The organism is Rhodococcus sp. P-2, from assembly GCF_016598535.1.
GTDB classification, from domain to species: domain Bacteria; phylum Actinomycetota; class Actinomycetes; order Mycobacteriales; family Mycobacteriaceae; genus Rhodococcus_F; species Rhodococcus_F baikonurensis.
Map to the genome: position 1 here is coordinate 2,468,824 of NZ_CP066779.1, position 54,730 is coordinate 2,523,553.

Here is a 54,730-nt window from a genome sequence, read left to right on the forward strand (position 1 = left end):
GACGAACGCCTCCAGCGCCGCGGCGAGCGGTTTCGGCAATCCCAGGTCTTCGTAATCGCGCCAGGACCCGCGTACCGGAAGCTCGTTCGTCATACCGATACCGTAGATCGCTCTTGCGCCGCCGCCGAACACGTCGGAGCCATTGGTTAGAGTCGGTGTTCACCGAAAGACAGGGACCAGTCATGATCCATGTTCGCCACACCGCGGTTGCTGCCGTGCCGGTTGATGTCGCCTTCGACTACATCGACAACTACCGCAATGTCCCGACCTGGATGTTCGGTGTTTCCGAGTTCACCCCGTTCGGAGAGTTCGATCAGGGGCTCGGCGCCACGTTCGACGCGGCCATGCAGATCGGGCCCAGCACGTTGCGCTCCAAGCTCGAGGTCACCGAGTGGGAGAAGAATCGGATCATCAAGCTGTCTTCGCTCGGCGGTGTATCCAACTCGTCCACCTGGGAATTCGCCGCGATCGACGATTCCAAGACCGAGCTTTCCGTCGACTTCGCCTACAAACTCCCCGGGGGCATTGCCGGAAAAGCACTCGGCCGATTGATCGGGCCGTTCGTCGAAAACGCTGTCAAGAACAGCGAGGAGACGTTGCGCCACAGCCTCGAGGAGCAGTTCGCGGCCCGCGGCGAAGGCTGAAAACTACCCGCGGTCGCCTTCGAGGCCCAGGGCGTTGGCCCACACTTGGGTAGCCGTCTTGACGACGTCCTCGAACGGGACAGGGTTGCCGTCGGCGCCAGGTTCTTCCGAGACGAACGAACTGTAGGCAAGACGGCTCACCATCGCCGACAATGCTCGGGAAGCCAGCAGCGGATCCAACGAGCTGTCTGCCTTGCCTGCCGCTTGCAAGCGTTCGATGGCTCGGGCATTACGCGAAATGAAGGTCTCGGCTCGGTCCCGACGCAGTTTCGCGAAAGCCGGATCGATGTGCGATACCTGTTCGAGCAGACCCATCAGCTTGGCGTTACGGCGAAATGCCGTCAGATAGGCACGGTTGCTCGATTCGAGGACCGCATACGGATTGTCGACATCGCGGACCCGCCCCATGCCGGGGTGCAACATGTCTTCCTGCGCAACGTCGAGAACTGCGGCGAAGATCTGCTCTTTGTTGTCGAAGTACGTGTAGAAGGTGCCGGTGGAGCAGTTCGCTTCCTTGGTGATGTCCGTGAGACGGGCGTCGAGATACCCGGCGCGCTCGAACACAGTTCGAGCCGCTGCAACCAGAGAAGCCCTGGTACGGACGCCGCGGGCAGTCACCGGCAGGTCACGCAGAAGCTCCGTCGCAGCCATGGATGGTGGCGGACGGTCTTCCCAGTTCTCCTGAGGTTCGGCGCGAGAGGTCACCAGCTACTTATACGGCAAAGCCGGCGACTTCTCGGCATCGGCGTCAGGTGATGGTGATTCCTCCGTCGACGGCGATGGTCTGTCCCGTGACGTATCCGCCTGCCTCGGATGCGAGCCACACCATGGTGCCCGCGAGCTCTTCCGGGTCACCCATGCGGCCGAGGATCAGGCGTGGAGCCATCGCATCCAAGTAGCCGTCGTTGTATTGGTCGGTCATTTCCGACTTGAAGAAGCCTGGCGCGATCGCGTTGACGCGGATGCCTTTGCGTGTCCCCCACTGCTGTGCGAGGTCACGGGTCAGTCCGACGACACCTGCCTTGCTCGCCGCATAGGCGGCCTGCGGGAGTCCGGCGGTCGTCAATCCGAGAATGCTCGAGATGTTGACGATGGAGCTGCCCGGGAGCATGACGCGGCCGCACGCCTGCGCTGCCCAGTAGGAACCGTTGAGGTTGATGTCGATGACGGCGCGGAACTGGTCCGGGGTCTCACGGGTTGCCGGAACAGCGGTTCCGACGCCGGCGTTGTTGACCAGGACGTCCACGCGGCCGAACTTCTCCATCGCGGCGTCGACCATGTTCTGGGCCTGCGCGGGATCGACGATGTCGGTGGCCACGCACAGCGCTTCGCGGCCTGCGTCACGCACCAGCTTGGCGGTGTCTTCGAGCTTGTCGACGCGGCGAGCTGCGAGGACGACGTCCGCACCGGCCTCTGCTGCGGCTTTCGCAAACGCCACCCCGAGGCCCGACGACGCACCGGTCACGATGACCACTCGATCGGTCAGAGAGAACTTGTCGAGAACAGACATGCGCGGTGATGCTCCTGTGTCGTCGGGTTCGGGAAGTGACGTATGGACGGCAGTGACGTATCGACTGCAGTTGCGAAATTACAGGCCGAGATCGCGGCCGATGAGTTCCTTCATGATCTCGTTGGATCCAGCCCAGATCTTGGTGACGCGGGCGTCCATCCACGCGCGAGCGGCGCGGTACTCGGTCATGAAGCCGTAGCCCCCGTGCAACTGAACGCAGTGATCGAGGACCTCGTTCTGCACCTGCGCGGTCCACCACTTCGCCTTGGCGGCGTCGATGGCGGTCAGCTCGCCGGCAGCGTGTGCCGCGACGCAGTTGTCGACGTAGGCCTGAGTGACCTCGATGCGGGTCACGAGATCCGCGAGAAGGAATTTGTTCCACTGCAGCGAGCCGATCGGCTGACCGAAAGCCTTGCGGTCCTTGGCATATTGCAGCGTCTCTTCGAGGATCGGAGCAGCGTGCGCGATGTTGGACACCGCAGCGCCGACGCGCTCCTGCGGGAGCATTTCCATCATGTGGATGAAGCCGCGGTCGATCTCACCGATGATGTTGGTGGACGGCACGCGAACGTTCTCGAAGAACAGTTCGGCGGTATCGGACTCGTGCTGGCCGACCTTGTCGAGCTTGCGTCCGCGCTCGAAACCTTCCATGCCGGTTTCGACGGCAAAGAGCGTGATGCCCTTGGACTTCTTCTCGGGACTGGTCCGCGCCGCCACGATCACGAGATCAGCGTTGTAGCCGTTGGTGATGAAGGTCTTGGAGCCGTTGATGATCCAGTCGTCGCCGTCCTTGACCGCGGTGGTCTTGAGCGAGGCGAGGTCGGATCCACCGGAAGGCTCGGTCATGCCGATGGCCGTCAGCATCTCACCGGTGCAGAACTTGGGCAGCCAACGCTGCTTCTGCTCTTCGGTGGTGAGCTGAACGAGGTAGGGAGCTACGACGTCGGCGTGGATACCGAAGCTCGAGGCAACAGCTGCACTGGCGCGCGAGAGCTCTTCTGCCAGAACCGCGTTGAAGCGGTAGTCGCCGGCTTCGCTTCCGCCGTACGCCTCCGGAACCTCGAGCCCGAGGAAACCGTTACGTCCCGCTTCGAGCCAGATTTCACGGTCGATGAAGCGCTGGTCGATCAGCTTCTCTGCGACCGGAAGGATGTTCCGGTTGACGAATTCGCGGGCAGATTCGCGAAATGCCTCGTGATCGGGTCCGTACAGAGTGCGACGCATGACGAGTTGCTTCCTTTCGGCGTGGCAATGCCACACGTAACGATGTTCCTAAGCATTCGCTTAGAATCTAAGCACCTGCTTATAGTGAATCGAGAGCGGGATATTGTCAACATCGAAATCCGTCACACCTGGAGGAAACCGTGAGCGACTCACCTGACGTGGTGATCAGCCCCTCCAAAGCCGCGGCCCGTATCCGCGCGGCAGCCGTGGACGCTTTTGCCTCCGCGGGCTACGGCGGCACCACCACCCGTGACATCGCTGCGCGCCTCGATATGAGTCCCGCCGCCATGTACCCGCACTACCGCTCGAAAGAAGAGTTGCTTTTCGCGATCAGCTACGAAGGCCACACCGAAGCGTTGAAGGTGGTCGAGGGCGCCGACCGACCGGGTGAAGAACCGTCCGTTCGCTTGCAGGAACTGATCAGCACGTTCGCCAGTTGGCAGGCGGGGCACCATTCACTCGCTCGCGTTGTCCAGTACGAACTCACCGCCCTCACACCAGAGCACTACCGAACCGTCGTCGCGCTTCGCCGCAGCACGACGCGGGTGGTCCGGGAGGTTGTCGATGCCGGCGTGCAGTCGGGCGATTTCACGATCCCCGATGCCGAAGGCGTCACCCTCGCCTTGATGTCCCTGTGCGTCGACGTGTGCCGCTGGTTCCCGGCCGGCAACTACACGAATCCGGAAGACATCGGAAAACTGTACGGAGACCTGGCATTGAGGATGGTGGGCGCCGCCTGAATCAGGTGACGCCGACCGCAGAAAGGACTCGGCCAGTGGCCAACCGCACCTATCTCTACTCGACCCCTGTTGCTCCGCATGAGAATCCGGCTGCCGCTCGCACCCGTGGACTCAAAGGAATCTCGGAGTGGTCGTACGCGATACCGCTGGTCCCGAGGATCCTTGTGTCCGTGAATCCCTTCGCCCACCAGTCGGTCATCTGGGACGACACCCCCGACCTGATCGCGGTCACCGCGCCCTGTGGTCCTGGTATCGCCCGGCTCGAAGACTTCCTCGGCCGCATCGATCACCCCGAACTCGGCACGATGGCCGGCGATGCGCTGCGTTTCCTGCGCAGCCACACCGAACCCGACCACTACTTCGTCCTCGAGTGCGGCGAGATCTTCGACATGGACGACGAACCGTTCGCCGAACAGGGCACGGCCCTGATGGCCGGTCTGGCGAACATCGATGCGGAGATGGAGGCGGCTCTGGCCACGCTCGCACCCACCAAGCCGAAGTTCTGGGAGAGACTGTTCACACCGACGCAGGAGAGCGTCGAGGAACCGCTACGCGAACTCGGCCTCGGTTACTGGTCCGAGACCCTGTACTTCGATTTCGACCTCCCGCGATAGCCGCCGATCAGTCAGAGATCTCACCCAGCCGACGCTCCAGGTAGGCCCTCTCCGGTTCCGTACCAACGAGTTTCAGAGCTTGCCGGTACGCAGATGCTGCCGCGTCGGCACGCCCCAACCGCGCGAGCAGTTCAGCGCGCGCGAGGTGATACGGGTGGTAGTCGGCAAGTTTGGGCTCGGCGGACAGCTCCTCGAGCGCGGTCAGCCCCGCCTCCTCGCCGTCGCGCATCGCCAGCGCAACTGCCCGATTGACTGCCACGACCGGCGAAGGAGTCAGCGTGAGGAGCACTCCGTAGAGCGCGCAGATCTGCGGCCAATCGGTGCTCTGCACATCGGCGGCCTCGTCGTGCAATGCGGCGATAGCCGCCTGGACCCCGTACGGCCCCGGCGCTCCCCCGGTCAACGCGACCACGACCAGGTCGCTTCCTTCCTCGATCATCGGCGTATCCCAGCACCCGCGATCCTGATCTTCGAGGAGCACGATCGCGCCACCGGCGTCGGTACGGGCATCCCGGCGCGCATGGACGAGAAGCATCAACGCGAGCAACCCGGCGATCTCGCGCTCCTCGGGAAGCAAAGCGCGCAAGATCCTCGCCAGCCTGATCGCCTCTACTGCTAAGTCGACGCGTTGCAGATCCGGACCCGAACTCGCTGCGTACCCCTCGGTGAACACCGAATAGATCACCTGCAGAACACCGGGCAGACGTTCCGGGAGTTCTTCGGCGCTGGGAGTTCGGAAGGGAATCCGAGCCTGACGGATCTTCTTCTTCGCACGCACGATCCGCTGCGCCATCGTCGCCGAGGGCACGAGGAAGGCCCGAGCTACTTCGGGCGTCGTCAACCCGCCGAGGCAACGCAAGGTGAGTGCGATTCGGTCGTCCTCGGCGAGCGCCGGGTGCGAGCAGGTGAAGAACAGCTGCAACCGCTCGTCGGGAAGTTCCCCCTCGACGACGGGCGGCGCCGGGTCGGCACGGTCGGCGTCCACCTGCATCACGGCCAATCGCGCCGCATAGGCCTGATCACGACGAAGCCTGTCGACGGCTTTACGACGCGCCGTGGTCAGCAGCCAGGCACCAGGCTTGGCCGGAACTCCGTCCACGGGCCAGTGCACCAACGCGGCTTCGACGGCTTCGGACGTGACTTCCTCGGCCAGATCGAGGTCACCGAAACGGCGGACGAGCGAGGCCAAGAGCCGTCCACGTTCCTCCCGGAACACTGACTCGATGGAGTTCTCGGCCTGCTCGTCCACGGCGAATCAGTCCCCGAACCCGGCCAGCGGACGCACCTCGACGCTGCCACCGTCGCGCGCGCCGGGGCACCGCGCGGCCCACGCGAGCGCTGCGTCCAGATCGGGAACGTCGATGACGTCGTAGCCGCCGAGGATCTCACGGGTTTCTGCGAAGGGTCCGTCGGTGACGGTCTTTTCTCCGGACTGCGAGATCCGAACCGTCGTTGTGGTGGTCAGGTCGGCGAGGGCATCGCCGGACACCCAGATGCCGGCATCTTTCATTTCCTTGTCGTATTGCTGCCAGTCCTCGAACGTGCACTGGGGTTCGGTGTCTCCGCCGGGGGCGGTGTAGATGAGCAACATGTACTTCATGACTGACTCCTTGGTCTGTTGTTTTCTTCCGGCCTTCTTGCCTTACAACATGACGACGAATGGTTCTCCCCGGAATCGACAGGCGACTCGAAAAAACTTTTGGCGGGTTCGTCCGAGGTGCTGCCGTTAGGCTGAGTGTATGACCGAACGCGACCGGGACGCCGCTGGGAAACCCCTCAATTCGCGGCCCCGCGACGGACTCGGCCGTCCACTGCCACGCGACGCGCCGGGCGGCGTTCCGCGCATTCCGGACGATGTACGCCTGCCACCAGACGAGTCCATCACCGAGGCTCAGCGCCTCCTCGACCACGGCATGCCTTTTCACGCACACGAGATTCTCGAAGGAACGTGGAAAAGCGCGCCGCCCGAGGAACGTGACCTGTGGCAGGGACTGGCTCAGCTGGCCGTCGGGCTCACCCATCTGCTTCGGGGCAACAACACCGGCGCCGTCTCACTCCTCGGCCAGGGTCACGACCGCATCAGGCACTACGAAGTGGAAAGCCCGCACGGCCTCGACATCCCCGGTCTACTGACGTGGTCCGAACACCTGCTCGCCGAAATCGATCGCCCCGGCGATTTCCCCGCCCCTCCGATTCCGAGGTTGAGAATCCCCTGATGCCCATCTTCCCCATGTTTCCGCTCGGCTCCGCAATGCTACCGGGCGAGGTGTTGCCGCTGAACATCTTCGAGCCTCGGTACCGCGCGCTGGTCGAGAACGTTCTCGAAGCTGCCGACGGCCCACTGTTCGGGGTAGTGCTCATCGCCCGTGGCCACGAGGTCGGCGGCGGCGAATCACGCCACGACGTCGGCACTCTGGCTCGGATCGAGTCTCATGTCGCCATGGGTGCCGGACGGTATCAGCTGTACTGCCGGACCGAGGACCGCATCCGGGTCAATCGCTGGCTGCCGGACGATCCCTACCCGCTTGCCGAGGTCGAACTGTGGCCGGACGAGAACAACGGAACACCCGTCACCGCTTACGAATACGACTCTTTGCTCGAGCGCATCGAGTTCATGTACGGCATGTTGGGAAAGCTCGCACTACGAGCCGGCGAACAGACCCCGCGAATGCCCGTCCCACCTGATCCCTTGGATCCGTTGGGTTCTCGGCTGTACGCCCTGGCACGAAGTATTCCGATGGGTGATGCCGATCGCCTGGCTGTACTGACCGCGCCAGGCGCCGACGAACGTATCCGCACACTCTCGGAGGCAGTCGAGAACACCATCGAGGTAGCGCAGTTCAATCTGCTCTGAGCGCGACTACGCCATCGTCTGGCCCATGTCGATGACGATCTTCGTCCCGGTGACCGCGCGTGAGAGATCTGTCGCGAGATAGACCACGGCGTTGGAGATGTCCTCGACGGTGGTGCGCGGGACGGACGTGAGCGGCCACTTGTACGAGTTCATGTACTCCGGATGAGCGGTGAGTACCTTACCGACGTTGGGATCGTTGCCCATCTCGGTCTCCACCGCGCCAGGGTGGATGCTGTTGACTCGAATGTCGAAGCCGCCCAATTCCGTTGCCGCGGTGCGTGCCAAACCAACGAGGCCGTGCTTGGCCGCCGAGTAGTGCGCGCAGCCGGGCGCTTCGGCCACGCCGGCGGCACTGCTCACAATCACGATGGAACCGCCGTTGCCGGCTTCGATCATTGCAGGAACTGCGGCTGCCATCGTGCGCCAGACACCATTGAGATTGATGTCCACCAGCGTCGACCACTGCTCTTCCGGCATCTCCCAGAAACGGTTCCACGTTGCGATGCCCGCATTGGCGATCACGACGTCGAGGCGACCGAACCTGTCGACGCCCGACGCCACCGCCGCCCGCAGCGCCTCGAGGTCACGGACGTCCGCTACTGCGGTGACGATCTCGCGCCCCTCCGCTCGTACGAGACGAGCCGTTTCTTCGAGGTCGGCTTCCGTTGCGGCCGCGTAACCCACGTCTTCGGACACCGACGCGCACACGTCGACAGCGATGACGTGTGCACCTTCCTACGCGAGTCGGATCGCGTGATTGCGTCCCTGACCCCGCGCTGCACCGGTGATGAAAACGACCTTGCCTGCCAACAGTTGTGTCATGGCCGGGACGTTAGACGCTGATGTAGCCCGCTGCCTCCGAGTTCCCGCTCGACGGGAATCAGTCCTCCACGATGACGACGTGAAGATTCCTCGGACCATGGACACCTTCGACGCGTTCGAGTTCGATGTCGGAGGTCGCCGACGGGCCGCTGATCATGGTGGTGGGGCGCTCCGGCGTCAACTTCGCAATCGCCTCCGGCACTCCCACTTCCACACTGCTGCGATACACGACGCAGATGTGTGTGTCCGGTACCAGCGTCAACGCACGGCGGCCCTGCGATGGACCGGCGTCGAGGAAGATGGTGCCGGTTTCGGCGCACGATACCTTCGAGCCGGTGACAACGGCGTCGAGGTTCTCGAGTTCAGGAGCCGGTACGTCAGGGCCGTCCACCACCAGCGTTCCGTCGAATCCGGCTACCCACGATCGGTCGAGGCCGGCGGGGATTCCCAATGTGCGTAGCCCCTGTGCCGTCAGTATCGAGGTGACGACCTCGGCGATTTCTGTTGCAGTGCAACGGTGGACATGCGCCTTGTAGTCCTCGAGGCGATCGACGAACAGATCCATGCGGGCGTCGGCGGACATGGTTCTGCCAGTCCGGTAGTTTCGCGGTATCTCGCTCTCACGGGCGGGCGCCAAGGTGATGGCATCACGAATGCGTCCGAGTACCAACTCGCGTGAATTCATCTGTCTGCCTTCCCGTCGCGACGAGCCTCGTCCAATGCCGCGCGGCCTTCGTCGGAGTCCCACCAGGATCGGAAGGTCTGCTTGGGCGGTGCGGGAATGTCTCTGGCAGCAGTCCAACCGTTCAGTGGGGGTGGCAAGGTGGAGATCTTCCCCTTCTTGCCGGCCATGACGCGTCCGATCCCGGCGGCTTTCTGCGCGAGGGTCCATCGGCCCTCGGTCGACATCGCAATAGAGGCGGCTTTCATCGCCAAAGACTCTGCCGTGACACCGGATTGCTCGACCTTCTGGTGGCGCAATTCGACCAGAAGAGACGGTATGTCGATCTTGACCGGGCAGGCGTCGAAGCACGCACCGCACAGACTCGAGGCAAAAGGAAGCGTCGAGTTGGGATCGTCTTTGCCATGCATGCCCGCGAGCTGCGGAGTCAGCACCGCGCCGATCGGCCCCGGATAGGTCGATCCGTAAGCGTGACCACCGGTGCGCTCGTAGACCGGGCACACGTTCAGGCACGCCGAGCACCGTATGCAGCTCAGGGCTTCCCGTCCGATCTTGTCGGCAAGCGCGGCAGTCCGGCCGTTGTCGAGGAGGATCAGGTGGAACTCCTGTGGACCGTCGTCGGGCGTCACTCCGGTCCACATGGAGGTGTACGGGTTCATCCGCTCCCCTGTCGACGACCGCGGCAACAATTGAAGGAAGACCTCCAGATCCTGATACGTCGGCAGAATCTTCTCGATGCCCATCACGGTGATCAGCGTTTTCGGCAGCGTCAGGCACATTCGCCCATTGCCCTCCGACTCCACGACGGTCAGTGTTCCCGTGTCCGCGATACCGAAGTTGGCGCCGGAGACTGCGACCGGCGTCGTCATGAACTTGTGGCGTAAGAATTTTCGCGCGGCTGCGGCGAGCTCGGCCGGATTCTCCCCGAGGTTCGGATCGACATCTGGCATCTCACGAAGGAAGATCTCTCGAATCTCGGACCTGTTGCGATGGATGGCGGGAACCAGAATGTGCGACGGTTTGTCGTGGCCGAGCTGGACGATCAATTCCGCGAGATCGGTCTCGTAGGCGGTGATGCCCTGGGTTTCGAGATGCTCGTTGAGCCCGATCTCCTGCGTTGCCATCGACTTGACCTTGATGACCTCGTCGGTGCCGGTGGCTTTGACAAGTTCGGTCACAATGGCGTTGGCCTCGTTGGCATCCGCTGCCCAATGCACTTTCCCACCACGAGCGATTACTGCGGATTCGAACTGTTCGAGCAGTTCCGGCAACCGCGCCATGACGTCGGCCTTGATCGCCGAACCCGCGTCACGCAGCTCTTCCCAATCGGGAAGCTCGCCGGTCACGTTGATGCGCTTGGCACGGATGGTGTGCGTCGCCTTGCCGATATTGCGTCGCAGTTGCGCGTTGGCCAGCTCGTGATGTGCTGCGGCGGGAAACTTCTCAGTACCTCGCAGGAATCCTGCACCTTCGGGTGACCTCGGCGGGAAGCTGGGCAGACCCAGCGTCACAGCGCTCATGCGTGCACCCGGCTTTCCACCGACGCCAGAATCTCCGCGAGGTGAATGGTCTTGACGCCCATCTGCAGTCGCGACATCCCGCCGCCGATGTGCATGAGGCAGGAGGAATCTCCGGCGCTGCAGAATTCGGCGCCGGTGTCCGCGACGTGGCGAATCTTGTCCGCCAGCATGGCCGTCGACGTTTCGGCATTCTTGATGGCGAACGTGCCACCGAAGCCGCAGCAGGAATCTGCTTCGGGGAGTTCAACCAGATCGATGTCGCGGACGTTGCGCAGCAACTGAAGTGGTTTGTCTCCCACCCTCAGCATGCGCAGTGAGTGACAGGTCGGGTGATAGGTGACCCGGTACGGGAAGTACGCGCCCACATCGGTGACCTCGAGAACGTCCACGAGGAATTCGGAAAGCTCGTACGTCTTTGCCTTCACGGTCTGCACCTGTCCACACAGCGACGCGGTGCCGTAACGCTCGGCGACGATCTCGTGTTGATGGCGGATCGAACCGACGCACGATCCCGACGGTGCGACAACGGCGTCGATCGACGTGTCACCGAAGGTATCGGCGTAGTTCGCGACCAGCGGCAGCGCACCTGGCTGGTAGCCGGTGTTCACGTGCATCTGCCCGCAGCAGGTCTGCCCGGACGGAAACACGACGTCGTGCCCGAGACGGGTCAGCAGGAGGGCGGTGGCCTTGGCGGCGTCGGGAAACATCGTGTCCCCGATGCAGGTGGCGAACAGCGCTACGCGCATGTGGATCCCCGCAATCTGTCGGTGTGGTCTGACCACAGTAATACATCCCTGGACAGGCCACCCCATAAACGACGCCCACCCGGTTATGCTCTTGCCTCATGCCGATCGAGCCGGGCCCGCGAGCGTGGGAACAAGTACTGAGTCATCTCGAACGTCGGCTCGTTTCAGGCGAGGTCTCTCCAGGCCAGCGGCTTCCGGGAGAGAGAATTCTGGCGGCCGAACTGGGCGTCGGACGGTCATCGGTCCGCGAGGCCCTGCGCGTTATGGAAGCTCTCGGCCTGCTGAAAGCGCAGACGGGATCCGGCCCGACGTCCGGAGCGATGATCGTGGCCAAACCGACCGGCGGCATGACCATGCTGATGCGAATGCAGGTTGCAGCACAAGGGTTTCCGGTCTCGGACGTGGTGAAGACACGACTCGTGCTCGAATCCGAGGTGATGCAGTCCCTGGCATCGCGAACCCCGGCCCCTGACCTCAGCGCCGCTGTCGAACTGCTCGACTCGATGGACTACGCAGCTCTCTCGGCCGAGGAATTCCTGCTACTCGACGCGCAGTTCCACGTGGCGCTCGCCGACGCGGCGGGCAATCAGGTGATCGCAGCCATGATGACCGGCCTGCGCGAGTCCATCGAGTCCTACGTTCTCGCGGGCGTCCAGATCGACAGCTGGCCGAGCACCTGCACGCGACTACGTCACGAACACCGAGGATTGATCGATGCGGTCAACGCGGGTGACGGCGAACTCGCACGTCAGCGCATAGTCGGCCACATCCACGGTTACTACTCGGAAAGCGCTCACTCCAGCCGGTGACAGGGGGTGGTAATTGCACCTCCAGAAGTCGTGTACTGTTGGTTTCACACCGACGCGGGGTGGAGCAGCTCGGTAGCTCGCTGGGCTCATAACCCAGAGGTCGCAGGTTCAAATCCTGTCCCCGCTACAAAGAAGAGGCCCGTAGGTTGCGAAAGCGACCTACGGGCCTTTTGCTGTGCGCCTTTATTAACCGCCGGGGGTTAATAAAGGCGCACAGCAGTGGTTCACACCGCCACGTTGTGAAAATCGATCTCCGCGGCGAGCATGCCGGAGAACCACCGATCCAGCTCCTCGTCAGGGACGGACTCGGGCATGGCGTCGACTTCGCACGCCAGTACCGCCACCTGGGACACGAACGGCGGAGCGACATGCATGTCCACCCAGTCCTGCAACGCTGGTTCGCGCTCTACCTTCACTGCCGCCGCCTCCCGGCACCACGACAGATACAGGGTTTCCGCGGCGTACATGCCCACCAGGGCTGCCGCCCTGCCCTCTTCGCGAGCCAGGGTCAAGGCGTGGGTGGACAGCACGGCCGACTCCTCGACCAGAGCCGCTGCGTCCCCCTCGTAGGGGAAGCGGGAACGCAACTGCGCGAAATACTCGCGCTGTTCGCCGACCAGGTTGGACATCGACGTCACGTGGTCGAGCGCGTCGTCGAGCGTCGGGGATTCGGCGACCACCAACCCCAGCACCTTGACGGCCGTCAGTACGAATGCCTCTTCGATCACGAGGTACCGGCGAAATCCCTCATCACTCAACGTCCCGCCGATGGTGTCCTCGATGAATGGAACCGCCCGCGCGGCAGCGATGTTGCTCTGCTGCCGCGCGAGCAGGTCTGAGGACCGACTCATTCGCCGGCGACCCAACTGATCAAGCCGTCGAACAGGTCGGTGTATCCGGGCCACTGCTCACAGAACTCCGGCGGAGCCCAGTGCGGAGAGCAGTCCGAGGTGAAGACGATCGACCGTCCGGCGCCGTATTCACCCGCAGCGACAAGCGGATCGCCGTTGATGGTGGCGGGAACCGCAGCACCGTCTTTTGCGACGACGCGGTTGTATCCCAGGAGCGCCGGCCACGAATCCCCGGCACCACCGAGAGCCGGGTGAGCAGCATCGACGACGGTGGGAACGATCCCGGCCGGTGTCTCGACGCGATCGTCCTCGGCCAGCATCGTCACAGGCAATACCTCGGCGATCGCGGTCTGCCGGAAAGCTGCTCGCGCCTGGAATCCGGAGAACGAGAGGTAGCCACCGATCATCATCAGCGAGCCACCCGCACCGACCCAGTCACGAAGCGCGACAAGGCGATCCTCGCCGGCGCGGAACTGGTCGAACACACCGGGAGCCAACTGCAGCGAGTTCGCTCCGATGTCGGAGAGAACGACGACGTCGAACTGGGACAACGCTTCTGCGTTGCCGGGGAACTGCGTCGGCACCAGGTGTGCGGGCATGTGTGTCACGTCGTGGCCACGTGAGGTGAGCGCATCCCGAAGCGGACCGACTCCCTCGACGTAGGAATGGACACTGAACTCGTCGACGCCCTTGACGTGCGTCGACGTCGTCATCCAGCTCTCGCCGGCGATCAGTACTCGTTTACCCATGACTGCTTCTGTTTCCTTTCGCGGCCTGCTCGAAGAGCGACCTCGGGTTGTCTCGCATCAGTGCGGACACTTGCTGGGGATCTACGCCTGCGCGCACCAACCGGGCGGCGAAGGCGAGTGGTACGTAGGAGAATCCGTTTCCGCCGTGCTTTCTGAGCATTGATTTGAGGAAGAGGTCGTGACTGAGCAAGAGTTGTGATGCGTGACCGGAGGTGACCAATCCGGCTACCGCACTGGCTGTTTCCGCCGGATGCGGAGAGAGACCCTCGCCGGGGAAATCGAAAGGCATCCCGATCATGTCGAACTCGAGAAAGACTCCGCGGTCGGCGAGCGATCGTTGGTAGTCGGCGTCGTGCCCCGACGGGTCCATGTGGCACAGAACTACGGCATGCGGATCGACGCCCATCTCGTCGACCACGATGTCGACAACGTGATGTCCGACGCGCTGCCACCCTGGAAGGTGGACGAACAGGGGCACGTCCACCTCACGCTGAGCGATGCACGCCGCACGCAAGGCCTTCGCCTCGTTCTGAGTGAAGAGCGGAGAGATACCGATCTCCCCGATCACTCCCGGAGCCAATTCCTTTGCCGGATCGAACTCCGCGACGAGCGAGCCCGCCAGATCGTCGACACCGAGTTCGTGAACCTCGACCGGATGGGTCGTCTCGAGGTACCAGCCAGAACCCATGATCACTCGCACGTCTGACGTGCGCGAGAACTCCCCCAGCTTCTCCGGCGCCCGGCCCAGTCCCGGCGGCGTCAGATCGACGATCGTCCGACCACCGAGGCGGGCGAAGTCCGCAAGGTCTTCCACCACGGCCGCTGCGTCGTCGACTCGACAATTGTCGAGACTGTAGTACGGATTGTCGTGAAGAAGCCAGGCATCCTCGGCGCGTACCGGACCGGCCAACCGCTGCGCCACAACCGGATCCGGGGCCTCGGTGTACGCACCGGTGACGTCGTTGTGCAGATGTTCGTGTGGGAGAACCAGTCCGAGTTCCGAGCTGTCCACAGTTCCCGTGACGGTACGAACCTTGCTCATGAGCGTGCAGGCCCCGAGGGTGCAGACTGCAGGTGTCGCCACAGCGCACTCAGTGTGTGTCCGCGCATGTTGATCCAGATGGCCAGAAGCAGAACGACACCGGTGATGATCGGCGTCAGGAACGGGCTCACGCCGAGCAAGGTCAGCCCGTTGGCGATGATGCCGGTCAGGACGGCGCCGATGACGGTACCGATCACCGTGCCGCGACCGCCGAAGAGGTTGGTGCCACCGAGAACCACCGCGGTGATCACGGTGAGCTCGAATCCCGTTGCGGAGTTGGCCGATCCCGAGCCCAGTCGAGCCGCGATCAGCAGTCCCGCGATGCCGGCGGCCAGGCCGGTGAAGACGAGCGTCATCATGAGCACGCGACGCGTGTTGACGCCGGACCGTCGTACCGATTCGACGTTGGAGCCGATGCCGGTGACGTAACGTCCGAAACGCATGCGGTTGAGCGCAATTGCTCCGATGACCACGACGACGAGAGCAATCCAGGCGCTGGCGGAGAACCCGAGGAACTCCGCAGTTCCGAGCTTCGCGAAGTAGGTGTCGGCCGGGACCGGAACGGAGAACCCTTCGGTCCGGTACAGCGCGATACCGCGGATGACGGACATCGTCGCCAGAGTCACGATGAACGGCGGAATACCCTGATAGGCGGCGAGCCACCCGTTGACCAGACCCCAGGCCGCACCCATCACCGGGGCAGCGACGAAGACCAGGGACGAATCGACGCCGGCCTGGATCAGCTCGGCACTCATTGCCGCGACGAACGCGACGATCGCACCGACGGACAGGTCGATCTGACCGGCCGTGATCACGAAAGTCATTGCCACCGCGATGATCAGAACCGGAGCGATCTGGGTCGCCAAGTTCGAAAGGTTCGTGAACGTCAGGAATGACGACGTGGTTGCCGAGAAGACGGCTGCGACAGCAACTGTCACCGCCAGCATCGCGAGCGTCGGTTTGTTGACGCTGTCCCACAAGGAGGGTTTCGCGGCGAGCTTGCGCTCGATCGGCGCCTGGGTCTTCTCGAGAGTGGTCATGCCGTGGCTCCCTGTGTTGCTGCCGATGTCCGTTGCGGCACCGGAGTTCGAGTGATGAGTCCGACGAGGGACTCGATGTTCAGGTCGCCGATCGGAACGTCGTCGACGCTCTGCCCCTCGTACATGACCGTGATTCGGTCACACACGCGGAACAGATCCTGCAAGCGGTGTGTCACGAGAATGACGCCCACCCCGGCCGCTGCCACGTCCGTGATCAGCTTGAGTACCGACTCGACCTCTGCGACGGCGAGCGCCGCGGTGGGCTCGTCGAGGATCAGTACGTCGGGTCGGAAGGAGACTGCGCGGGCGATCGCGACGGTTTGCCGCTGCCCGCCGGACAGTTGCCCGATCTCCTGGTAGGTCGATTTCACCTTGACATGCAGGTCGGCGAGAATGTGAGCCGCCTTCTCGTGCATGGCGTGCCGGTCGAGGAACGGACCTTTTCGCGGTTCTCTGCCGAGGAACAGGTTGCTGGCGACGTCGAGCGTGTCGCACAGAGCCAGGTCCTGGTAGACGATTCCGATCTTTTTCTGCTGCGCGTCGAGCGGCGTCGAAAAGCGTACCGGTTCACCGTTGACACGCATTTCGCCGCCGTCGTGCTGAACTGCACCGGCGAGAATCTTCATCAGCGTGGACTTACCGGCGCCGTTGTCGCCGACCACTCCGAGTACTTCACCCTTCGCCAGCCGAAGGTCAACTCCTTGAAGGGACTTCACCGGTCCGTACGACTTGGTGATGCCCGAGAGTTCGATCAGTGGAGGTGCCATGATTACTTCTCCAAGTAGTACATGTAGTCGGCTACGTTCTCCGGGGTCACGATCTGGGTGGGGACGGGGATGTTCGCCGGAGCGCCGCGACCACAAGCCAGGTCGATTGCCGAATTCATTGCCTCGTGGCCGAATTCGAAGGTGTTCTGCTGGACCACGCCTTTAAGCCAACCGGCTTTGAGTCCGCCGACCGCCTGATCCGAAAGATCCCAACCGACTGCTTCGATGCGATCCTGCGCCTTCTGACTGTTGACCGCCGCGACGAGTCCGATCAAGGCAGGCTCACCGGTTGCGTAGACGTACTTCATGTCGCCACCGCCGGTCAGCAGGTTCTCCGCCGCAGTCTGCGCGTTCTCCTGAATGTTACGTCCGTCCACGACGGTGCCGACGGTCATTCCGCGGCCGGTCACGGTCTCCGTGAAGCCCTTCTGCCGCTCCAACTGGACAGTGCTGTTGAGCGCGCCGACGATACCGACCGTTCCGGTGTTGTTCGCGACGTCGGCCAAGGTGTTTCCGATCTTGGCACCTCCCTCGGCATTGGCCGTACCGACCTGAGTCGACAGTGCCGGATCGTCGATGGTCGCGTCGACAGCGACGACGGGGATGCCCGCGTTCTTGGCCTTGACCACCGACGGCTTGATTCCGTCCGTGTCGATTGCATCGACGATGATCGCGTCGACTCCGGCGGCGATCAGATTGTCGAAGGCGTTGGCCTGCGCGACGGAATCGTCGTTGCCACTGATGATCTGCAGGTCGACGCCTGCCTTGTCCGCGACGTTTTTCGCGGCATTGTTGATCTGGTTGAAGTACAGCGCCTGAAGGTTGATGGTCACCAGACCGACCTTGAGCTTGCCGTTCGTCCCGTCACAGCTTTCGGCGACCCGGGTCGGCTGCGGGATGGACGAGCCACCCGATGCGTCCTTCGAGTCACTCGACGAAGCCGAGTCACAAGCGGTGAGCGTGAGCGCGACTGCAGCTCCCAGCGCCAGAGGCAATGCACGTTTCATCATCGAGTCTCCAAAAGGGTGTGAGGGGTCAATGTTGCTGTGAAGCTGTCCAATTCATCTCGGGTGGGGCATCCGCGGGGGCCGGCGGTGGCGCACGCCAATGCAGCCGATGCCCCAGCGAGTCGTGCGGCGTCCACCGGTGAGCGCCCGGCGTCGACAAAAGCGATGTACGTACCGCCGAAGCAATCACCGGCCCCGACTGCATCGACGACGTCGACCACTACTGCCGGTTCGCTCGTCACCTCGCCGTCCGGTGTGGCCAGTGTCCAACCTCGTGAGCCGTCGGTCACCAGCAGGTGGGTGTTGTGCTCGGCAGCCAGCGTCTGCCACTGATCGAAAGCGATTCCGAACTCGCCTTCCCACAGGGCACGCCCTACCACGACGTGGTCGGCGAGCGCGAACGCGCGGAGCGCCGCGGCCTTGTTTTCACAACCGTCCAGATCGATTACCAGACTTACGCTTCCCGGCAGTACATCAGGCAGAAACTCCGCCCGGTATCCGTCGAGGAACAGCCGTCCACCGCCGGCAGCGGCCAATCTGGTGACCACAACACCGATGCGTTCGGCATCGTTCGGGTCGTCCTGGCTGATGATGGAGCGATCGCCGTCCTGCGCGATGAGAACTACTGCCGTCGACAGGAACGCATCTCGCGGCGACCAACTGGTGTCGACGCCATCTGCCTCGAGGGCTTCGAGAAACTCGGTGGACCGCGCGTCCGGGCCCACGGCACCGGCAAAGATCACCTGCGCGCCCATTCTGGCCGCGGATACCGCAGCATTTGCATTCATTCCACCGTCGATCTGACTGATGGCCGTTGCCTGAACGCGCTCCCCCAGTACCGGTACGTGTGGGACATGTACCGTCACATCGTTGTTGGCGTATCCACAGAAGACAATCATGGTTACTTTCCTGCGGCCCGGGACAGTTCGCGGACCTTCTCGCCTGCGACCCGTCCCCACCAGCGTCCATTGTCCTTCACCGAGGATGCAACTATCGCGCCGTCGCATTCCTTCATCAGCGCTGCGACATTGGCAGCCGTGATGCCGGATCCGATGATCACCGGAAGAACGGTGTTGTCTCGGATCACGGAAACCTCGTCGACCGAAGCGGCGTCACCGGTGCGCGAACCCGTCGCGATCAGGACGTCCGCGTCGAAGAACTCGGCGTCTTCGGTCTGTTCCGCGACGGTGCGGTCCGCGACGATGGCATGCGCACCGTGCTTGACGTGCACGTCAGCGAAGATCCGGACCGGGTCGGCGCCGATGCGATGACGGAAGCGCGTCGTCTTGGCAGCCTGACCCTCGATGAAACCCTCATTGGCAATGTAGGCATTGGCCCACTGATTGACGCGCACAAAACTCGCGCCTGCCGCCCACGCTGCGGCCACTCCGCACTCGCCGGCGTTGGACAGGATGCTGACGCCGACGGCCTTGCCGAACTCGCCGACCACCGCTGCCGTGATGACTCCCATGCTGGCGGCGGTTTCGTACCCGTGTTCGCCGGGCTTGAGGAACGGTATGTCCCAGTGATTTTCGACGATCACGCCGTCGAAACCGTTGTCGATGTACGCGTGTGCTTCCTCCACAGCGAAGCGGGCAATCTCCGAAACCGGCTGCCCGGTGTAGTGCGGGCTGCCCGGCAGGGCTGGGAGGTGAATGGCCCCGATGAGAGAAGGCGTGCCGGTGAACATCTCTGCCAACGCCGAGGGCTTGGGCGGAAAGACTCCGAGCGGTGATGCGGTCACTTCAGCTACCCCATTCCATGCGCAAGATTTGCGCTGTATGTCCATGCACAAGATCTGCACACGATGTAATCGATTGCCTTGATGAATTAGCAGGTTATGCGATCAGCACCGGGTTATGTCAAGGTTTTCACAATTCGAATTTGTAAACGATTGCCTCAATCGCGTTACATGCGGGACACTGGACCGTGCGGTTCGATAACCTCGGACCCGAATCGAGCAGAAAACGGGGGACGCATGCGCAAGGCGACCATTCGCGATGTCGCGGAACTGGCCGGGGTGTCGACTGCCACCGTCTCGCGGGCACTGTCCGGCTCCCGTCCTGTCTCGGACGAGCTTGCGGCGACGATCAAACGAGCCGCGGATTCTCTCGGATACTCGGGAAACATCATCGCCAGCTCACTGCGTCGTAATCGGACGGACACTGTCGGAATGGTGGTTCCGAGTATCGCGAACCCCTTCTTCACCTCGCTGGTGGTCAACGTCGAACACGTCCTCGCTCAGCGCGGACTACAACTGTTCCTGTGCGATTCTCGTTCCGACCCCGACGTGGAAGCGCAGCGGCTCAAGTCGCTCGTCTCCCGGCAAGTCGACGGAATCATCATCAGCCCGTGCCACGGCGAATTGAGTGCCGAAGCAGTCCGAGCCAGCGCGGCAACGCTTCCGGTCGTTCAACTCGACCGGTTTGCCATGGATACCCAGACGGACTGGGTCGGTGTCGACGACGACGCCGCTCAATCCCTGGTGATGGAGCATCTGTCGGAGCGTGGCGCGCGATCGGCCGCCTTCATCAGTTCCGAACTGACCAATTCGTCAACAGAACTTCGCCGGGCCGGCTTCTTCCGCCACGCGGATCGAATGGGAATCGAAACTCGTGACGAGTGGACACAACTCGGCGAGTACTCGATCGAGTGGGGGCGCACGGCTTCCAACACCATCCTGACCGGCAGAACTCGTCCCGACGCTCTGGTCTGCGCCGACGACTTGATCGCACTCGGCGTGTTGCAGACCTGCCACTCATTGGGCATCGACGTTCCCGGCGACGTTCTGGTCACGGGTTTCGACAACATTCCCTTCTCCGAGTTGTGCAACCCTCCGTTGACCACCGTCGGGCAGCCGCAGGAGAGAATCGCGGAAGAAGCTGTGCGACTTCTGGATCAGGCGATGAACAACTCTTCCGAGTCGACAGCCCACATTGCGCTTGCTCCTGAACTGATTGTCCGTCAGTCCACCGTCGGCCAAGCAGCGGCAACCGCACCGTAGGCCGCAATCGCATCGTCCAGTTCGGACACCTTGACACTTTCGTTCGCCGCATGCATCAACGAGGGAGTGCCAGGGCCCCAGATCACGACGGGAGCTCCGGGGGCGGCCGTGGCCAGTACCGAAGCATCGGTGAAGTACGAAACCGGTTCGGTTGCAACGGGGATCGGCAGGGTGGCCAACCACGAGTCCGACGCGTCGGTACGCACACCTCCCAGGTGAATCGACGTCTCCACCGAGTCGACTTCCGGTTGGGCGCGCCACCAAGCGAGCAGGTCGGTTCCGTCTCCCACCGTGCGATGATCGATCACCGCATGGGCACTGTCCGGCACGATGTTCGGAGCCGAACCCCCACCGACCAAGCCGAGGTTCCAGGTTTCTGCGCCCAGAAACGCGTCGGACGACAGCGGAAGCTCACGTCGAGCTCGGTCGACGACGTCGAGCAGTTTGAGGACGGCGTTTGTTCCGCGCTGCGGCGTACTCCCGTGCGCGGCTTTCCCTTTGACAGACACGTCGAGCCACAGTGCACCACGGTGCCCGAGGTTGATCTGATTTCCTGTCGCCTCGGGAACGATGACGGCCCCGACCTCGAGATTCGCTACGGCGTCGGCCGAACGAACGGCCCCGAGCGACCCGATTTCCTCGTCGCTCGTCAGCAGTAGTGCGACCGGGACTCCACGTTCGAAGGCGTCGACAACCGCGGCAGTAGCGGCGACAAGGCCGGCTTTCATGTCCGATGTCCCTCTGCCGAGGAACAATTCACCGTCGACCTGCGCGGCATACGGGTCGAATTCCCAGTCCGAGACAGTGCCCACCGGCACCGTGTCGACGTGGCAGGCGAACAACAGTCTTGCCGCCGAGGGTGCTGCTTCGTTGGTGATCAAGGCCCAGGGATGATTGCCGGTCAGGTCTGACTCCACCTTCGCCTGTGGCACACGTGAGAGAACCAACGAGACAATCGAATCCATCGCCCGTCGTTGAGGAGCGGCCTTCCCCGAGACCGTGTCGAGAGCCACCAGTTCCGAGAGAAGTCCGAGGGAATCCATGAACCCATTCTTGCACTCCCACGGATTCAGTGCGCTGCCAGCTGGGCGATGACAACGTAATTATCGTCGGTCGACTCTCCTTCGACCACATCACAATTGGCGAGGATCAACCGCCCGGGAACCGATTCACGCAACTCGTGAGTGCCCAGCAGCGAACCTTTGTGCAGCGGCCCGACGGTTTCGACGTCGTACTCGAGCACCCCGTTCGGTGTGCTCAGCAGGACGTGATCTCCTGGCTCCACCACCCGGAGCGCCCGGAACGGTGCTTCGCGAGTGGTGAAGTTGTGGCCGACGACAACAACGGTCTGTGTGGTCGACGTTCCCGGCATTCCGCTCTCACCCCACCACACCGGCAGCTCGTCGACCGGATTCAGCTGCTGCCCACTCTCGCCGCCGCGCATCAGTTTCTCCGAGTGCAACGGACTGCTCAGGTACGTGACCCCGGACGCAGACCTCAACTCGATCCGCTCAGGTTCTGCCGGATCGACGGTCACCGAAGCCGGTGCAGCCGCGATGTGCGACTGCACCGGCGAGCGATCGGGTAGCGATCCCGCGTTCTCGCCCGAACATCCGGAAACGAGGAGTGCGAGGATCGCTACCGCCGAGAGGCCGGCGCTACGCAGACGTGTTGCCTGTACCGTCATGACGCTTGCGACGAACAACCACCGTCGTAGCTGCTGCGGCGGCAGCGCCTACGACTCCGACGCCGATCAGTACAGCCGGCAGGTTGGAGCTGCTGCTACCGCTGGTGCTGCTTGCAGTGTCGCCGAGAGCAAGGTCTACCGGGGGCAGGCTTCCGGCGAGTGCCGCATCGCCGTCGGCATCGGTGACGTAGTAGTCGACGACGTTGAAGGCTCCCTTGTTGTTGTAGTAGCCGACCAGCTTGACGCCGGTCTTGTTCACTACAGCGGTGGTCTCGTCGACCTTCGTGACTCCGGAGCCGTCGTCGGTGTGCTCACCGATGATCACCTCACCGCCGATGCCTGTTCCGTTGTCGATCTCCTTCTCGCCCTTTGCCTTGAGCTCGTCGACGATCTTCTGCGCTGCATCCGCTTCGGCCTTTGCTGCGGCCGCGGCGGCCTGAGCTTCCTTGGCCTTTGCTGCTGCGGCGTCGGCTGCGGCCTTCGCGTCTTCGGCGGCCAGGTAAAGATCCTGCGCCTTCTTGCTCGCCGCCTCGGCAGCTTCGGCCTTCTTGGCGGCTTCGGCGGCCTTTTCGTCGGCGATGGCTCGCTTGTCGGTGGCAGCCTCGCCCGCAGCATCGGCCTCGGCCTGTGCCGTCTCCGCAGCCTTCTGTGCAGCCTCGGCGTCCTTCAATGCGGAAGCTGCGGTGGCTGCCGCTTCATCAGCAGCCTTACGGGCGGCGGTGGCAGCTTCTACCTCGGTTGCTGCTGCGGACTCGGCTGCCTTGGCCGTGGTTTCAGCGGCGGTGGCCACCTTCTGAGTTTCCTTGACGGTGATCGCGAGCTGCTTGGCGTTCCACGCTGCGGCCAACGCCTGAGCCTTTGCGGCGAGTCCCTTCGCGATGTCCCAGTTCTTGAAGGCTTCGTCGGCCTCCTTGTTCTTGTCCGCAACCAGTTTGGCGTTTGCATCCGCGGCGGCCTTCGCCTCGTCTGCCTTGGCCTGCAGAGCATTTGCCTCGGCGCGAGCCTGTGCCGCTTCTTCGGTCTTGGTCCCCGAACCGGCGGCCTTCGCAGCCTCCTCGAGTTCCGCAGCCTTGGCTGCGGCAGCGTCTGCTTCTGCCTGAGCTGTTTTTGCTACCTCTTTCGCATCGGCCGCAGCGGACTCCGCAACCTTGGCCGCCTCTTCGGCTTCCTTGGCAGACTGTTCCGCGGCCCCAGCCTCCGCCTTGGCCTTGGTCGATTCGACCGCCGCCTTGGTTGCCTCGACGCTCGCCTGAGTCATTGCCTCGGTCGCCTTCACCGAAGTGTCTGTCGCTGCGGACGAGTCGACCCCCGCCGTCGCGGCTGCTTCGGCTGCCTTTGCTGCCGCGTCGGCTGCTGCTTTGGCTTTTGCTTCGGCTTCGGCCAGTGCTGCGGCGTCCGTACCTGCGGTTTCGACACTGCCCGCGCCCGCGACCCCGGCTTCAACCTTCTCGGGTGTGGTCTCGGTACTCGTCGCCGGGTCGGCGTCGGTGGTGGCAGCTGCCTCTTCCTCGGCGCAGGTCACCAGCGGATCAGCGCTCGGAGTACACACGGTTTCCGGCTCTGCCGATGCAATTCCCGTACCGCCCACCGCCAATCCGAGAGCTAGTACGGCACCGGCGGCCGCAGAGCGGACCCTCCGAGAATGGGCGATGGACTTCTCCGACATAGCGCTCAACCTTTCGGCCTTCTTTACGAAGACGGCAATTCCGGCGTGGACAGCCTTTACTTCGTCAGCTGAACCCCAGACGTTACGACCGGTCGGTCCGAAAAATTGAGAGCTGCTGTTCGACGCGCGGGAATCAGGATCGCGGAATGCGCCCCATCAGGTAGAACTCAGGATTGGGCAGCATGCCGGAGAAGCTCGCCATTCGGTTGCTCAGGCCGAAAAAGGCGGTGATCGCGGCGATGTCCCACGCGTCCTCGTCACCGAAGCCGTGCTCACGGAGGGCATCGAAGTCGGCGTCGGCGATTTCGTGCGAGGCGGAGTTCACCTTCGTGGCGAAGTCGAGCATCGCGCGCTGACGATCGGAGATCTCTGCGGTGCGATAGTTGACCGCAACCTGATCGGCGACCAGCGGCTTCTTCTCGTAAATCCGCAGAATCGCGCCATGCGCGACGACACAGTACGTACATTTGTTGGCCGCAGAGATCGTGGTGACGATCATTTCGCGATCACCCTTGGTGAGCGCGGAATCTTCCTTGAGCATGATCGCGTCGTGGTACGCGAAGAATGCCCGGAACTCGGCCGGGCGCCGAGCGAACATCAGGAAGACGTTGGGCACGAACCCCGACTTCTCCTGGATCTCGAGAATCTTGGTGGCGATGTCCTCGGGCACCTCGGTCAATTCGGCCTGCGGAAAACGGGTGCTCACTGTGCCTCCTGGTCAACCAACGATGTTCGATTCAAGATAATGATGATTAACTGAGTTGTCCAGATGCATTTCCTGCCCTACTTTTTCGGGCACGGATAGTCGGGTACGACCCAAGCGATCTGCGTAGCGTGAAACCCGTGAACAGGAAGACACGATGATCGACGGACTGAACCGCGCACTCGAGTACATCGAGAGCAATCTGCGCGGCGAGATCGACACAGCCGAGATGGCAAGGCTGGCAACCACCTCGGAGTATCACTTTCGGAGGATGTTCTCGGCCCTGGCCGGCATTCCCGTATCCGAATACATCCGTCGACGTCGACTCACCGTGGCCGGCGCCGAGTTGTCCGTCAGCAGATCAGGGGTGTTGGAGACCGCCGTGAAATACGGCTACTCATCCGCGGAAGCCTTCACACGAGCGTTCACCGCATTTCACGGAGTGAGCCCCGGCGCGGTCAAACGTGCTCCCGCCGTTCTCAAATCACAACCGAAACTTGTCATTCACGTGACGTTGGAAGGAGCCACACCGATGGACTACATGCTTGTGGAAAAACCTGCCCTGACCGTCGTCGGATTCAAAGCCCGGGTTCCGCTGGTTCACGAAGGTCCCAATTCTGCGATCGAAGATTTCACCCGCTCCGTCGACAAGGTTGCGCTGCGCGGTTTGCGCGAGCTGTCCGATCAGGATCCGGCGGGAATCGTCAGTGTTGTCGACAATGTGGCGCATCCCAGAACCGAAGGCACAGAACTGGATTACTACCTGGGAGTGGTCACCGGCAAACCTTCACCCATGGGTTTCGACGTACTGACGGTCGACGCACACACGTGGGCCGTGTTCACCGCCGACGGGTCGGCAATCGAATCTGTGCAGTACTTGTGGCGAGATATCTACACGGAATGGTTCCCGGCCAACCCTTTTCGCTCCGTACCTGGTCCCGAGATCATGCGTACTGAATACAACGACGATTTCACAGTCGCCCGGTTCGAGCTCTGGATTCCGGTCGAGAGCGAATTGAACGACAACGGCGCCTAAAGCAGCCGCCGGGTCGGATGGAAGTCACGACCCGGCGGCTGAGCCTTCAGATTAAACAGACTGTCAGAGAATCAGTTTCGCTCCGGTGGCAGCAACCACGTCGTCGACACCGATGCCCGGCGCCGTCTCCACCAGACGGAGACCGTCGTCAGTCACGTCGATCACGGCCATGTCGGTGATGATTCGCTGGACGCAACCCTTACCGGTCAGCGGAAGCGAGCACTCCTCGACGATCTTGTGCTCGCCCTTCTTCGAGACGTGCTCCATCATCACGATGACGCGCTTTGCGCCGTGGACCAGATCCATCGCGCCGCCCATGCCCTTGACCATGTGACCCGGGATCATCCAGTTCGCGAGGTCTCCGGTGGCACTGACCTGCATGGCACCGAGCACGGCAACGTCGACCTGACCACCGCGGATCATGCCGAACGACGCGGAGGAGTCGAAGAACGACGCACCGGGAAGAACGGTGATGGTCTCCTTGCCCGCATTGATCAGCTCGGGATCGAGTTCGTCCTCGGTGGGGTACGGCCCCACGCCCAGAACGCCGTTCTCCGAGTGCAATACGACGGTGATGTCGGTCGGGAGGTAGTTCGGAACCAGCGTCGGCATACCGATGCCGAGGTTCACGTACTGTCCGTCCTCGAGTTCGCGCGCAACGCGCGCCGCCATCTCTTCACGGGTGAGCTTGGTGGGTAGTACAGAAGTCATGCTCGTACCGTCCGATTCTCGATGCCGACCGTCACGGGGCCGACGTGGACAACGCGCTGAACGTGAATGCCGGGCGTGTGAATCTCGGCGGGGTCGAGCTCACCTGGCTCGACGAGGTGCTCGACCTGCGCAATGGTGATGCGTCCCGACGTTGCTGCTGCCGGATTGAAGTTCTGGGTACTCGCGCGGTAGACGAGGTTGCCGTGCCGGTCGCCTTTCCAGGCATGGACCAGTGCGTAGTCGGCGACGATGCCGCGTTCCATCACGTAGGTGACGCCGTCGAAGTCACGAGTTTCCTTGGGCGGGCTGGCAACTGCGATGCCGCCGTTGCCGTCGTAGCGCAGTGGCAGGCCGCCGTCGGCAACCTGGGTGCCGACACCGGCCGGGGTGAAGAACGCGGGGATGCCCGCTCCCCCGGCACGCATGCGCTCGGCGAGCGTGCCCTGGGGCGTGAGTTCGACTTCCAGCTCACCGGAGAGGTACTGACGCGCGAACTCCTTGTTGGAGCCGACGTACGAGCTGACGGTACGACGGATACGCCCCTTCTCCAGGAGCACTCCGAGCCCGAACCCGTCGGTGCCGCAGTTGTTGCTCACCGTTTCGAGTGATGTCGCGCCCTGCTCGAGGAGCGCATCGATGAGGATCTCCGGCACTCCGACGAGCCCGAATCCTCCGACAGCGATCGTGACGCCGTCCGGCACGTCGGCGACGGCCTCGGCAGCAGTGGGAATGACTTTGTCCATCATGTCGATCACAGTAGCGCGACGCGTACGTATTGTGAACCCCCGTCCGCATGACGAACATTTTCACCCCCCGGCATTGCCTGGGTCACATCTACGACCTATTCTGTTCGCAGAGCGCAACACATGTACACATTGCGAACAACTTCACGTAACCGAACGACGAGGTTCCCTATGCTGCATCTACCGCCGAGGTACCAGCGGCCGACTGGCGTCAACGCCCCGGCCGATTTCGCGGACTACAAGACGACTTCCCTTCGCCACCCGAAGCAACCGCTGAAGCTGCTCCCCCAGCGGCTCACGGAGCTCACCGGACCGGTGTTCGGCGAAGATCGCGTCGGCGCCGGCGAAAACGACCTGACCATTGCCAACGGCGGCGAAGCACAGGGACAGCGCATCGTTGTCCACGGCCGCGTACTCGACGGCGACGGAAAGCCGGTCCCCCACACCCTGCTCGAGGTCTGGCAGGCCAACGCCGGTGGGCGCTACCGCCACACCGGGGACAACTGGCCCGCGCCGCTGGACCCGTTCTTCAACGGCCTGGGTCGCTGCGTCACCGACGCGAACGGCCACTACAGCTTCACCACGATCAAGCCTGGCGCCTACCCGTGGATGAACCACGACAACGCCTGGCGACCGGCACACATCCATTTCTCGCTGTTCGGCACGGCCTTCACGCAGCGCCTCGTGACACAGATGTACTTCCCCGAAGATCCGATGTTCTTTCAGGACCCGATCTACAACTCAGTGCCCGAAGAGGCCCGCCATCGCATGGTCAGCGTCTTCGACTACGACGCTACAGTCCCCAACTGGGCTCTCGGGTTCCGCTTCGACATCGTCCTGCGTGGCCGTGATGCCTCCGTATTCGAGAACGAGGAAGACCACGATGACTGATCACACCGCGAAGCCCGCACCCACTTATCCGGTCGTCCCCGGCGACTTCACCACTGCCCCCTTCGGTGTCACGCCCTCCCAGACCGTCGGACCGTACTGGCACATCGGCCTCCCCTGGACGGACGGCCCCGACGCCGCCCCCGCCGATGCCCCCGGACGAATCACGCTGGCCATCACGGTGATCGACGGCGCCCGCACACCCGTCGCCGACGCGATGATCGAAACGTGGCAGGCCGATACGCTCGGACGCTTCAACCATCCGGACGATCCCCGCGGCGCAGTAGAGCTCACTCCCGCCGGTTTCCGCGGATTCGCCCGCAGCGCAGCGGATCCCACGGGCACAGCTCTCGTCCACACAGTCAAGCCCGGTGCGCTCCCCACCGAAGCTGACGTGAACGAGGCGCCACACGTCGACGTGTCGGTATTTGCTCGCGGCATGCTCGACCGCCTGGTCACCCGCTTGTACTTCCCCGAAGACGCCGACGCACACGCAACAGATCCGGTGCTGTCCTCACTGAGCGAAACCGAACGCGCGAAGTTGGTTGCAACCAAGGTCGACGGTGGGTACTCCTGGACGGTCTATGTTCAGGACGAGGACGCGAACGGCGTCGAGACGCCCTTCTTCGAGCTGTAAGAGGAGTACACATGCCCACTCGCGGCGCACTGTTCGACCCGGTGTTCGGGGCCACCCGAGTATCGGAGCACCTGTCCGACCAGGCGTGGGTCACCGCGTTGCTCGACGTGGAGGCCGCACTGAGTTGTGCCATGGCCACAGTCGGATTGGCAGACGGGGAACATTGCGCCGCGGTGGCGGCTGCTGCAGCTGAACTCTCACAACCGGGCGGCCTGGACATCGTGGCGCTCGGCCGCGCGTCGGCCGCCGGCGGAAATCCCGTCATCCCACTGGTGAAGATGCTGCGTGAAAGGGTCGGACAGGAAGGTGTGCCTGCCTCCGTGGTGCACCCGGGCGCCACCAGCCAGGACATCATGGACTGTGCGCTGATGCTGTTGACGCGACGCGCAGGCGCGGTGGTTCTGGCCGATCTGACCCGCGCCGCCGATTCCGCCGCCCACCTCGCTCGCATCCATCGCGCCACTCCGATGGTCGCCAGAACCCTGGGCCAACAAGCACTTCCGACCACCTTCGGGCTACTGGCCTCGAGTTGGTTCACCGCACTCGACGCCGCGGCAATCCGCCTCGAGATCGTGCTGTCCACGTTACCGGTTCAATTCGGCGGAGCCGCGGGAACACTCGCTGCTCTGTATCCCGACGGGCTCAGGATCGCCGACGCGCTGGCCGACGAACTCGGCCTGGCCAGGCAGGTCACTCCGTGGCACACCGACCGCGTGACCATCGCAGAACTCGCGACCACACTCGGTATCGTCGCCGGCGCCGTTTCCAAACCAGCCACCGACATCACCGTCATGGCGTCCACCGAGCTGTCCGAGGTCGCCGAGAGCGCTCCGGGCGGCTCATCGGCCATGCCCCACAAGCAGAATCCGGTTGCCGCGATCACCGCCCGCGCAGCAGCGCGACGCACTCCCGCACTGGTGGCCACAGCTCTGTCGAACATGGATCACGAATTCGCTCGCGCTGCAGGCCCCTGGCACGCCGAGTGGGAAACAGTCACCGATCTCCTGCGCCTGGCCGGCGGAGCGGCGCACCAGCTTTCCGTCAGCCTCACCGGTCTGCACGTACACACCGAGTCGATGGCTCGCAATCTCGACATCACCGGTGGCCTGATTCTTGCCGAGCGTGTCACCAAGGCTCTGTCCGCACACACTGATCGAGCGCGCGACATCGTCACCGCGGCAGCCACTTCCGGGGTCGGACTGGATCGAGATCCCGCTGTCGCAGAACACCTGAGCGAAACCGAGATCGCCGAATTGCTCGACCCCGCACACTATCTGGGCCACGCCACCGATCTGGTCGACCGCGCCCTCGCCGAACGCCCTACAGGAGGATCTCGATGAGCGTCGCGCTCAACTTTCAACAGACCGGCAATCCTGATGCTCCCGCAGTGGTTCTCCTGGGGTCACTCGGATCCGATCTGTCCATGTGGCAGCCGCAGATTCACGCGCTGTCGAATCGCTACCGCGTCATCGCCGTCGACCATCGCGGCCACGGCAAGTCACCGGTTCCCGCCGGCCCCTATTCCATTGCCGATCTCGGCGGCGATGTCATCGCTCTCCTCGATTCGCTCGAACTCGAGTCCGTACATCTGGTCGGGCTCTCCCTCGGCGGCGCTGTCAGCCAGTGGATCGCCGCGCACCACCCCACTCGCGTCGAGACCTTGACCTTGATGTGCACGTCCTCGCAGTTCGCCCCGGCTCAGCCGTGGATCGAGCGTGCGCAGGCTGTCCGTGCGGACGGTATTGCATCCATCGCGGCCGCCGTGGTCGGACGCTGGTTCACCCCGGGACTGGCCGACAACGATCCGGAACTTGTCGCCCGCCACGTCGCGATGGTCGAAGCCACACCCGACGAGGGCTATGCCGCCTGCTGCGAGGCACTTTCGGTGTGGGACGGCCGCGCCGACCTGGCCCGCATCGTCGCTCCGACGCTCCTCGTCGCGGGTGAGCAGGATCCGTCCACACCTCCGGCGACGCTGAGCGCGATCGCCGAGGGTATCGCCGATGCGGTACTACACGTCGTTGATCCCGGCGCACACCTGGCCAACGTCGAACAGGCCGGGCGCGTCACCAAACTGCTTGCAACGCATATTGCCTCGCACATATCTGCGCTCGCCCAACGGAGCGCCGCGGTGTCGGCAGGCATGACCGTACGACGTCAGGTGCTCGGCGACGCCCACGTCGACCGTTCCATCGCCGGTGCCACCGAGTTCACGGCCCCGTTCCAGGATTTCATCACTCGCACGGCGTGGGGCGACATCTGGTCACGCCCCGGCCTCGATCACCACACTCGCCGACTCCTCACTCTCGCGATCCTCACCGCCGTCGGCAACGAACACGAACTCGACATGCATATTCGCGCTGCACTGCGTGCCGGGATCGATCCCGACGAACTCGTGGAAGTATTTCTCCATACCGCGGTCTATGCGGGTGTGCCGAACAGCAACTTGGCTTTTGCGCTGGGAAAGCAAGCACTCGCGGACCTCTCGGCCGAACCTGAGGAGAACGAGGCAACATGAGTGAGAACAGCAGCGAGCAGTCGCCGGGACCGTCCCCGGACTACGTGCAGTCGCTGGCCCGTGGGCTTTCCGTCATCAAGGCTTTCGACGGTGAGCACCCGCGTCGCACCCTCAGCGAGGTTGCCAGGCACACCGATCTCACGCGTGCGACTGCTCGCCGCTTCCTGCTCACACTCGTCGAACTCGAATACGTACGTACGGACGGTTCGGTGTTCTGGTTGACGCCGCGAGTCCTCGAACTCGGCTACAGCTACCTCTCCAGTCTGTCCCTTCCCGAGATCGCCGGGCCGCATCTGGAAGCCCTGTCCGCCAAGGTCCGTGAATCCACCTCCGTGTCGATCCTCGACGGCGACGACGTCGTGTACGTAGCCCGTGTTCCGGTCAGCCGCATCATGACGGTGTCCATCACCATCGGCACACGCTTTCCCGCGTACGCCACGTCCATGGGCAGGGTTCTGCTCGCCGGCCTGCCGGACGACGCACTGGACGCCTACCTCGCCCGCGTGTCCTTCGCCCGCCTGACCGGCAAGACCATCTCCACCGCCGACGGACTGCGCGCCGAACTCGAGAAGATTCGCGCCGACGGGTTCGCGATAGTCGACCAGGAACTCGAAGAAGGTCTGCGCTCGCTCGCCGCACCGATCCGGGACGCAACCGGTGACGTGGTCGCGGCCGTCAACATCTCCACCCAAGCCGCCCGCTACAGCGCCGAAGCTGTTCGCGGTGAACTGGTTCCGGCCGCAGTCGCCACCGCGGACGCCATCTCCGTCGATCTCGGACGTACTCAGTCGTCCAACAATCACTCGGCAGCTACTCGCTGACCGGGCATACCCAAGGAAGAACCAATGCCTGACGTTGTCATCTGTGAGCCCCTCCGCACCCCTGTCGGCCGCTTCGGCGGGGTATTCCGTGACGTCGCTCCGGAAGATCTCGCCTCGACGCTGATCACCGAACTCGTCACGCGTACCGGCATTTCCGGCGCAGAGATCGACGATGTCATTCTCGGCCAGGCTTCGCCGAACGGTGAGGCTCCGGCGATCGGACGCATCGCGGCGCTGAACGCCGGTCTGGGTGTCGACGTTCCCGGCATGCAGGTGGATCGCCGGTGCGGGTCGGGATTGCAGGCAATCATCCAGGCCGTCATGCAGGTTCAGTCCGGTGGCAGTGACCTGGTCCTCGCGGGCGGTGCCGAGTCGATGAGCCAAGCCGAGTTCTACGCAACCGGAATGCGTTGGGGCGTCAAGGGTGAGGGTGTTGCGCTCAGCGATCGTCTCGCTCGTGCCCGCGTCACAGCCGGTGGACGCGAATTCCCGGTTCCCGGCGGAATGATCGAAACGGCAGAGAACCTGCGTGCCGAGTTCTCCATCAGCCGAGAGGATCAGGACGCACTCGCGGTGCAGTCGCATCAGCGTGCAGTCGCCGCCCAGAAGAACGGCGTCTTCGCCGAGGAAATCGTTCCGGTATCCGTTCCGCAGCGCAAGGGTGAGGCCCTGATCGTCGACACCGACGAGCATCCGCGGGCCGACACCTCGATGGAATCGCTTGCGCGCCTTCGTCCCATGCGCGCAAAGATCGACCCCGACTCCACCGTGACCGCAGGTAATGCCAGCGGCCAGAACGACGGCGCAGCACTGGCGATCGTCACCACCGCAGACAAGGCCCGCGCACTCGGACTGCGCCCCCTCGCGCGCTTGGCAAGTTGGAGTGTCGCGGGCGTTCCCCCGCGCACCATGGGCATCGGTCCCGTCCCGGCGTCGGAGAAGGCACTCGGCCGCCTCGGATTGACCCTGGCGGACATGGATGTCATCGAACTCAACGAAGCCTTCGCGGCACAAGCACTCGCAGTCCTGCAGAGTTGGAAGCTCGAGGCCGACGACCCACGCATCAACCCCAACGGCTCCGGCATCTCCCTCGGCCATCCGGTCGGCGCCACGGGTGGACGAATCCTGGCCACCCTGTTGCGCGAGATGGACCGTCGCGAAGCGCGTTACGGCCTCGAGACGATGTGCATCGGCGGCGGGCAGGGCCTGGCTGCGGTCTTCGAGCGCCTGTCCTGATCAAGCTCCGACGTGCGCGACGCCGGGGTCACCGAGTTCGCCGCGTAGACCGTCGAGAAAGACACGCAACAGTTCGGTCAGTTCGGCCTGCTGCTGCTCGGTGAGAATCGACGTCAGTTCGGCTTCACGGCCGAGGACTCGGTCCACCAGTTGCTCCACCAGCTCGTGACCGGCGGCAGTGAGTGTCACGAGAACGATTCGTGAGCCCTCGGATGCAGACCTCTCCACCAGACCTGCGTTCTCCGCGCGCGCGAGTCGCTGTGAGATCGCACCGGCCGTGACTCCGGTCTGCTCGGTGATCTGGCGAGTCGTCAACTGATACGGCTCGCCGGATCGCCGCAGGACACTGAGCAGGTCCAGAGTCGCGGTGTCCGCACCGGCCGAGGCGAGTACCCGTCGGCGATCCTCACCGAGCAGCTTGGCGCACATCCACAGCCTGGTCACGATGCCGATACCCTCTACCGGCGTGCCCGGCCTTTCGCGAAGCCAGGCCAACGCGACCGCGTCCACCGCGTCGTCCGGGTTGTAGTCGCCCACCACTGCACACCTCGTTTAGCTCTAAATGATACGTTCTTCGTATAGGTCTAAACGTAGCTCACGGAGGTAGGCATGACACGCACAGTTCTGGTAACCGGCGGCGGAACAGGGATCGGGCGCGCAGTTGCAGCAGCGTTCGCCCGAGACGGAGACACAGTTTTCGTCACCGGCCGACGCACGGAAACACTCGAAAAGACCGCGGAGGAGTTGGGCGACGCTGTTCACGCCTTGACGTGTGACAACTCCGACCCGAAAGACCTGAAGCGGTTGCAGGATTCGCTTCCGGGAACCATCGACGTCGTGGTGCACTGCGCCGGCGGTAACACGGACTTCGATCGCGAAGCGCCGTCAGATCTGGAATCCCTGGCCGCCGGGTGGCGTGCCAATCTGGACTCCAACCTCATCTCCGCGGTGTTGACCACAGCCGCAATTCGAGATCGAATCCCCAGTGGCGGTGCCGTCATCACCATCGGATCGATTGCCGCCGACAAGGGCGCGGGAGCGTACGGCGCTGCCAAAGCGGCAGTTGCGACGTGGAATGTCGATCTGGCCGCCGAACTGGGCCCCGAAGGCATCACGGCGAACATCGTCTCCCCCGGTTACATCGCCGACACGGAGTTCTTCCGAGACTTTCTGACGGACGAGCGTCGCGCGATGCTGATCGAATCCACCAGCACCAAGCGCGCCGGAACGCCGGACGACATCGCGTCGGCCGTCCACTTCTTGGCCTCACCTGGCGCCCGGCAGATCACCGGCCAGGTATTGGCAGTCAACGGCGGTGAGAGAACCAGTCGCTGATCATGCCAGGTGGCGCTCGAAGAACGAGTCGATTCGCTTCCAGGCATCCTGCGCTGCAACAGGATCGGGACCGATTCCGACGATGCGCTCCAACGGACGAAGCACCTTGGGTCCGGCCTCCGCGTCGTTGAGGAACGCGTGGCCGGCGGTGGGGTACTCCTTGACGTCGTTCTCGATACCGGCATTGTCGAGCGCCGTCTCCAGTTTCGCTGCCGCGCCCCGGAGCGAAAAGTCCTTGCCTCCGAAACTCCCGACGATCGGGCACGCATCCACCACGGCCTCATCGAGTTTGCGTGGAAGCTGACCGTAATTGACCGATGCAGCATCGAAATCTCCGGCGCTGACCATCGCGAAGCCGCCGCCCATACAGAATCCGATGACACCGATCTTTCCCGTGCAGTCCGGGGATTCCACCAACCAGCTGCGAGCGACTTCGATGTCGGTGAACGCCTTGCCGTGGCCTCGAAGCATCGACGTCATGGTGGGCACGAGGCACCGCTTCGCCCCGCCCGCGCTGTAGAGGTCGACGGCAAGCGTCAGGAATCCCGCAGCGGCCAGCCGCTTGGCTTGACGCTGCATCACCTCCTCGAGCCCGAAAGCCTCGTGAATCATCACTACCCCCGGCCACGGGCCGGGGGTAGTGGGGATTTCGAGTATCGCTCGCAGCGGTTGTGATCCGCCGACTACTGCGGCGCGGCCCGTCAGATCTATGTCCACCATGTCTCGATGCTAGGCCGACACGGCGTCCACAGGCTCGCAAGCGAGGTCAGGGAAGCTGTTTTCCCTGGCCCGCCGCAAGTCCGGACAAGAGCTCGGCGAGCTGCGGCAAGGCGTACGGCGCGCTCAGCGGACCGAAATTGTCGACGAAAGCATTCGAGAGCAGAAGTTCCACCGGCGCATAGGCTCGCGCCTTCACCGCGGGGAGGTTCTGGAAAACTGCGAAGTTCTCGAACCTCGTCGTGGCTTCCTGGTCAGAAGCGAGGCTGAGCAGAATGTCTGCGGGCGCGAGCACCTCCGCCTGTTCCATCGACAGCGCAGTCATCTGCTCGGCGTTGTATCCGCGATAGTTGAGTCCGAGTTCTCGCAGCAGAACCCCGGGTGCACTGGCATCCCCTTGCACATATAACTGATCGCCGTACATCGAGCCGATCATGATCGCCTTGCCGCCCAGACCGTTGAGTGAAGCTGCCGTGTCGGAGATCAGGGCATCGGTCCGGGCGATCGCTGCAGTAGCGGCCTCGTCGACAAAAGCGGCCTGCCCGACCGTGGCAACGCCGTCACGCCACGACGTGGTCCAGTCCAGCGCTACGACCGGCGCGATCTGACTGAGCCTCTCGGCTGCCGGTTCGAGATAAGTCTTCATACCGATGATGAGGTCCGGCGAGTAACGAGCGATGATTTCCGGATTGATTTCGCCTGTGGTGCCGAAGCTTTCGAGATCGGCTATTCCCGCGGTGCTCTGCCACGGCAGTGAACCGCGGTCCCACGATCCTGTGTTGCCGTAGGCGACTGGGTGAACGCCGAGCGAGAGCAGGAATTCCAGATCCGTGAAGTCGCTGGCAACAACGATCCTTTCCGGCTTTCCCGAGATCGTGGTGGTGCCGAGCGCATTGATCACCTCGCGTTGTTCGCCGGCGTCTACGGCATCTGACGTCGTCGAACAACCCGCAAGGATGGCGGCCGCTGCCGCCGCGCCGACGCCGAAGAACCCACGGCGGCTGAGCTGGTCCACAAGTTCAGCGGTCGTCGGTGATTCGCGAATCGTTCCGTACACGTGTGCACTCTCCTTCTCGGCGTCTGCTGCGCGCGCCGAGGGCACAGCGAATGCGAGATTAGCCCACCCTGAGCACGCGTGGGGCTCCTACGTTTCGGTGTACGACAACCATTGACGTTTAAATATATCGATTGATATATTTAAACGAAGTTGTACTGCTCATAGAAACGGAGACCGCATGAGCGCGCCGGCCACCACCCCGCCAACAATTGCCAAGTCCGAACTGGAACTTCGCCGCGAACTCGCCGCCGTCTACCGGTTGCTCGCCCACTTCAAGATGACGGACCTCATCTTCACGCACGTCTCGGTGCGCGTTCCGGGGCCCGAACATCACTTCCTCATCAATCCGTACGGCCTACTCTTCGAAGAGATCACAGCATCCAACCTGGTCAAGATCGATCTCGACGGGAACCTCGTCGAGCCGTCCGAATATCAGGTCAACCCAGCAGGATTCGTAATCCATGGGGCAGTGCACTCCGCGCGGTCAGACGCACAGTGCGTCCTTCATACGCACACCAAGGCCGGCTGCGCCGTCGCAGCACAGGAAGACGGTCTGCTGCCGCTCAACCAGATCTCGATGGAGTTCTACAATCGGGTCGGCTACCACGACTACGAGGGCATCGCTCTCAACACCGCCGAGCGTGAGCGGTTGGTGAAGGATCTCGGCACCCACCCCGCGCTGATTCTCCGCAATCACGGCCTGCTGACTGTCGGCGAGACTGCGTCGGAAGCATTTCTGCGAATGTTCTACCTGGAGAAAGCATGCGACATCCAGATCGCCGCACAGGCTTCCGGCAGTCTGCGCCTACCCTCCCCTGAACTGGCGGAGTACACCGCCAGACAATTCGCGGGCGAGGTGAAAGACGAATTCAGTGACGACCAGGCTTACGAATTAGCCTGGGCTGCACTACTTCGCCTTCTCGATCGAATCGATCCGGAATACAAGAACTGAGGCGAGCGCCCCTCAGGACCCCGGTGCGGCTACAACGCCCACCGGGGTCTTTCCCGTCAGCACCGCAACGACGTTGAGTGCGGACTGCCTGGCCAGAGTCCCCGAGACCGCCGACGAATACCAGGCGGCATGAGGAGTGATCGTCAGGTTCGGAATCTGCAGTATCGGATCATCAGCAGTCGGCGGTTCTGCCGGTAGCACGTCGACCGCAGCGCCGGCCAATCTGCCGCTACGCAAAGCACTTCCGAGCGCTTCGTGATCGACGAGGCCTCCGCGCGAGACGTTGACCAGGAACGATCCCGGCTTCATCGACGCCAAAGCCTGAGCGTCCACGATGCACGCAGTCTCCGCAGTCAACGGAACATGCACGCTCAACACGTCCGATCGACGCAGAAGCTCGTCCCACTCCACGACCTCGACGCCGGGCGCTCCGGCCGAGAGCGAACGCCCCGCTGCCAAGACCGTCATCCCCAGCGCTGCTGCACGGCTGGCAACTGCCTGAGCGATCAGTCCGAATCCATAGAGGCCCAGAACTGTTCCTGCGATCCGACGTGGCGGATACTCCACGACACTCCAACGACCTTGGTGCACTGCGGCATCGAGCGGACCGATGGAGCGCAGCAAGGACAGGATCGACGCCAGCGCGTGATCGGCAACCTCCTCGGTGCAGTAGTCGACCGCGCGAGTGACGGTGACGCCCCGATCATGCGCCGCGCCCACCGGCAGGTGATCGAACCCGGCCGAGGTGGCCGCCAGGAGACGCAGATCCGGCAAGGAGTCGAGATGATGTGCGTCGAGCCCTAGAGTCTCCGGCCCCACCAGTAGCGCGATTATGCCTGCGCCGCTCGGGATCTCGGAACTGAACTCGACGCCGACGTCGATCCCGGCGGCGCCGAGAGTTTCTCGCAGAGTGCCGAGGTCGATGAAATCGTCGAGCACCACGATTCGATCCGTCACGTCCGAGCCTCCGCGGATATCGCTTGCAGGACTGCGTCGACGCCTCGGGCCACCGCGCCGGGAGCCCGAATGGCGTCCATCATGAAGGGATCAAGAATCGACTGCATGGCAAGGCCGTCGGTGAGTCCGACCAACCTGATCGTCACGAGGTCGGGGTCGACATCTGCCGGCACCGACCCCTCCTGTTGCGCCTCCAGAACCGTCTCGCGAACGATCCGGCGCCACCGAGCGAGAAAGCCCGCGATCTCACTGCGAGCTTTCTCTTCCTGTGCGCCTTCGGCATAGAAGAAGAGGAACACGCGCGTCATCGCCAGGCGCCGATCGTCGAGCGGCAAGACACTGGCGGTGATTCCCCGCAACTTTTCGAGCGCCGAGTTGTCGACCTGATCCAGGATGACCTGATACTGATCACCTTGGATGTCCGCGGCCCGGCGCAGCGCGGCGAGGAGAAGTTCGTGTCGAGAATTGAAGTAGTGGTTCAACACTCCGGTCGACCATCCACTCTCCTCGGCAACCGCCCTGGTGGTCACCGCCGAGATACCCTCGCGGGCGATCAGGCTGAGAACAGCGTCGGCCAGCACCAACCGTCGCTCGTCGTGATCAACGACCTTGGGCACGATCTACCTCCTTGTGGCTGCACTCCTGCACGCACCGACCTTCAGGCTATCGGGGCGACTTCGGGTTCCGCCGTCTCCGTGCCCTTTCCGGAAACTCGCTCGTTCCAGATCTTCATGACTGCGGGCGGAGTCGGCGCCGTGGTCAGACTCAGCGCAACGAAGACAACGAGTGCACTCACCAGACCGACGTACACCGGTTCGTTGGCCAGCACGTCGCCGACGACGAACATCGTGATCAGAGTCGCTGCCGTTCCCACCGCCATCGATGCCATCGCTGCGGTTCCGGTGGCCCTCTTCCACACCAGACCACCGAGGATCGGGACGAGCAGGCCGCCCACGAGGATGTCGTACGCAATCGTGAGCGCCGCGACGATGTCGTTGATCAGGGCGGCGAGGACGATACTGACGAGGCCGATCACGATGACGTACAGACGGTTTCCGCGCACATCTGCTTCCGGATCGGACGTATCCAGGCCAGGCTGTGTACGCCCGAAGATCTTCGAGACGAGTGGCAAGACGTCTTGCCGCGCCACGGTGGCAGTAGCGATCAGCGCGCCCGAAGCAGTCGACATCATCGCTGCGACGGCCGCTGCAAGGACAATGCCGCTGAGACCGATCGGGAGAACGTGGACTGCCACGTCGGCGTAGACGTCGTCGGAAGATCCGATGTCAGGCATCAGAGCCGAGGCCGCCAGACCGATCAGTGCACCTGCCACACCGTAAAGCAGGCAGTAGACGCCCGCTGCGACGCCGCCCCAGCGCGCAACTTCGGGCGATTTGGCCGTGAACACACGCTGCCAGATGTCCTGCCCGATAAGGATTCCGAGCGTGTACACGACGAAGAAGGTGATGATCGTGCCGGTGCCGATGGTGCCGAGCGAGAACGCTGCGTCGCCCACACGCTCCTTGATCCCGTCGTACCCACCGGCTTTCGACCATGTGAACGGGAGCAGGAGGAAGAAAATTCCGATGGTCTTGATGACGAACTGAACGACGTCGGTCAGGGTGATCGACCACATGCCGCCCATCGCGGAGTACGCGACGACGATCAATCCACCGAGGATTACGGAGAGCGTCCGGTCGAACCCGAAGAGCACGTTGAAGATAGTGGCGTAGGCAATGGTGGACGTAACGGTGAGCATCAACGTGTAGGCCATCATCACGATGCCGGACGCGCCGGTTGCGTCGATTCCGTAGCGCAACTTCAGCATTCCCGAAACCGTGTATACCTTCAGACGCTGAATCCGGGAGGCGAACAACAGACTCAGCAGGAGCACACCAGCGGCGATGGAGACAACCAACCACATACCGGAGATTCCGTATTTGTAGCCGAGGCCGACACCACCGACCGTGGACGCTCCGCCGATGACGACGGCGGCCATCGTGCTCGTGTAGAGAACTCCGCCGAGCCTTCGACCGGCCACGAGGTACTCGCTGGAGTTGCTCGCGCGGCGTTTGCCCCACCAACCGAACGCCAGCATTGCGGCCAGATAGGTCAGGATTATGGCTATGTCCATGGTGACGATTCCTTCGTGAAGTACCAGCAGGTCCGAGTGCAGACGCCGGTCTCGTCAGACCGCCTGAGGAAACCGTAGAAGACGATTGACGTGAAATAAATCACTTGATACAAATAATCACTTCAGAAATTTCTGATGTATCTGTTCGCGACTCTGCCGAGGTACCCGATGCGCAGCTCACTTCCCGATCTGAAACTGCTTCGGATCTTCACCTCCGTGGTGCGCCACCAGGGCTTCGCGCCGGCGCAACAGGACCTCGGCCTGTCCGCCTCGGCGATCAGCACCTACATGAGCCAGCTCGAACGCCAGCTCGGCATCGTCCTGTGCCACCGCGGCCGCAGTGGGTTCAGTCTGACCAGCAAGGGCGAGCTCTACCACCAGGAGTGCGTCCGCATCCTCGGCGAACTGGAGGGGTTCGAGCGGTATGCCACCGCACTCCAAGGCGAACTGCGGGGAACGATGACCGTCGGGGTGCTGGATTCGACTGTCACGGACTCGACGCTCCCACTCGCCGACGTCATCGGCGAATTCAGCCGAACACACCCCGGCGTCTATCTCGACCTCAAGGTCCAAACTCCGCACGAGCTTCAAGTAGGCGTCCTAGACGACCGTATCGACGTGGCGATCGGCGCATTCGCCTCGCCGATGAACGGTCTGACCGCACAGGCCCTACACCGCGAGCAGCACTGGCTCTACTGCAGCGATAAACATCCACTCTTCGCGAGCAAGCGGGTGCACCCGGACGTCATCACCCGTCAACGAATGGTCACCAGGGGTTATTGGAGCGAAGCCGAATTGGCTCGCCAAGGATTCACCGAGAGATCGGCCACCGTCGAGAACATGGAGGGGCAACTCATTCTCATCCTCTCGGGCGGATACATCGGATATCTACCCGAGCACTACGCCGGATACTGGGTAGACCAGCAACGACTGCGCCCCCTACTGCCTGCCTCCTTCGGCTATCAGGCACCGTTCTCCCTGATCTATCGCCGTGGACGGGCACGCGAACCACTGGTCCTCGCCTTCCGTGAATTGGTCAGAACCAGCGTCGAAGATCAGTAGCGCGGCCACCTCTGATCATGCTGACAAACCGTTTTCTGCACGTCGCCCACCCTTCGACTTGCGCGGCGTGGGAGGATAGACATATCGAGATCGGGACTTCGATGTGAGGGCCCGGATCGAGTTTGTAGGGAGTATCGGTATGGCACAGGGCATCGTGAAGTGGTTCAACGGCGAAAAGGGCTTTGGTTTCATCGCTCCCGACGACGGAACACCGGACGTGTTCGTTCATTACTCTGAAATCTCGGGCAACGGCTACAAGTCGCTCGACGAGAACCAGCGTGTGGAGTTCGAGGTTGGCCAGGGCCAGAAGGGTCCTCAGGCCACCAATGTGCGCGCTGTCTAATCAGTGACACAAGAAGAGGGCCGCACCCGCAAGGGTGCGGCCCTCTTCTGCATCAGGTTCGCCCCTGAATCACTGATCCTGAATGACGGCCAGCGCGCCCACGATGTTCGACTCCGCCACTGATTTCGAGATTCCGAGATCGGCCAGAACACCTGATCCGTCTTCGAGTTCGAGCAGCGCGAGCAGGATGTGTTCGGTTCCGATGTAGTTGTGGCCCAGACGAAGAGCCTCACGGAACGTCAGTTCCAGGACCTTGCGCGCACGAGCGTCGTACGGAATGAGTTCTGGCAGTTCGGAAGTCGGAGCTGGTAGTACACCCGCCACTGCATCCCGAACGGACCCGAGGTCCACCCCCTGCGCCACTATCGCCTTCGCAGCCAACCCGGCAGGCTCCTCGACAAGCCCCAGGATCAGGTGCTCAGGCTGGATCTCTGCATTACCGGCGGCGCGGGCTTCGTTCTGCGAGGCCATGACGACGTTCTTCGCCCGGGGAGTGAACCGGCTGAATCCTTCGTTCGGATCCATCGGCTTCTGATCATTCGGCGCCTTGGGAACAAAACGCTTCTGTGCGGCCTGTTTCGAGACACCCATGCTCGCGCCGATCTCCGTCCACGACGCTCCCGACCTGCGCGCCTGGTCGACGAAGTGGCCGATCAGATGATCTGCAACGTCGCCGAGATGATCAGCTGCGATCACCGCGTCGGACAGTTGGTCGAGCGCGTCGGTGTGCACCTTCTTGATCGCGTCGATGAGGTCGTCGAGTCGAACCTTGTTGGTCATTTCCACTGGCTTGCTCATGCGTCAACCATAGGTTGACGCAATCGAAAACGTCAACCCCAGGTTGACGATCGTTTTCGCCGCCCAGTGATCAGCCGGAAAAGAATTCACGCAGAGCCGGGACAATAGCGTCGTCGGCAACGCCGTGACCCTGACCGGGGATCTCCAAAGTTTTTGTCCCCGAGACTTTTGCAGCGATTCGCGTCGCCGAGGCAGGTGCCCATCGACCACTCTCACCGCCGTACATGACCAACGTGGGGACGGTAATCGAGGCCAGCCAGTCGAGCGACTCGCAGCCGTGATCGCACACGGCGACGTCGTACGGCAAGGTGTGCGCGATGGCGCACATTTCGGGCCAATCGGTACTCCGCTTGATCTCGTCGACCATCTCCGAAGACGCGCCGGTCAGGTCCAGAAAACGGGTCACAGCCCCCTCCCTGTCACCGGCAGCGATCAACCGCTCCAGATCGCTTTGGGCAGTCACGTCACGCTGGTCGTCGTCCATGTACGGCGCCTCGTAAACGGCGAGCTTGCGCATCGGTACGGCCTGCGCGGCAGCTTCCAAAGCCAGCGCAGCACCCGACGACAATCCGTAAACCAGCGGCGTTTCACCGGTGGCAGCGACGACCGCCCGCAAGTCCTCTACCTCGGCGTCGATCGAGAACGCACGACTGTCACCGCTGTCCCCGCGTCCGCGCCGGTCGTACGAGTACACCGTGAAACCCGCCGCCAACTCTGCAGCGAGAGAATCGAACCATCCTCGATCGCAGAACGCTCCGGCAACCAGGACCACCGCTGGTCCGGCACCGGAGCGTTCGTATGCGATGGTCGTACCGTCGCGGGATTGCACTACCTCTGGGGATTGCTCTGTTTGCACGTCGATCTCCTCAGGTTTGGTCAATGCCTACCTGATTAGACCGCCCGCGCTACCGAAACTCATCGGTCCAGTCGGCAGAGGCTTCAGCTGATCTTGTTGTAGAGCGCATCCCAACCCTGTGCCACGTACGAAATCGTGTAGATCGAACCGTAGAACGTGGAGCCACCCAGACTGGTGACGTTGCCCGCCTGCACTGCCGGGAGTCGCTGCCACAGCTTGCTCGCCACCAATGCCTGGTACGCGGCACTGTCCTCGTTTTCGGTGATCATGAAGCCGTCGACGCCGGCCAGCACATCGAGGCCTTCGAGGCTGACGCCACCCTCGGGATCGAGGCCCTCCGAGGTGGCAGTTTTGCCACCGATGTCGCCGAGCGTCATGTCGCTGGGCTTGTCACCCTTCTCGGAGGTACGGATGCTCGTGACGTACAGCGTGTTCGTGTCGGGCATGAACGAGACGCTGGCGACGGTCTTGGACGCAATCTTCTCGGCATGACGACTGCGGATGTCGGAAATCAGATTGTCGTAGTCGAGCGTCAATCGATCGAGTGTGGCCGTTCGACCGAGCCAGCCCGACAGCCGCGAGAGGTTGGTACGCCAGTCGTCGGTGAACTCGGTCGTCAGAACCGGTGCGATGGTGGACATCTCGGCTACCGGCCACCACTCGCTCTCGTAGTTGAGGCACACGATCAGGTCGGGCTCGAGTGCCAAGATCTGTTCGCGGTTGGGGATCTCCGACAGGAACGGTACCGACGAATCGATAGGCACCCACGGTGTCGCCTGGGCGTACGTGTAGCCGACGAGCGGAAGTTCCAGCGCTACAGCAGGTTCCAGGTCGAGTCGAGAGTCGATCGCGACAACCCTCTTGGGATTGACAGGAATGTCGTACGTTCCGAGAGGTGTCGTCACAGAACGCATTTCGGTTTCACCCGAACTGCTCCCGCTGTCACCGCAGGCCGCCAGGAACGCGCCCAGTCCGGCGATGCCGGCACCGAAGCCGAACTGCCGACGCGTGAGGTCCGAAACGAGGCGGTTGTCGGAGTAGCCCTCGGGAAGCAAGAGCGTGGATTGAGCGGGCATGCGTGTCGAACCTCCAGAAGAAATGAATCATCCACTGTTGCGAGCGGATAAGGATGCCCTAACAGCGTACGCAGGGAGGGTCGTCGCGATCGGCCCAGAAATAGTCGGATCAGGCCAAATCGAGCCCCCTACTTGTCGAGTTTGCGCATCTCGACGAAGTAGACCGCGCTGAAGGCGAGGTAGGTGCCGACGATTCCGAGGACCGAGATGATCAGGACGAGAGCGAGAAACATAGCCATGATGGTCTCCACTGACACGGGTTGTTCACGATGTCGATCGAGAGAAAATGGCTTCGAACTGCGGCGCTGCGACTCGAAGCGGGGCCGAAACTTTCGGTTACACACACCACGCTAGCCCCAGGCGTCTCGAGTTTCGATGAACTCGAGGTGAACTCTCCGACGGCTACGTCACACTTTTCTGTCGGACGGTCAGTTCGGTCCGAGCACCTGTCCGGACCATTCGACCAGAGGCGTCAATGCGCGCCACGCTGTGCGAACTTCCTTCAACGTCCTGGCGCTGTCCAGCCACGAGGGGCTTGGGTAACTGCGACCAGCAGTGAGCGACTTGTGACGCAGCAATTCGATCCGCGGGTGATCGACCGTGTATCCGCGAGGCGCCGTCTTGAGCTTGTCGCCGCCGATGGTGAATCCGGCCTTCTCGACGGAGGCCAGGATCTTCTCGAGCTCCGGCCCTCGAACGTCGTCGTCGACAGCCGCACGATAACGCGCGATAGTCTCCGAACTGCTGGCGTAGAAACCACCGGCCACCATCAACCCTGCCGCGTCGATCTGCACGTAGTAGCCACAGCTCTCGGCGAGACCGACGAACGCGCCCTGATGTGTCTTGTACGGAATCTTGTCCTTCGAGAATCGAACGTCTCGATATGGCCGAAAGAGCTTGGCCGCGCCGAATTCGTCCTCCAACGCCGCGGTCAACGACGCCATCGGACGACGAACCACCTCGTCGTACGTCTCCTTGTGCGCTGCCCACCAGGTTTTGCTGTTGTCGGCTTCCAGGTCTTCGTAGAAGTCGAGTGCAGCAACGGGTATGCCAGTGAACGCAGCCATGGCGTAAGCCTAGCTGCCTGTTCGGCTTTGGACCGCCTGCCCTGCACCGATGCCCGGATCGGCCGAAATCCGTAGACTGCATGGGGATGATTTCCGAAATACAAGCATGGGAACTGACCGACACCAACCGAGACTGGCTGATACACCGACCTGTCGAGATCGCGATCTACGTGGCGCTCGCAGTCGTACTGCGCTTCGCGCTGCACCGCGGGATCGATCGAATGTCGAAGCCCCGTAAGTCTCCGAATGCCAAGGTGAACGAGCGCAGATCGCAGAGAGCCCGGACCATCGGTTCGGTACTCAAGTCGACGGTGTCCATCGTCATCCTCGTCTGGTGTGTGCTGCAGATCCTCGGCATTCTCGGGATCAACGTCGCGCCGTTCATCGCATCCGCCGGAGTCATCGGTCTTGCCATCGGTTTCGGTGCACAAAACCTGGTGCGTGACTTCCTCTCCGGCATCTTCATGTTGCTCGAGGATCAGTACGGTGTCGGCGACGTCGTCGATCTCGGCGACGCGGTCGGGACCGTCGAAACCGTGGGCCTGCGAGTTACCACGATTCGAGATGTCAACGGCACCTTGTGGTACTGCCGCAACGGCGAAATCCTGCGAGTCGGCAACATGAGTCAGGGTTACGCCACTGCAGTTCTCGATCTCCCGATCGCCCACAACGCGAACGTGCACAAAGCATGTGAGGTGGCAACGCGAGCTGTCCTCGAGGCGGCGGAGTCCGAACCGATCAGGGCGGACATGATCGACAAGCCGGAGATGCTGGGAGTCAATTCGGTTACTGCCGAGGCAATTACCATTAGAGTGACGGCGCAGGTCAAGCCTGGACGCCAATGGGCAGTCCAGCGCGCATTTGCGCGCTCGGCGCTGACTGCGTTCGAAGAGCAGGGAATCGAGGCACCGTACCTGCCTGTTCTGCGATGACGGTTGAGACGGAAGCGTCTGCCCTTTTCATCAACTACGCGAGCCCTCGGCGGGGTCGATACCGCCGGGGGCTCGCCGGTGTCTGAAGCGTGCTTCAGACGATGGAGGTCGAGACCTCCCGGTTTGCCGAGGTGTTACCGAAAACCCTGTGCAGGAACATCGTCAGCGCAATCGCTGCGACGATGCCGATCAGCGGCGGGATTCCCACTTCGAACTCACCGGAAAGCCATGCGAGGAACGCTGCGACGGCATAGACGGCGAGGTTTCGCCAGTGGACCGGCTGCGGGGTGTAACCCTCGGGAATGCCGCGCCGCCAGCGGCACAGGAAGTCCGCGATGATCACACCGCCCAATGGCGGGATGAACGTTCCGAGAAGGCTCAGGTAGTCGACTAGATGGTTGTGCACGCCGGTCAGGGCGAGTGCCGTTCCGATCACACATCCACCGATGACGAACGGGGTCTTGCGGGGCTTTCTGAACAATTCGGCACCGGCCACCCCGAAGGCGTAAGCGGTGTCGGCGTTGCTCTTCCAGAGATTCCCGAACAGCAAGACCAGGCCCCAGCCGACAAGCCCGAGGTTGTAGAGAATCAGCACGAAGTCACCCTCGTGGAACGTGATGGCTCCGATGGCACCGAACAGGATCATCAATCCGTTTCCGAGCAGGAACCCGATAACGCAGGCCCACACCGCTTGTGATCCGGAACGGGCAAACCTGGTCCAGTTGGGCGCTTGCGTTCCCGCCGATACAAATGTGCCGACCACAGTGGTGATTGCGAGCGCGATCGTCATGGTCGTCTGTGGTTGAACCGAGACCAGGCCGGAGAATCCACCGACTTCCTCGAGGGACCGGAACACGACCCAGCAGGCCAACGCCAGGATCAAGGGCGTCGAGACGAGCGAGACCCAATACATTCCGCGGTAGCCGTAGCAGGCAGTGATGCACATCAAGATGCTCGCCGCGATCATCACCGACGCTCGCGCGAGATAGGAATCCCAGCCCAATGCCTGCGCGGTGAGATCGCCGATTGTGCCGATGATCACTCCGTACCAGCCGATCTGGGTACCGCCCAGCAGGATCGAAGCGAGCTTGGACCCGCGAGTGCCGAAACTGTAGCGCGCCATCACAACTGTTGTGAGTCCGGTTCGGGCTCCGACGAACCCCATCATGGCGACGTACACCCCCAAGATGGCGGATCCGGCGGCGATCACCACCATCAGTTTCCAGAACGAGAACGCGGTACCGAGCGCTGCTCCGGCCAACATCGTCGGTGTGAAGATGGTGAACCCCAACAACACCACCGCGAGTGAGAAGAACGGCTTTCGTGCATGAAGCGGAACCGGAGTAACGGGATAGTCCGGGTCGACCGGAGGGCCTACGCTCTCCGAATCGCCTGCGACCGTGGCAGGTTCGACGGCGCTGCTCATACAACTTCGCCGATGTCTTCGAGCCACAGACTCGGGCGCTCGGTCAGCATGCGGTCCATCAGTGCCACACACTCCGCGTCGTCGACGACGTCGACCTGAATTCCGCTGCTGCGCAACCATTCTTCCGACGCTTCGAAGGAACGATTTTCGCCGACCACGATTCGAGGGATCTCGTACAGGCGCGCAGTTCCGGCGCACATGAAGCACGGCGACAAAGTCGTGTAGAGGACACACTCGCGATACACCGAGGCCGGCAGCCGTCCGGCACGCTCGATGCAGTCGGTCTCTCCATGACGGATGGCGCTGTTCATCTGGACCCGACGGTTACGTCCGACTGCGAGAACCTCGCCGCGGTGAATCAGCGCCGCGCCGATCGGCACGCCGCCCTCCTCCCAACCGATCTTCGCCTGTTCGATCGCAAGTCCGAGAAAATACTCATCGGTGTGTGCCGGGTGATTCATGTGCGCTCCTGGAGTCTGACCAAAATCGTCGATTGTGGCTCGTGTCACAATCCGACCACGGTGGTAACAGCCCGACAAGGGACAACCTGTCAGTTCGGCAGAACTAGCTCTATGACGAAGTGCCCCCTCGGCGGACGATATAGAAATGCTTCCGACTCTGCGACAAGTTCTTGCGATGCCCTCGTTCAAGGCCGCCGCAATCGAGGTGCTCGCGGGCGACGTCGATACCGCGGTGGTTCGCTGGGTCCATTCTTCCGAGGTGTACGAGATGGGTGGGCTGCTGTCCGGAGGAGAGGTCCTTCTGACCACGGGCCTCGGTCTCCACGGGCGGTCTCCCGAGCAGCTCACCGCCTACATCGACCAGTTGGCGGACGCAGGATGCGTCGCGCTCGCGATGGAAGTCGGTCGCTCGTTCCTCACGGCCCCTCCCGAACTCGTCGAAGCTTCGCGCCGACGCGGGCTCGCGTTCTTGGCCCTGCACGCGGTAGTGCCCTTCGAGCGGATGGTCGAAGACTTTCACGACCTGATGCTCCGCCGCACTCTCGGTTCGGCGCAAGCGGGCGAGCCTGTCTGGCAAGAACTTCTGAGTCTCGTGGTCGCAGGCCAGGGCATGACCGCGCTGCTCGACAAGGTGTCACGACTCGCGGGGTGCGCCGTCGATCTGCTCGACGCGGATGGCAGAACCGTCGAGCGCAGCACAACCGGCGAAGAGCGATCCGAGACCGAGCGCACGATCCACGACGTACGCGGCCCGACGAACTCGCTCGGTCGACTTGTCCTGTGCGGGCGCGCAACCACACGTCGAACCGCCGTCGCAAACTGCGCCGCCGTCGCCGTGGCTCTGGAACTCGGACGTCACGGCGATCTCGGCCCACGACAGTCACTCGCGCAATCGGTGATCACCGACGTGGTGGGCGGTGTGCTCACATCACACGGCGACTTGTCCGAGCGACTGACAGCGGCCGGGTGGACGCCGTTGTCGGAGGGGCACCATGTCCTCGTCGCCGCTGTCGACGTCGATCGGCAAACGCCGGTTCGAGAGCTCGCTGACCAAGTACGCGACGCCGTGCGGGCCGTGCTCGGTTCCTGCGTCGTCGGGACTGCGGCCAATCACGTCATCGTGCTCGCGCACGGGTGGGCGTCCGCATCCCCGGCACGAGTTCGGGCCACCTTCACCGAAGCCGACGAGCTGCTACGCCGCGGGCCGGGCGGTTCCGCAGTACGCACGCTCGGAGTTGCGACGCCGGCCGAGGATCTGTCCGGCGTCGGGGCGGCGGTCGCGCAAGCTCGCGAGGTCGTCCAGATCGCGCGACGCTTCGGCACCCGGACCGGCGTGATCCTCGCGAGGGACGTCGGCGTCCAACGACTCCTCGCCGCCGGCACGACGCCCGCTTCCCTGTCCTCGTTCGTCACGGAACAACTCGGTTCGCTGATCGCCTACGACACAGCACATTCCGCCGACCTCGTCCGAACACTCGACGCGTACCTCGCACATCGGGGCGGCAAGGCGAGAACCGCGGATTTCCTCGGCATCCGGCGTCAGTCGCTTTATGCACGGCTCACGCGCATCGAGAAGCTGATGGGTGTTTCCCTCGACGATCCGGCACAGGTGGTGTGTCTCGGGCTTGCGCTGACCGCATGGCGCATGCGCACCGGCCTTGATCCACAAGCAGCGTTCGAGCGTCTCCCCGGGTGAGCAACCGAGCTTCTGCGATGATGGACGTATGACCGGAGCAGCGGAGTTGATGATCGAGATCCCTGCCGGCGAGGTGCACCTTCGGGACGACCGCAAAGGCACTGCATGGACCTCGAAAGTCGAATCCTTCTGCCTCGCACGCCATCTCACCACCAGGGGGCTGCTTCACGGAAATTCGTCGGGCGATTCGAGCAAACCCGCGGTCGACCTTTCGTGGAAAGACGTCATCGCAACCTGCAACTCGCTGTCAGTCGCGGACGGTCTGACACCCGCATATCAAGACGTCGACACCGATTCTCCGCGGTGGGACCGGGCGGCAACTGGCTACCGGCTCGCCACCGAGGCCGAGTGGCAGTACGCGTGCAAAGCCGGCACCTCCGGCTACCGCTACGGCGAAATCGACGAGATTGCCTGGTACAGCGACAATTCAGGGGGACGGGCACATGACGTCGGGATGAAGGCGCCCAACAATTGGGGCCTGTACGACATGATCGGCAATGTCTGGGAATGGTGCTGGGATCTCTACGACCCCGAGGTGTACGGCACGTACCGGATCTTTCGCGGCGGCAGTTGGGCCGAAAGTGAACGCGGTTGCGGCGCTACTGTACGGAGGCGAAGCCACCCGACGTTCGCTATCGACGACCTGGGATTTCGCCTAGATCAGACGATCTGAGGGCAGACGACCGAGGACTTCGAGCACAGCCTCGATCTCTTCTCGACTGCGCAGCCGAACTATCGGCAATGACGGCACATCGACCAAGACCGTGGCCATTCGCTCCGCATTGCGCCCGTCGCTTCGCCAGGCCCACCGAACCACATGATCCGGATCGAACAGAATGGTGTGCACTGGCGGCTCCATGTTGCGGTTCCACAACACCTCTCGCTGCAATCGCCGACGCAAGGTTCGTGTGATCACCTGGCGCATCACCGTCCGCCGAGGCAGATCCAACCACAGCATCAGGTCCGCACGCTCGGCCAGCAGCCGACGCACCGCACCGTACTGCCACTCGGTCACCCAGGCCGGCTCACTGGAAAAGCGTCGTACTTCGGGTTCGAAACTCTCGAGCGGAATCCAGTCGGGCCCGTGGAAGAGAGAGTCCAACTCGGTGTGTTCGATCTCGAGAAGCCGACCGATTCGACCGGCGAGAGTCGTCTTTCCAGCACCTGAGGTCCCCGCGACAAGGATCTTCTGCGGACGAACCGTCAGCTCGGCAGGGTCGACGAAAGGCACCGATACACACTAGGGGCCTTAGGCTTCGCAGTCCACCCATTCGATGTAACCGGTGCCGTTGATCGACGCACCGTCGAAACTTCCCCGGTAGGTGTACGCGCCGACGTACCCCTTACCGTGGCCGTAGCGCCACTCCGAGTCGATCTCGGCCTCGAACTCCACGATCGTCCTGCTGTAATCGCGTACCTGCCAACGTAGTACGCGCGGCACACGCATCTCTCGTCCCTCCGGGTCGACATGCAATGCGTCGGCGTACTCGAGTACGTCGAACACCACGTCGTCGAAGACCTTCGCACTGCCGTCAACAGTCCGAATGTAGGCGAGCTTGCACGCCGTAACCCCTGACGCTCGAACATCGGTGAGCAACAACTGATGCCGGTCGTCGAGCTGAACGATCTGGTAGGTGAAGAAGTCGGCCGGAAGCTTCCACGACTCGGGAAGTGCGCGGCGAGTCAACGATTGCGGTGTCATGCAGCGCGCGTATTCGACGGTGCACGGAGCCGAAATACTCACCGGTCCATCCGGACTCGAGATCGTCCCGGAACACTGCGCCAGCAGACTGACATGGTCGTAGACGGGATTGCGCACGAACCACGACGCTTGATCCGTTGCCACGATCTCGAGATCGACGTCGAAAGAGTCGTATCGCCCGGTGACACGGAAGTTCGGATAGCTGTTCTCGATGATCAGGTTGTCACCGAAGGCGATTCGCGAACCATCTTCTTCGAACGCACACTCATCGGCAGTGTCGTACGCCTGATAGAAGTGATGCCCCGGTGCAGCGGTGGAACTCAGCACGGTCGCGGTGTTTCGCGCGTCTGGTGCAGCGAGATAGTCGTTGTCGAACACCATCGTCCCGGTGGCACCGATCAGCGTCATGGTGTTGAGGTAACGGAAAGGTCCTGGCAATCGGGGAACGAAGATCCCATAGTGCGTCCAGGCGAATTTTCGCGAGGCTAGATGCGGGCGCATCATCTCCGGACGGTCGAACGGGCGTACCGATTCGGCCATCCGCTTGTCGATCAGCGGAAGCGCGCCGTCCAGCAATGCCCGAACCGCGGGTCGCCACAACCGCCGTGAGCGGGTGGCGGAGGCAGTGTGGGAACGATCAGCAGTTTGTCCGGTCACGCCCCCAAGTTAATGTAACCAGCCGTAACAAACAAGTGTCGAAGTTTCCCCGTCGACCGCACACCCTGAACACCCGCGCCCTGCGCACGGGACGAATAGCATGTGAGAATCCGCGTACCGGAACCGGTCGCAGAGAGGGCGCAACAATGCAGCACGAAGAGTCGTCGTTCACCGGAGTGGCCGGCACCAAGATCGTCTACGACGTGTGGACTCCGGACCGCGAACCCACCGGGGTTCTCGTCCTCTGCCACGGCCTCGGCGAACACGCGAGGCGCTACGACCATGTTGCTGCCCGTCTCGGGGAACTCGGGCTCATCGTGTACGCACCCGACCATCGCGGGCACGGGCGTTCTGGCGGCAAGCGCGTTCACCTGAAAGAATTCTCCGACTTCACCGACGACGTCCACACGTTGTTCTCGATCGTGACGGCGGCTCATCCCGGCAAGGACAAGTTCCTGCTCGGGCACAGCATGGGCGGCGCGATCGCCCTTTCCTACGCCCTCGACCATCAGGCCGATCTCAAAGCCCTCGCCCTGTCCGGACCTGCCGTGATCATCGCAACCGGTACTCCGAAGATCGTGATGCAGTTGGGCAAGATCGTCGGCAAATATCTCCCCGACGTGCCCGTCGAGAATCTGGAAGCAGCTGCCGTATCGCGTGATCAAAAGGTCGTCGACAAGTACAACGCCGACCCGCTGGTTCACCACGGCAAGGTTCCTGCCGGAATCGCGCGCGGCATGATCACCGCCGCGGAAGGATTCCCGGCGCGCCTACCCTCGCTCACCATTCCCGTACTGCTTCAACACGGCTCGGACGACCGATTGACGGACCCCGCCGGCAGCAAGCTCGTCGCAGATCTGGCCGGCTCTTCGGATGTCACCTTGAAGGTGTACGACGGCTTGTACCACGAGATCTTCAATGAGCCTGAGCAGGAAGAGGTTCTGAACGATCTGATCGAGTGGCTGCGTCCGCGGGTCACCGGAGCGTAGTCATGTCGATGTGCGGGATCCTGCTGGCTGCCGGGGCGGGATCCCGCATGGGCAAACCGAAAGCTCTCGTCACAGACGCCGACGGTCAGTCGTGGCTCCACCACGGGGTGACGACACTGCAGTCCGCCGGCATCTCGCCGGTCATCGTGGTCCTCGGCGCCCAAGCCGAGGCCGCCGTCGAGCTACTGCCCACCACCGATGTCATTGTGGTGATATCGGATTGGCAACACGGAATGAGCGCGTCACTGCGCTGCGGACTCGAGGCGGCCATGCAGATCGAGGGCGCCGAGGCGGCAGCGATCTCCCTGGTCGACGTCCCGGACCTCAACGCCGAAACCGTGACTCGTATCGTGGGCCAGAGCGCCCGCTCACGAAACATACTGCGAAGAGCTGTCTTTCACGGCAGGCCCGGCCATCCCGTCCTGATCGGACGCGACCACTGGCCGACGCTTGCCAAGTCACTCACCGGGGACGGGGGCGCCAACGCCTACCTACGCGAACACGGGGTCGAGTTGGTGGAGTGCAGCGACCTCAGCAGCGGCGTCGACATCGACTATCCCGAAGCCTGATCGCACTGTCACAATCCTCCCAGGTGGTGGGTGTCCGAATTCGGTGTAAAGATGACCCGATGAAACGTACCGTCGCCGCCCTGCTCGACATCGAGATCGACGAGGCGACCAACCTGGAGTTCAAGATCGCGGTGACGCGCGCACCGGGGGTCGAGCTACTGGAAACGATGTCGTTCGTTCATGACGGCAATCCGATCGCACCCCGTGAGATTATCGCCGAACACGGCACCCGGATTCATCTACTCGACTGTGCCCCAGGCAAACTGATCGTCAGCTACGACGCAACCGTCATCGGCCGCGCAGAACCGGCGTCGGTCAGCGACTACGACGTGTCGAAATATCTGCGCCCCAGCCGGTATGCCGAGGCCGACAAGTTCTTCGGTTTTGTCGCCGGGCAATTCGATCTCGCTACTCCCCCGGCCGAACTCCTCCTCGAAGTCACGCGCTGGGTGAGTACACATTTGAGTTATGTTCCCGGCACCAGCCGCGGCACCGACAGTGCGGTAGACACCTTGCTGGCCGGCGCCGGAGTGTGCCGCGACTACTCGCACCTGACCATCTCGCTGCTACGCGCGGTGGGGATTCCCGCGCGCTTGGTGGCCGTCTACGCGCCGGGGTGCGATCCGATGGATTTTCACGCCGTCGTCGAAGCCAGTATCGACAACGTGTGGCG

Annotated in this window: 61 protein-coding genes, 1 tRNA gene and 1 pseudogene (2 of these 63 running past the window's edge); 25 read left to right on the forward strand and 38 right to left on the reverse strand. The window is 62.9% G+C overall.

From position 1 onward, the window contains the following. Positions 1-93 carry the 5' end (the start) of a TetR/AcrR family transcriptional regulator gene (locus tag I7X09_RS11715; protein WP_124569159.1) on the reverse strand. 534 nt of this gene lie to the left of the window's left edge, so only the first 93 of its 627 coding nucleotides appear in the window; it begins with the start codon at positions 91-93; its stop codon lies off the left edge, out of view. Positions 94-182: 89 nt separating this feature from the next. On the opposite strand from I7X09_RS11715, the gene I7X09_RS11720 reads away from it, so the two are divergent. Further along, on the forward strand, positions 183-644 hold the full coding sequence (locus I7X09_RS11720; RefSeq protein WP_003940411.1) for an SRPBCC family protein: 462 nt from the start codon (positions 183-185) through the stop codon (positions 642-644). A gap of 3 nt (positions 645-647) precedes the next feature. On the opposite strand, the gene I7X09_RS11725 is transcribed toward I7X09_RS11720, so the two are convergent. The 3 genes from I7X09_RS11725 to I7X09_RS11735 all read right to left on the reverse strand — a co-directional run bounded on the left by I7X09_RS11725 (position 648) and on the right by I7X09_RS11735 (position 3,378). After that, complete coding sequence (locus I7X09_RS11725; RefSeq protein ID WP_095972109.1) at positions 648-1,295, reverse strand: TetR/AcrR family transcriptional regulator; 648 nt, start codon at positions 1,293-1,295, stop codon at positions 648-650. 97 nt (positions 1,296-1,392) lie between these two features. Then, a complete protein-coding gene (locus I7X09_RS11730; protein WP_200316910.1) occupies positions 1,393-2,154 on the reverse strand; it encodes an SDR family NAD(P)-dependent oxidoreductase in 762 nt (253 codons plus the stop codon). 78 nt (positions 2,155-2,232) lie between these two features. Next, on the reverse strand, positions 2,233-3,378 hold the full coding sequence (locus I7X09_RS11735; RefSeq protein ID WP_007730036.1) for an acyl-CoA dehydrogenase family protein: 1,146 nt from the start codon (positions 3,376-3,378) through the stop codon (positions 2,233-2,235). 140 nt (positions 3,379-3,518) lie between these two features. Between I7X09_RS11735 and I7X09_RS11740 the strand changes: the two genes are divergently transcribed. Together I7X09_RS11740 and I7X09_RS11745 are read left to right on the forward strand one after the other, a co-directional pair. Continuing rightward, the gene (locus I7X09_RS11740; RefSeq protein WP_054781655.1) at positions 3,519-4,118 is read left to right on the forward strand and encodes a TetR/AcrR family transcriptional regulator; all 600 of its coding nucleotides are present in this window, start codon (positions 3,519-3,521) and stop codon (positions 4,116-4,118) included. Between the two features lie 35 nt (positions 4,119-4,153). Next, positions 4,154-4,732: a DUF7822 domain-containing protein gene (locus tag I7X09_RS11745; protein ID WP_200316912.1), complete on the forward strand. Its 579-nt coding sequence runs from the start codon at positions 4,154-4,156 to the stop codon at positions 4,730-4,732. 7 nt (positions 4,733-4,739) lie between these two features. Here the strand turns inward: I7X09_RS11745 and I7X09_RS11750 are convergent, their stop codons facing one another. Then, positions 4,740-5,981: an RNA polymerase sigma factor gene (locus tag I7X09_RS11750; protein WP_200316914.1), complete on the reverse strand. Its 1,242-nt coding sequence runs from the start codon at positions 5,979-5,981 to the stop codon at positions 4,740-4,742. Positions 5,982-5,987: 6 nt separating this feature from the next. After that, a complete protein-coding gene (locus tag I7X09_RS11755) occupies positions 5,988-6,332 on the reverse strand; it encodes a YciI family protein (RefSeq protein WP_166809020.1) in 345 nt (114 codons plus the stop codon). Between the two features lie 139 nt (positions 6,333-6,471). Between I7X09_RS11755 and I7X09_RS11760 the strand changes: the two genes are divergently transcribed. Both I7X09_RS11760 and I7X09_RS11765 read left to right on the forward strand, forming a co-directional pair. Then, positions 6,472-6,948, forward strand: a complete 477-nt coding sequence (locus I7X09_RS11760) for a DUF309 domain-containing protein (RefSeq protein WP_166809019.1) — start codon at positions 6,472-6,474, stop codon at positions 6,946-6,948. After that, on the forward strand, positions 6,948-7,586 hold the full coding sequence (locus I7X09_RS11765; protein WP_200316924.1) for an LON peptidase substrate-binding domain-containing protein: 639 nt from the start codon (positions 6,948-6,950) through the stop codon (positions 7,584-7,586). The genes I7X09_RS11760 and I7X09_RS11765 overlap by 1 nt, the downstream gene beginning before the upstream one ends. A 6-nt stretch (positions 7,587-7,592) precedes the next feature. Here the strand turns inward: I7X09_RS11765 and I7X09_RS11770 are convergent. The 4 genes and pseudogenes from I7X09_RS11770 to I7X09_RS11785 form a co-directional block, all read right to left on the reverse strand. Beyond that, positions 7,593-8,408: pseudogene (locus I7X09_RS11770) on the reverse strand (mycofactocin-coupled SDR family oxidoreductase). A gap of 58 nt (positions 8,409-8,466) precedes the next feature. Continuing rightward, on the reverse strand, positions 8,467-9,093 hold the full coding sequence (locus I7X09_RS11775) for a LutC/YkgG family protein (RefSeq protein WP_124569152.1): 627 nt from the start codon (positions 9,091-9,093) through the stop codon (positions 8,467-8,469). Beyond that, the gene (locus I7X09_RS11780) at positions 9,090-10,610 is read right to left on the reverse strand and encodes a LutB/LldF family L-lactate oxidation iron-sulfur protein (protein WP_200316925.1); all 1,521 of its coding nucleotides are present in this window, start codon (positions 10,608-10,610) and stop codon (positions 9,090-9,092) included. The genes I7X09_RS11775 and I7X09_RS11780 overlap by 4 nt, the downstream gene beginning before the upstream one ends. Beyond that, a complete protein-coding gene (locus I7X09_RS11785) occupies positions 10,607-11,356 on the reverse strand; it encodes a (Fe-S)-binding protein (protein WP_200316927.1) in 750 nt (249 codons plus the stop codon). Before I7X09_RS11785 ends, I7X09_RS11780 begins: the two co-directional genes overlap by 4 nt. Before the next feature lie 98 nt (positions 11,357-11,454). Between I7X09_RS11785 and I7X09_RS11790 the strand changes: the two genes are divergently transcribed. Beyond that, on the forward strand, positions 11,455-12,165 hold the full coding sequence (locus I7X09_RS11790) for a FadR/GntR family transcriptional regulator (protein ID WP_200316929.1): 711 nt from the start codon (positions 11,455-11,457) through the stop codon (positions 12,163-12,165). A gap of 53 nt (positions 12,166-12,218) precedes the next feature. Further along, positions 12,219-12,292 (forward strand) — tRNA-Met (locus I7X09_RS11795). A 97-nt stretch (positions 12,293-12,389) separates the two neighbouring features. Here the strand turns inward: I7X09_RS11795 and I7X09_RS11800 are convergent. The 8 genes from I7X09_RS11800 to I7X09_RS11835 are packed head-to-tail and all read right to left on the reverse strand — an operon-like array spanning position 12,390 to position 19,365. Next, the gene (locus tag I7X09_RS11800) at positions 12,390-13,016 is read right to left on the reverse strand and encodes a TenA family protein (RefSeq protein WP_200316931.1); all 627 of its coding nucleotides are present in this window, start codon (positions 13,014-13,016) and stop codon (positions 12,390-12,392) included. Continuing rightward, complete coding sequence (locus I7X09_RS11805; protein WP_200316933.1) at positions 13,013-13,765, reverse strand: glutamine amidotransferase; 753 nt, start codon at positions 13,763-13,765, stop codon at positions 13,013-13,015. Before I7X09_RS11805 ends, I7X09_RS11800 begins: the two co-directional genes overlap by 4 nt. After that, positions 13,758-14,807: a phosphotriesterase family protein gene (locus tag I7X09_RS11810; RefSeq protein ID WP_200316935.1), complete on the reverse strand. Its 1,050-nt coding sequence runs from the start codon at positions 14,805-14,807 to the stop codon at positions 13,758-13,760. Before I7X09_RS11810 ends, I7X09_RS11805 begins: the two co-directional genes overlap by 8 nt. Further along, positions 14,804-15,847: an ABC transporter permease gene (locus I7X09_RS11815; RefSeq protein ID WP_003939698.1), complete on the reverse strand. Its 1,044-nt coding sequence runs from the start codon at positions 15,845-15,847 to the stop codon at positions 14,804-14,806. The genes I7X09_RS11810 and I7X09_RS11815 overlap by 4 nt, the downstream gene beginning before the upstream one ends. Beyond that, positions 15,844-16,614: an ATP-binding cassette domain-containing protein gene (locus tag I7X09_RS11820; protein ID WP_003939830.1), complete on the reverse strand. Its 771-nt coding sequence runs from the start codon at positions 16,612-16,614 to the stop codon at positions 15,844-15,846. Before I7X09_RS11820 ends, I7X09_RS11815 begins: the two co-directional genes overlap by 4 nt. A 2-nt stretch (positions 16,615-16,616) precedes the next feature. Beyond that, positions 16,617-17,624 carry a substrate-binding domain-containing protein gene (locus tag I7X09_RS11825; protein ID WP_019745494.1) on the reverse strand — a complete coding sequence of 336 codons (1,008 nt, stop codon included), beginning with the start codon at positions 17,622-17,624 and terminating at the stop codon, positions 16,617-16,619. After that, complete coding sequence (locus tag I7X09_RS11830; protein ID WP_095972096.1) at positions 17,621-18,520, reverse strand: carbohydrate kinase family protein; 900 nt, start codon at positions 18,518-18,520, stop codon at positions 17,621-17,623. The genes I7X09_RS11825 and I7X09_RS11830 overlap by 4 nt, the downstream gene beginning before the upstream one ends. A 2-nt stretch (positions 18,521-18,522) precedes the next feature. After that, a complete protein-coding gene (locus I7X09_RS11835) occupies positions 18,523-19,365 on the reverse strand; it encodes a BtpA/SgcQ family protein (protein WP_124569147.1) in 843 nt (280 codons plus the stop codon). Between the two features lie 234 nt (positions 19,366-19,599). Here I7X09_RS11835 and I7X09_RS11840 point away from each other — a divergent pair, with 234 nt between their 5' ends. Then, positions 19,600-20,625: a LacI family DNA-binding transcriptional regulator gene (locus I7X09_RS11840; RefSeq protein WP_200316937.1), complete on the forward strand. Its 1,026-nt coding sequence runs from the start codon at positions 19,600-19,602 to the stop codon at positions 20,623-20,625. Here I7X09_RS11840 and I7X09_RS11845 read toward each other — a convergent pair. The 4 genes from I7X09_RS11845 to I7X09_RS11860 form a co-directional block, all read right to left on the reverse strand. Further along, positions 20,586-21,668 carry a M20/M25/M40 family metallo-hydrolase gene (locus tag I7X09_RS11845; protein ID WP_200316939.1) on the reverse strand — a complete coding sequence of 361 codons (1,083 nt, stop codon included), beginning with the start codon at positions 21,666-21,668 and terminating at the stop codon, positions 20,586-20,588. The two genes, I7X09_RS11840 and I7X09_RS11845, sit on opposite strands and share 40 nt — an antisense overlap. Before the next feature lie 26 nt (positions 21,669-21,694). Next, positions 21,695-22,312 carry a sortase domain-containing protein gene (locus tag I7X09_RS11850; RefSeq protein WP_124569144.1) on the reverse strand — a complete coding sequence of 206 codons (618 nt, stop codon included), beginning with the start codon at positions 22,310-22,312 and terminating at the stop codon, positions 21,695-21,697. Beyond that, positions 22,284-23,978 (reverse strand): hypothetical protein, encoded by a 1,695-nt coding sequence (locus I7X09_RS11855; RefSeq protein ID WP_200316941.1) that lies wholly within the window; start codon positions 23,976-23,978, stop codon positions 22,284-22,286. Before I7X09_RS11855 ends, I7X09_RS11850 begins: the two co-directional genes overlap by 29 nt. Before the next feature lie 133 nt (positions 23,979-24,111). Next, entirely contained in the window at positions 24,112-24,684 is a 573-nt protein-coding gene (locus I7X09_RS11860) for a peroxidase-related enzyme (RefSeq protein WP_095972090.1), read from the reverse strand. A gap of 154 nt (positions 24,685-24,838) precedes the next feature. On the opposite strand from I7X09_RS11860, the gene I7X09_RS11865 reads away from it, so the two are divergent. Beyond that, entirely contained in the window at positions 24,839-25,717 is an 879-nt protein-coding gene (locus tag I7X09_RS11865) for an AraC family transcriptional regulator (protein ID WP_200316943.1), read from the forward strand. 63 nt (positions 25,718-25,780) lie between these two features. Here the strand turns inward: I7X09_RS11865 and I7X09_RS11870 are convergent, their stop codons facing one another. Beyond that, a complete protein-coding gene (locus I7X09_RS11870; RefSeq protein WP_200316945.1) occupies positions 25,781-26,428 on the reverse strand; it encodes a CoA transferase subunit B in 648 nt (215 codons plus the stop codon). After that, positions 26,425-27,171 carry a CoA transferase subunit A gene (locus I7X09_RS11875; RefSeq protein WP_007730016.1) on the reverse strand — a complete coding sequence of 249 codons (747 nt, stop codon included), beginning with the start codon at positions 27,169-27,171 and terminating at the stop codon, positions 26,425-26,427. Before I7X09_RS11875 ends, I7X09_RS11870 begins: the two co-directional genes overlap by 4 nt. Positions 27,172-27,342: 171 nt before the next feature. Between I7X09_RS11875 and pcaH the strand changes: the two genes are divergently transcribed. The 6 genes from pcaH to I7X09_RS11905 are packed head-to-tail and all read left to right on the forward strand — an operon-like array spanning position 27,343 to position 33,271. After that, positions 27,343-28,062 carry a protocatechuate 3,4-dioxygenase subunit beta gene (gene pcaH / locus I7X09_RS11880; protein ID WP_166808992.1) on the forward strand — a complete coding sequence of 240 codons (720 nt, stop codon included), beginning with the start codon at positions 27,343-27,345 and terminating at the stop codon, positions 28,060-28,062. Further along, entirely contained in the window at positions 28,055-28,696 is a 642-nt protein-coding gene (gene pcaG, locus I7X09_RS11885; protein WP_124569139.1) for a protocatechuate 3,4-dioxygenase subunit alpha, read from the forward strand. Before pcaH ends, pcaG begins: the two co-directional genes overlap by 8 nt. An 11-nt stretch (positions 28,697-28,707) precedes the next feature. Further along, positions 28,708-30,036 carry a 3-carboxy-cis,cis-muconate cycloisomerase gene (pcaB, locus tag I7X09_RS11890; RefSeq protein WP_200316947.1) on the forward strand — a complete coding sequence of 443 codons (1,329 nt, stop codon included), beginning with the start codon at positions 28,708-28,710 and terminating at the stop codon, positions 30,034-30,036. Next, positions 30,033-31,214 (forward strand): bifunctional 3-oxoadipate enol-lactonase/4-carboxymuconolactone decarboxylase PcaDC, encoded by a 1,182-nt coding sequence (gene pcaDC, locus I7X09_RS11895; RefSeq protein ID WP_200316949.1) that lies wholly within the window; start codon positions 30,033-30,035, stop codon positions 31,212-31,214. Before pcaB ends, pcaDC begins: the two co-directional genes overlap by 4 nt. Then, a complete protein-coding gene (locus tag I7X09_RS11900; protein ID WP_095972084.1) occupies positions 31,211-32,035 on the forward strand; it encodes an IclR family transcriptional regulator domain-containing protein in 825 nt (274 codons plus the stop codon). Before pcaDC ends, I7X09_RS11900 begins: the two co-directional genes overlap by 4 nt. Before the next feature lie 24 nt (positions 32,036-32,059). Next, the gene (locus I7X09_RS11905; protein WP_124569135.1) at positions 32,060-33,271 is read left to right on the forward strand and encodes an acetyl-CoA C-acetyltransferase; all 1,212 of its coding nucleotides are present in this window, start codon (positions 32,060-32,062) and stop codon (positions 33,269-33,271) included. Here I7X09_RS11905 and I7X09_RS11910 read toward each other — a convergent pair whose 3' ends face one another. Further along, on the reverse strand, positions 33,272-33,808 hold the full coding sequence (locus I7X09_RS11910) for a MarR family winged helix-turn-helix transcriptional regulator (RefSeq protein WP_234036887.1): 537 nt from the start codon (positions 33,806-33,808) through the stop codon (positions 33,272-33,274). Between the two features lie 72 nt (positions 33,809-33,880). Between I7X09_RS11910 and I7X09_RS11915 the strand changes: the two genes are divergently transcribed. Then, on the forward strand, positions 33,881-34,606 hold the full coding sequence (locus tag I7X09_RS11915; protein WP_166808987.1) for an SDR family NAD(P)-dependent oxidoreductase: 726 nt from the start codon (positions 33,881-33,883) through the stop codon (positions 34,604-34,606). Here the strand turns inward: I7X09_RS11915 and I7X09_RS11920 are convergent, their stop codons facing one another. Beyond that, a complete protein-coding gene (locus tag I7X09_RS11920) occupies positions 34,607-35,326 on the reverse strand; it encodes a dienelactone hydrolase family protein (RefSeq protein WP_166808986.1) in 720 nt (239 codons plus the stop codon). A gap of 46 nt (positions 35,327-35,372) precedes the next feature. After that, positions 35,373-36,425 (reverse strand): ABC transporter substrate-binding protein, encoded by a 1,053-nt coding sequence (locus tag I7X09_RS11925; protein WP_234036888.1) that lies wholly within the window; start codon positions 36,423-36,425, stop codon positions 35,373-35,375. Between the two features lie 133 nt (positions 36,426-36,558). Between I7X09_RS11925 and I7X09_RS11930 the strand changes: the two genes are divergently transcribed. Further along, on the forward strand, positions 36,559-37,332 hold the full coding sequence (locus I7X09_RS11930; RefSeq protein ID WP_095972079.1) for a class II aldolase/adducin family protein: 774 nt from the start codon (positions 36,559-36,561) through the stop codon (positions 37,330-37,332). A 12-nt stretch (positions 37,333-37,344) separates the two neighbouring features. Here I7X09_RS11930 and I7X09_RS11935 read toward each other — a convergent pair whose 3' ends face one another. The 3 genes from I7X09_RS11935 to I7X09_RS11945 are packed head-to-tail and all read right to left on the reverse strand — an operon-like array spanning position 37,345 to position 40,423. Then, on the reverse strand, positions 37,345-38,289 hold the full coding sequence (locus I7X09_RS11935) for a C-terminal binding protein (RefSeq protein WP_200316951.1): 945 nt from the start codon (positions 38,287-38,289) through the stop codon (positions 37,345-37,347). Next, complete coding sequence (locus I7X09_RS11940; protein WP_054826364.1) at positions 38,286-38,906, reverse strand: TetR/AcrR family transcriptional regulator; 621 nt, start codon at positions 38,904-38,906, stop codon at positions 38,286-38,288. The genes I7X09_RS11935 and I7X09_RS11940 overlap by 4 nt, the downstream gene beginning before the upstream one ends. A gap of 41 nt (positions 38,907-38,947) precedes the next feature. Then, the gene (locus I7X09_RS11945) at positions 38,948-40,423 is read right to left on the reverse strand and encodes a sodium:solute symporter (protein WP_166808984.1); all 1,476 of its coding nucleotides are present in this window, start codon (positions 40,421-40,423) and stop codon (positions 38,948-38,950) included. 168 nt (positions 40,424-40,591) lie between these two features. Here I7X09_RS11945 and I7X09_RS11950 point away from each other — a divergent pair, with 168 nt between their 5' ends. Next, entirely contained in the window at positions 40,592-41,485 is an 894-nt protein-coding gene (locus I7X09_RS11950; protein ID WP_095972124.1) for a LysR family transcriptional regulator, read from the forward strand. A 139-nt stretch (positions 41,486-41,624) separates the two neighbouring features. Further along, complete coding sequence (locus I7X09_RS11955) at positions 41,625-41,828, forward strand: cold-shock protein (protein ID WP_003939930.1); 204 nt, start codon at positions 41,625-41,627, stop codon at positions 41,826-41,828. 69 nt (positions 41,829-41,897) lie between these two features. Here the strand turns inward: I7X09_RS11955 and I7X09_RS11960 are convergent, their stop codons facing one another. From I7X09_RS11960 to I7X09_RS11975, 4 genes are all read right to left on the reverse strand, one after another. Continuing rightward, entirely contained in the window at positions 41,898-42,626 is a 729-nt protein-coding gene (locus I7X09_RS11960; RefSeq protein ID WP_200316953.1) for a Clp protease N-terminal domain-containing protein, read from the reverse strand. 70 nt (positions 42,627-42,696) lie between these two features. Beyond that, on the reverse strand, positions 42,697-43,482 hold the full coding sequence (locus tag I7X09_RS11965) for an alpha/beta fold hydrolase (protein ID WP_166808982.1): 786 nt from the start codon (positions 43,480-43,482) through the stop codon (positions 42,697-42,699). 83 nt (positions 43,483-43,565) lie between these two features. Further along, positions 43,566-44,558: an ABC transporter substrate-binding protein gene (locus tag I7X09_RS11970; protein ID WP_007729992.1), complete on the reverse strand. Its 993-nt coding sequence runs from the start codon at positions 44,556-44,558 to the stop codon at positions 43,566-43,568. A gap of 428 nt (positions 44,559-44,986) precedes the next feature. Beyond that, the gene (locus I7X09_RS11975) at positions 44,987-45,625 is read right to left on the reverse strand and encodes a DUF2461 domain-containing protein (protein ID WP_200316955.1); all 639 of its coding nucleotides are present in this window, start codon (positions 45,623-45,625) and stop codon (positions 44,987-44,989) included. An 80-nt stretch (positions 45,626-45,705) separates the two neighbouring features. Here I7X09_RS11975 and I7X09_RS11980 point away from each other — a divergent pair, with 80 nt between their 5' ends. After that, positions 45,706-46,557 (forward strand): mechanosensitive ion channel family protein, encoded by an 852-nt coding sequence (locus I7X09_RS11980; protein WP_019745515.1) that lies wholly within the window; start codon positions 45,706-45,708, stop codon positions 46,555-46,557. Positions 46,558-46,651: 94 nt separating this feature from the next. Here I7X09_RS11980 and codB read toward each other — a convergent pair whose 3' ends face one another. Together codB and I7X09_RS11990 are read right to left on the reverse strand one after the other, a co-directional pair. Next, a complete protein-coding gene (codB, locus tag I7X09_RS11985; protein ID WP_200316957.1) occupies positions 46,652-47,983 on the reverse strand; it encodes a cytosine permease in 1,332 nt (443 codons plus the stop codon). Then, positions 47,980-48,444: a nucleoside deaminase gene (locus tag I7X09_RS11990; RefSeq protein ID WP_021331861.1), complete on the reverse strand. Its 465-nt coding sequence runs from the start codon at positions 48,442-48,444 to the stop codon at positions 47,980-47,982. The genes codB and I7X09_RS11990 overlap by 4 nt, the downstream gene beginning before the upstream one ends. 175 nt (positions 48,445-48,619) lie before the next feature. Here I7X09_RS11990 and I7X09_RS11995 point away from each other — a divergent pair, with 175 nt between their 5' ends. Beyond that, a complete protein-coding gene (locus tag I7X09_RS11995) occupies positions 48,620-50,140 on the forward strand; it encodes a PucR family transcriptional regulator (protein WP_234036889.1) in 1,521 nt (506 codons plus the stop codon). A 28-nt stretch (positions 50,141-50,168) separates the two neighbouring features. Beyond that, positions 50,169-50,813 carry a formylglycine-generating enzyme family protein gene (locus I7X09_RS12000; protein ID WP_234036890.1) on the forward strand — a complete coding sequence of 215 codons (645 nt, stop codon included), beginning with the start codon at positions 50,169-50,171 and terminating at the stop codon, positions 50,811-50,813. Here the strand turns inward: I7X09_RS12000 and I7X09_RS12005 are convergent. Together I7X09_RS12005 and I7X09_RS12010 are read right to left on the reverse strand one after the other, a co-directional pair. Continuing rightward, positions 50,796-51,371: an AAA family ATPase gene (locus I7X09_RS12005; protein ID WP_200316961.1), complete on the reverse strand. Its 576-nt coding sequence runs from the start codon at positions 51,369-51,371 to the stop codon at positions 50,796-50,798. The genes I7X09_RS12000 and I7X09_RS12005 overlap by 18 nt on opposite strands. A gap of 18 nt (positions 51,372-51,389) precedes the next feature. Continuing rightward, positions 51,390-52,499 (reverse strand): DUF6670 family protein, encoded by a 1,110-nt coding sequence (locus tag I7X09_RS12010; protein ID WP_200316963.1) that lies wholly within the window; start codon positions 52,497-52,499, stop codon positions 51,390-51,392. Positions 52,500-52,645: 146 nt separating this feature from the next. Here I7X09_RS12010 and I7X09_RS12015 point away from each other — a divergent pair, with 146 nt between their 5' ends. The 3 genes in view from I7X09_RS12015 to I7X09_RS12025 are tightly spaced (at most 59 nt apart) and all read left to right on the forward strand, a layout consistent with a single transcriptional unit that may run on beyond the window. Next, the gene (locus I7X09_RS12015; RefSeq protein ID WP_019745522.1) at positions 52,646-53,488 is read left to right on the forward strand and encodes an alpha/beta hydrolase; all 843 of its coding nucleotides are present in this window, start codon (positions 52,646-52,648) and stop codon (positions 53,486-53,488) included. A gap of 2 nt (positions 53,489-53,490) precedes the next feature. After that, positions 53,491-54,057 carry a nucleotidyltransferase family protein gene (locus I7X09_RS12020; protein WP_200316965.1) on the forward strand — a complete coding sequence of 189 codons (567 nt, stop codon included), beginning with the start codon at positions 53,491-53,493 and terminating at the stop codon, positions 54,055-54,057. 59 nt (positions 54,058-54,116) lie between these two features. Next, positions 54,117-54,730: the 5' portion of a transglutaminase-like domain-containing protein gene (locus tag I7X09_RS12025; RefSeq protein WP_200316967.1), read on the forward strand. Its footprint extends 190 nt past the window's final position; 614 of the gene's 804 nt are visible here — the first part of the coding sequence; it begins with the start codon at positions 54,117-54,119; its stop codon lies beyond the right edge, outside the window.

Coding starts and splice junctions, on each gene's coding strand:
- I7X09_RS11930 (WP_095972079.1), top strand. CDS start 36,559: ATGAGCGCGCCGGCCACCACCCCGCCAACAATTGCCAAGTCCGAACTG.
- I7X09_RS11825 (WP_019745494.1), bottom strand. CDS start 17,624: ATGATGAAACGTGCATTGCCTCTGGCGCTGGGAGCTGCAGTCGCGCTC.
- I7X09_RS11805 (WP_200316933.1), bottom strand. CDS start 13,765: ATGGGTAAACGAGTACTGATCGCCGGCGAGAGCTGGATGACGACGTCG.
- I7X09_RS11850 (WP_124569144.1), bottom strand. CDS start 22,312: ATGACGGTACAGGCAACACGTCTGCGTAGCGCCGGCCTCTCGGCGGTA.
- I7X09_RS11790 (WP_200316929.1), top strand. CDS start 11,455: ATGCCGATCGAGCCGGGCCCGCGAGCGTGGGAACAAGTACTGAGTCAT.
- I7X09_RS11780 (WP_200316925.1), bottom strand. CDS start 10,610: ATGAGCGCTGTGACGCTGGGTCTGCCCAGCTTCCCGCCGAGGTCACCC.
- I7X09_RS11845 (WP_200316939.1), bottom strand. CDS start 21,668: ATGGATTCCCTCGGACTTCTCTCGGAACTGGTGGCTCTCGACACGGTC.
- I7X09_RS11920 (WP_166808986.1), bottom strand. CDS start 35,326: ATGGTGGACATAGATCTGACGGGCCGCGCCGCAGTAGTCGGCGGATCA.
- I7X09_RS12000 (WP_234036890.1), top strand. CDS start 50,169: ATGACCGGAGCAGCGGAGTTGATGATCGAGATCCCTGCCGGCGAGGTG.
- pcaG (WP_124569139.1), top strand. CDS start 28,055: ATGACTGATCACACCGCGAAGCCCGCACCCACTTATCCGGTCGTCCCC.
- I7X09_RS11855 (WP_200316941.1), bottom strand. CDS start 23,978: ATGTCGGAGAAGTCCATCGCCCATTCTCGGAGGGTCCGCTCTGCGGCC.
- I7X09_RS11950 (WP_095972124.1), top strand. CDS start 40,592: ATGCGCAGCTCACTTCCCGATCTGAAACTGCTTCGGATCTTCACCTCC.
- pcaH (WP_166808992.1), top strand. CDS start 27,343: ATGCTGCATCTACCGCCGAGGTACCAGCGGCCGACTGGCGTCAACGCC.
- I7X09_RS11865 (WP_200316943.1), top strand. CDS start 24,839: ATGATCGACGGACTGAACCGCGCACTCGAGTACATCGAGAGCAATCTG.
- I7X09_RS11765 (WP_200316924.1), top strand. CDS start 6,948: ATGCCCATCTTCCCCATGTTTCCGCTCGGCTCCGCAATGCTACCGGGC.
- pcaDC (WP_200316949.1), top strand. CDS start 30,033: ATGAGCGTCGCGCTCAACTTTCAACAGACCGGCAATCCTGATGCTCCC.
- I7X09_RS11905 (WP_124569135.1), top strand. CDS start 32,060: ATGCCTGACGTTGTCATCTGTGAGCCCCTCCGCACCCCTGTCGGCCGC.
- I7X09_RS11840 (WP_200316937.1), top strand. CDS start 19,600: ATGCGCAAGGCGACCATTCGCGATGTCGCGGAACTGGCCGGGGTGTCG.
- I7X09_RS11980 (WP_019745515.1), top strand. CDS start 45,706: ATGGGGATGATTTCCGAAATACAAGCATGGGAACTGACCGACACCAAC.
- I7X09_RS12020 (WP_200316965.1), top strand. CDS start 53,491: ATGTCGATGTGCGGGATCCTGCTGGCTGCCGGGGCGGGATCCCGCATG.
- I7X09_RS11820 (WP_003939830.1), bottom strand. CDS start 16,614: ATGGCACCTCCACTGATCGAACTCTCGGGCATCACCAAGTCGTACGGA.
- I7X09_RS11995 (WP_234036889.1), top strand. CDS start 48,620: ATGCCCTCGTTCAAGGCCGCCGCAATCGAGGTGCTCGCGGGCGACGTC.
- I7X09_RS11735 (WP_007730036.1), bottom strand. CDS start 3,378: ATGCGTCGCACTCTGTACGGACCCGATCACGAGGCATTTCGCGAATCT.
- I7X09_RS11810 (WP_200316935.1), bottom strand. CDS start 14,807: ATGAGCAAGGTTCGTACCGTCACGGGAACTGTGGACAGCTCGGAACTC.
- I7X09_RS11870 (WP_200316945.1), bottom strand. CDS start 26,428: ATGACTTCTGTACTACCCACCAAGCTCACCCGTGAAGAGATGGCGGCG.
- I7X09_RS11975 (WP_200316955.1), bottom strand. CDS start 45,625: ATGGCTGCGTTCACTGGCATACCCGTTGCTGCACTCGACTTCTACGAA.
- I7X09_RS11760 (WP_166809019.1), top strand. CDS start 6,472: ATGACCGAACGCGACCGGGACGCCGCTGGGAAACCCCTCAATTCGCGG.
- I7X09_RS11785 (WP_200316927.1), bottom strand. CDS start 11,356: ATGCGCGTAGCGCTGTTCGCCACCTGCATCGGGGACACGATGTTTCCC.
- I7X09_RS11945 (WP_166808984.1), bottom strand. CDS start 40,423: ATGGACATAGCCATAATCCTGACCTATCTGGCCGCAATGCTGGCGTTC.
- I7X09_RS11875 (WP_007730016.1), bottom strand. CDS start 27,171: ATGGACAAAGTCATTCCCACTGCTGCCGAGGCCGTCGCCGACGTGCCG.
- pcaB (WP_200316947.1), top strand. CDS start 28,708: ATGCCCACTCGCGGCGCACTGTTCGACCCGGTGTTCGGGGCCACCCGA.
- I7X09_RS11970 (WP_007729992.1), bottom strand. CDS start 44,558: ATGCCCGCTCAATCCACGCTCTTGCTTCCCGAGGGCTACTCCGACAAC.
- I7X09_RS11955 (WP_003939930.1), top strand. CDS start 41,625: ATGGCACAGGGCATCGTGAAGTGGTTCAACGGCGAAAAGGGCTTTGGT.
- I7X09_RS11990 (WP_021331861.1), bottom strand. CDS start 48,444: ATGAATCACCCGGCACACACCGATGAGTATTTTCTCGGACTTGCGATC.
- I7X09_RS11725 (WP_095972109.1), bottom strand. CDS start 1,295: ATGGCTGCGACGGAGCTTCTGCGTGACCTGCCGGTGACTGCCCGCGGC.
- I7X09_RS11720 (WP_003940411.1), top strand. CDS start 183: ATGATCCATGTTCGCCACACCGCGGTTGCTGCCGTGCCGGTTGATGTC.
- I7X09_RS11755 (WP_166809020.1), bottom strand. CDS start 6,332: ATGAAGTACATGTTGCTCATCTACACCGCCCCCGGCGGAGACACCGAA.
- I7X09_RS11900 (WP_095972084.1), top strand. CDS start 31,211: ATGAGTGAGAACAGCAGCGAGCAGTCGCCGGGACCGTCCCCGGACTAC.
- I7X09_RS11915 (WP_166808987.1), top strand. CDS start 33,881: ATGACACGCACAGTTCTGGTAACCGGCGGCGGAACAGGGATCGGGCGC.
- I7X09_RS11960 (WP_200316953.1), bottom strand. CDS start 42,626: ATGAGCAAGCCAGTGGAAATGACCAACAAGGTTCGACTCGACGACCTC.
- codB (WP_200316957.1), bottom strand. CDS start 47,983: ATGAGCAGCGCCGTCGAACCTGCCACGGTCGCAGGCGATTCGGAGAGC.
- I7X09_RS11800 (WP_200316931.1), bottom strand. CDS start 13,016: ATGAGTCGGTCCTCAGACCTGCTCGCGCGGCAGCAGAGCAACATCGCT.
- I7X09_RS11830 (WP_095972096.1), bottom strand. CDS start 18,520: ATGATTGTCTTCTGTGGATACGCCAACAACGATGTGACGGTACATGTC.
- I7X09_RS12015 (WP_019745522.1), top strand. CDS start 52,646: ATGCAGCACGAAGAGTCGTCGTTCACCGGAGTGGCCGGCACCAAGATC.
- I7X09_RS11730 (WP_200316910.1), bottom strand. CDS start 2,154: ATGTCTGTTCTCGACAAGTTCTCTCTGACCGATCGAGTGGTCATCGTG.
- I7X09_RS11815 (WP_003939698.1), bottom strand. CDS start 15,847: ATGACCACTCTCGAGAAGACCCAGGCGCCGATCGAGCGCAAGCTCGCC.
- I7X09_RS11775 (WP_124569152.1), bottom strand. CDS start 9,093: ATGAATTCACGCGAGTTGGTACTCGGACGCATTCGTGATGCCATCACC.